Origin of the sequence: Streptomyces himalayensis subsp. himalayensis, assembly GCF_013778455.1 — a bacterium.
GTDB classification, from domain to species: Bacteria; Actinomycetota; Actinomycetes; order Streptomycetales; family Streptomycetaceae; genus Streptomyces; species Streptomyces himalayensis.
The window spans coordinates 1-57671 of record NZ_JACEHE010000038.1; the positions used below are offsets into that span (position 1 = coordinate 1).

General features: G+C 69.8%; 49 protein-coding genes and 1 pseudogene (1 of these 50 running past the window's edge). 21 read left to right on the forward strand and 29 right to left on the reverse strand.

What is annotated here, in order from left to right; translation table 11 throughout:
• Positions 1-48 precede the first annotated feature (48 nt).
• The 9 genes from H1D24_RS36185 to H1D24_RS36225 all read right to left on the reverse strand — a co-directional run bounded on the left by H1D24_RS36185 (position 49) and on the right by H1D24_RS36225 (position 9233).
• The gene (locus tag H1D24_RS36185) at positions 49-636 is read right to left on the reverse strand and encodes a sugar kinase (protein ID WP_181661968.1); all 588 of its coding nucleotides are present in this window, start codon (positions 634-636) and stop codon (positions 49-51) included.
• A 79-nt stretch (positions 637-715) separates the two neighbouring features.
• Positions 716-1915, reverse strand: coding sequence for an ROK family glucokinase (locus H1D24_RS36190; protein ID WP_181661969.1), 1200 nt, complete (start codon positions 1913-1915; stop codon positions 716-718).
• Between the two features lie 91 nt (positions 1916-2006).
• Positions 2007-2882, reverse strand: a complete 876-nt coding sequence (locus tag H1D24_RS36195; protein ID WP_181661970.1) for an ATP-binding cassette domain-containing protein — start codon at positions 2880-2882, stop codon at positions 2007-2009.
• The gene (locus tag H1D24_RS36200; RefSeq protein WP_258564599.1) at positions 2879-3961 is read right to left on the reverse strand and encodes an ABC transporter permease; all 1083 of its coding nucleotides are present in this window, start codon (positions 3959-3961) and stop codon (positions 2879-2881) included. Before H1D24_RS36200 ends, H1D24_RS36195 begins: the two co-directional genes overlap by 4 nt.
• Positions 3958-4971, reverse strand: coding sequence for a sugar ABC transporter substrate-binding protein (locus H1D24_RS36205; RefSeq protein WP_374064474.1), 1014 nt, complete (start codon positions 4969-4971; stop codon positions 3958-3960). Before H1D24_RS36205 ends, H1D24_RS36200 begins: the two co-directional genes overlap by 4 nt.
• Before the next feature lie 168 nt (positions 4972-5139).
• Positions 5140-5877, reverse strand: coding sequence for a GntR family transcriptional regulator (locus H1D24_RS36210; RefSeq protein WP_181662014.1), 738 nt, complete (start codon positions 5875-5877; stop codon positions 5140-5142).
• Between the two features lie 136 nt (positions 5878-6013).
• Positions 6014-6847 (reverse strand): carbohydrate ABC transporter permease, encoded by an 834-nt coding sequence (locus tag H1D24_RS36215; RefSeq protein ID WP_181661972.1) that lies wholly within the window; start codon positions 6845-6847, stop codon positions 6014-6016.
• The gene (locus tag H1D24_RS36220) at positions 6844-7821 is read right to left on the reverse strand and encodes a carbohydrate ABC transporter permease (protein ID WP_181661973.1); all 978 of its coding nucleotides are present in this window, start codon (positions 7819-7821) and stop codon (positions 6844-6846) included. Before H1D24_RS36220 ends, H1D24_RS36215 begins: the two co-directional genes overlap by 4 nt.
• A 14-nt stretch (positions 7822-7835) precedes the next feature.
• The gene (locus H1D24_RS36225) at positions 7836-9233 is read right to left on the reverse strand and encodes an ABC transporter substrate-binding protein (protein ID WP_181661974.1); all 1398 of its coding nucleotides are present in this window, start codon (positions 9231-9233) and stop codon (positions 7836-7838) included.
• A 290-nt stretch (positions 9234-9523) separates the two neighbouring features.
• Between H1D24_RS36225 and H1D24_RS36230 the strand changes: the two genes are divergently transcribed.
• Entirely contained in the window at positions 9524-10588 is a 1065-nt protein-coding gene (locus tag H1D24_RS36230) for a LacI family DNA-binding transcriptional regulator (RefSeq protein ID WP_181661975.1), read from the forward strand.
• Positions 10589-11177: 589 nt separating this feature from the next.
• Positions 11178-12188 carry a Gfo/Idh/MocA family protein gene (locus H1D24_RS36235; RefSeq protein WP_181661976.1) on the forward strand — a complete coding sequence of 337 codons (1011 nt, stop codon included), beginning with the start codon at positions 11178-11180 and terminating at the stop codon, positions 12186-12188.
• 57 nt (positions 12189-12245) lie between these two features.
• Here the strand turns inward: H1D24_RS36235 and H1D24_RS36240 are convergent, their stop codons facing one another.
• The 6 genes from H1D24_RS36240 to allB form a co-directional block, all read right to left on the reverse strand.
• Complete coding sequence (locus H1D24_RS36240; protein ID WP_181661977.1) at positions 12246-13448, reverse strand: cytochrome P450 family protein; 1203 nt, start codon at positions 13446-13448, stop codon at positions 12246-12248.
• A 426-nt stretch (positions 13449-13874) separates the two neighbouring features.
• The gene (locus H1D24_RS36245) at positions 13875-14297 is read right to left on the reverse strand and encodes a guanyl-specific ribonuclease (RefSeq protein ID WP_181661978.1); all 423 of its coding nucleotides are present in this window, start codon (positions 14295-14297) and stop codon (positions 13875-13877) included.
• Positions 14298-14406: 109 nt separating this feature from the next.
• A complete protein-coding gene (locus H1D24_RS36250) occupies positions 14407-15321 on the reverse strand; it encodes a DMT family transporter (RefSeq protein ID WP_181661979.1) in 915 nt (304 codons plus the stop codon).
• A 117-nt stretch (positions 15322-15438) separates the two neighbouring features.
• Positions 15439-16062 (reverse strand): dihydrofolate reductase family protein, encoded by a 624-nt coding sequence (locus H1D24_RS36255; RefSeq protein ID WP_181661980.1) that lies wholly within the window; start codon positions 16060-16062, stop codon positions 15439-15441.
• A 299-nt stretch (positions 16063-16361) separates the two neighbouring features.
• A complete protein-coding gene (gene alc, locus H1D24_RS36260) occupies positions 16362-17477 on the reverse strand; it encodes an allantoicase (RefSeq protein ID WP_181661981.1) in 1116 nt (371 codons plus the stop codon).
• A 466-nt stretch (positions 17478-17943) separates the two neighbouring features.
• Positions 17944-19281: an allantoinase AllB gene (allB, locus tag H1D24_RS36265; RefSeq protein WP_181661982.1), complete on the reverse strand. Its 1338-nt coding sequence runs from the start codon at positions 19279-19281 to the stop codon at positions 17944-17946.
• Between the two features lie 232 nt (positions 19282-19513).
• Here allB and H1D24_RS36270 point away from each other — a divergent pair, with 232 nt between their 5' ends.
• Positions 19514-20317, forward strand: coding sequence for an IclR family transcriptional regulator (locus H1D24_RS36270; RefSeq protein ID WP_181661983.1), 804 nt, complete (start codon positions 19514-19516; stop codon positions 20315-20317).
• Positions 20318-20392: 75 nt separating this feature from the next.
• On the opposite strand, the gene H1D24_RS36275 is transcribed toward H1D24_RS36270, so the two are convergent.
• On the reverse strand, positions 20393-20686 hold the full coding sequence (locus H1D24_RS36275) for a DUF5955 family protein (protein WP_181662015.1): 294 nt from the start codon (positions 20684-20686) through the stop codon (positions 20393-20395).
• A 397-nt stretch (positions 20687-21083) separates the two neighbouring features.
• Here H1D24_RS36275 and H1D24_RS36280 point away from each other — a divergent pair, with 397 nt between their 5' ends.
• Together H1D24_RS36280 and aceB are read left to right on the forward strand one after the other, a co-directional pair.
• On the forward strand, positions 21084-21686 hold the full coding sequence (locus H1D24_RS36280; RefSeq protein ID WP_309484577.1) for a nucleotidyltransferase family protein: 603 nt from the start codon (positions 21084-21086) through the stop codon (positions 21684-21686).
• Positions 21687-22006: 320 nt separating this feature from the next.
• Positions 22007-23632 carry a malate synthase A gene (gene aceB / locus H1D24_RS36285; RefSeq protein WP_181661985.1) on the forward strand — a complete coding sequence of 542 codons (1626 nt, stop codon included), beginning with the start codon at positions 22007-22009 and terminating at the stop codon, positions 23630-23632.
• A 12-nt stretch (positions 23633-23644) separates the two neighbouring features.
• On the opposite strand, the gene H1D24_RS36290 is transcribed toward aceB, so the two are convergent.
• Both H1D24_RS36290 and H1D24_RS36295 read right to left on the reverse strand, forming a co-directional pair.
• Complete coding sequence (locus H1D24_RS36290; RefSeq protein ID WP_181662016.1) at positions 23645-23896, reverse strand: Rdx family protein; 252 nt, start codon at positions 23894-23896, stop codon at positions 23645-23647.
• 187 nt (positions 23897-24083) lie between these two features.
• Positions 24084-25013 (reverse strand): HipA family kinase, encoded by a 930-nt coding sequence (locus H1D24_RS36295; protein WP_181662017.1) that lies wholly within the window; start codon positions 25011-25013, stop codon positions 24084-24086.
• An 868-nt stretch (positions 25014-25881) separates the two neighbouring features.
• Between H1D24_RS36295 and H1D24_RS36300 the strand changes: the two genes are divergently transcribed.
• From H1D24_RS36300 to H1D24_RS36370, 15 genes and pseudogenes are all read left to right on the forward strand, one after another.
• A complete protein-coding gene (locus H1D24_RS36300; RefSeq protein WP_181661986.1) occupies positions 25882-27093 on the forward strand; it encodes a CaiB/BaiF CoA transferase family protein in 1212 nt (403 codons plus the stop codon).
• Positions 27090-27515 carry a Zn-ribbon domain-containing OB-fold protein gene (locus H1D24_RS36305; RefSeq protein WP_220137629.1) on the forward strand — a complete coding sequence of 142 codons (426 nt, stop codon included), beginning with the start codon at positions 27090-27092 and terminating at the stop codon, positions 27513-27515. Before H1D24_RS36300 ends, H1D24_RS36305 begins: the two co-directional genes overlap by 4 nt.
• Positions 27512-28714, forward strand: coding sequence for a thiolase family protein (locus H1D24_RS36310; RefSeq protein WP_181661987.1), 1203 nt, complete (start codon positions 27512-27514; stop codon positions 28712-28714). The genes H1D24_RS36305 and H1D24_RS36310 overlap by 4 nt, the downstream gene beginning before the upstream one ends.
• A 62-nt stretch (positions 28715-28776) precedes the next feature.
• Positions 28777-30246 carry an aldehyde dehydrogenase family protein gene (locus H1D24_RS36315; protein ID WP_181661988.1) on the forward strand — a complete coding sequence of 490 codons (1470 nt, stop codon included), beginning with the start codon at positions 28777-28779 and terminating at the stop codon, positions 30244-30246.
• A 130-nt stretch (positions 30247-30376) separates the two neighbouring features.
• On the forward strand, positions 30377-31579 hold the full coding sequence (locus H1D24_RS36320; RefSeq protein ID WP_309484575.1) for an amidohydrolase family protein: 1203 nt from the start codon (positions 30377-30379) through the stop codon (positions 31577-31579).
• Between the two features lie 7 nt (positions 31580-31586).
• Positions 31587-31868 (forward strand): ferredoxin, encoded by a 282-nt coding sequence (locus tag H1D24_RS36325; protein ID WP_181661990.1) that lies wholly within the window; start codon positions 31587-31589, stop codon positions 31866-31868.
• A complete protein-coding gene (locus H1D24_RS36330) occupies positions 31865-32650 on the forward strand; it encodes an SDR family NAD(P)-dependent oxidoreductase (RefSeq protein WP_181661991.1) in 786 nt (261 codons plus the stop codon). The genes H1D24_RS36325 and H1D24_RS36330 overlap by 4 nt, the downstream gene beginning before the upstream one ends.
• 4 nt (positions 32651-32654) lie before the next feature.
• Positions 32655-33902 carry a cytochrome P450 gene (locus H1D24_RS36335; protein WP_181661992.1) on the forward strand — a complete coding sequence of 416 codons (1248 nt, stop codon included), beginning with the start codon at positions 32655-32657 and terminating at the stop codon, positions 33900-33902.
• 55 nt (positions 33903-33957) lie between these two features.
• Complete coding sequence (locus H1D24_RS36340) at positions 33958-34410, forward strand: nitroreductase family deazaflavin-dependent oxidoreductase (RefSeq protein WP_181661993.1); 453 nt, start codon at positions 33958-33960, stop codon at positions 34408-34410.
• Positions 34407-35063, forward strand: a complete 657-nt coding sequence (locus H1D24_RS36345) for a TetR/AcrR family transcriptional regulator (RefSeq protein ID WP_181661994.1) — start codon at positions 34407-34409, stop codon at positions 35061-35063. The genes H1D24_RS36340 and H1D24_RS36345 overlap by 4 nt, the downstream gene beginning before the upstream one ends.
• Entirely contained in the window at positions 35060-36127 is a 1068-nt protein-coding gene (locus tag H1D24_RS36350; protein WP_181661995.1) for a phosphotransferase family protein, read from the forward strand. Before H1D24_RS36345 ends, H1D24_RS36350 begins: the two co-directional genes overlap by 4 nt.
• Positions 36124-37167 (forward strand): phosphotransferase, encoded by a 1044-nt coding sequence (locus tag H1D24_RS36355; protein ID WP_181661996.1) that lies wholly within the window; start codon positions 36124-36126, stop codon positions 37165-37167. The genes H1D24_RS36350 and H1D24_RS36355 overlap by 4 nt, the downstream gene beginning before the upstream one ends.
• A gap of 90 nt (positions 37168-37257) precedes the next feature.
• A complete protein-coding gene (locus H1D24_RS36360) occupies positions 37258-38646 on the forward strand; it encodes an ABC transporter substrate-binding protein (RefSeq protein ID WP_309484576.1) in 1389 nt (462 codons plus the stop codon).
• Positions 38647-38656: 10 nt separating this feature from the next.
• The gene (locus tag H1D24_RS36365) at positions 38657-40258 is read left to right on the forward strand and encodes an AMP-binding protein (protein ID WP_181661998.1); all 1602 of its coding nucleotides are present in this window, start codon (positions 38657-38659) and stop codon (positions 40256-40258) included.
• A 41-nt stretch (positions 40259-40299) separates the two neighbouring features.
• Positions 40300-40641 (forward strand): annotated as a pseudogene (locus H1D24_RS36370) (IclR family transcriptional regulator); the annotation flags it as partial.
• A 150-nt stretch (positions 40642-40791) separates the two neighbouring features.
• Here the strand turns inward: H1D24_RS36370 and H1D24_RS36375 are convergent.
• The 9 genes from H1D24_RS36375 to H1D24_RS36415 all read right to left on the reverse strand — a co-directional run bounded on the left by H1D24_RS36375 (position 40792) and on the right by H1D24_RS36415 (position 55256).
• On the reverse strand, positions 40792-41478 hold the full coding sequence (locus tag H1D24_RS36375) for a sarcosine oxidase subunit gamma (protein ID WP_181661999.1): 687 nt from the start codon (positions 41476-41478) through the stop codon (positions 40792-40794).
• Positions 41471-44782 (reverse strand): sarcosine oxidase subunit alpha family protein, encoded by a 3312-nt coding sequence (locus H1D24_RS36380; protein ID WP_181662000.1) that lies wholly within the window; start codon positions 44780-44782, stop codon positions 41471-41473. The genes H1D24_RS36375 and H1D24_RS36380 overlap by 8 nt, the downstream gene beginning before the upstream one ends.
• Positions 44783-44793: 11 nt before the next feature.
• Positions 44794-46026, reverse strand: a complete 1233-nt coding sequence (locus tag H1D24_RS36385; RefSeq protein ID WP_181662001.1) for a sarcosine oxidase subunit beta family protein — start codon at positions 46024-46026, stop codon at positions 44794-44796.
• Positions 46027-46096: 70 nt separating this feature from the next.
• Complete coding sequence (locus H1D24_RS36390) at positions 46097-46957, reverse strand: bifunctional methylenetetrahydrofolate dehydrogenase/methenyltetrahydrofolate cyclohydrolase (protein ID WP_181662002.1); 861 nt, start codon at positions 46955-46957, stop codon at positions 46097-46099.
• Positions 46958-46993: 36 nt separating this feature from the next.
• Positions 46994-49432 (reverse strand): GcvT family protein, encoded by a 2439-nt coding sequence (locus H1D24_RS36395; protein ID WP_181662003.1) that lies wholly within the window; start codon positions 49430-49432, stop codon positions 46994-46996.
• Between the two features lie 248 nt (positions 49433-49680).
• Positions 49681-50658, reverse strand: coding sequence for an ABC transporter substrate-binding protein (locus tag H1D24_RS36400; protein ID WP_181662004.1), 978 nt, complete (start codon positions 50656-50658; stop codon positions 49681-49683).
• Between the two features lie 13 nt (positions 50659-50671).
• Positions 50672-52681, reverse strand: a complete 2010-nt coding sequence (locus H1D24_RS36405; RefSeq protein WP_181662005.1) for an ABC transporter permease — start codon at positions 52679-52681, stop codon at positions 50672-50674.
• Positions 52681-53766 (reverse strand): quaternary amine ABC transporter ATP-binding protein, encoded by a 1086-nt coding sequence (locus H1D24_RS36410; RefSeq protein WP_181662006.1) that lies wholly within the window; start codon positions 53764-53766, stop codon positions 52681-52683. The genes H1D24_RS36405 and H1D24_RS36410 overlap by 1 nt, the downstream gene beginning before the upstream one ends.
• Positions 53767-53786: 20 nt before the next feature.
• The gene (locus H1D24_RS36415; protein WP_181662007.1) at positions 53787-55256 is read right to left on the reverse strand and encodes an aldehyde dehydrogenase family protein; all 1470 of its coding nucleotides are present in this window, start codon (positions 55254-55256) and stop codon (positions 53787-53789) included.
• A gap of 220 nt (positions 55257-55476) precedes the next feature.
• On the opposite strand from H1D24_RS36415, the gene purU reads away from it, so the two are divergent.
• A complete protein-coding gene (gene purU, locus H1D24_RS36420) occupies positions 55477-56349 on the forward strand; it encodes a formyltetrahydrofolate deformylase (RefSeq protein ID WP_181662008.1) in 873 nt (290 codons plus the stop codon).
• A 77-nt stretch (positions 56350-56426) separates the two neighbouring features.
• Here purU and H1D24_RS36425 read toward each other — a convergent pair whose 3' ends face one another.
• Both H1D24_RS36425 and H1D24_RS36430 read right to left on the reverse strand, forming a co-directional pair.
• On the reverse strand, positions 56427-57269 hold the full coding sequence (locus H1D24_RS36425; protein WP_181662009.1) for an alpha/beta fold hydrolase: 843 nt from the start codon (positions 57267-57269) through the stop codon (positions 56427-56429).
• A gap of 12 nt (positions 57270-57281) precedes the next feature.
• A protein-coding gene (locus H1D24_RS36430) for a methylenetetrahydrofolate reductase (protein WP_181662010.1) crosses the window boundary here: on the reverse strand, positions 57282-57671 show its final stretch. The gene runs 447 nt beyond the window's last position; the window shows 390 of its 837 coding nt (coding positions 448-837); its start codon lies beyond the right edge, outside the window; its stop codon occupies positions 57282-57284.

Here is a 57671-nt window from a genome sequence, read left to right on the forward strand (position 1 = left end):
AAGTTGCGTGTGGCCAGAGAAGACCTCTGCGTGTGACCGGAGAAGACCTCAGGGCGTCGCCGTGGAGACCACGTAGACCATGGGGTGGTCCGGGTCCGACCGGTCGACCACGACGTCCAGGCTGGGCTTCGGGTCCTTCTGCTCATGGGTGAGCCCGGACCATGAACCCGATTCGGAGAAGTCCCAGCCGACGATCCTGCGGTCCCGTGGGCGAATGGCGATGTCCTGGTCCGCGAGGGTGTCGCCGTTGGTACCGATCTTGTCGAGGAACTTGTCCAGGCCTTCGTTGCTCGTGAGGAACTGGACGTAGAGACGGCTGGTCTTCCAGTTGTTCGTCTCGTAGTGGGCGACGTCGTCGGAGTATCGCGGTATCGGCACGTCGTAGAGGCGGCGCTGGACCTTGGAGGGCCAGCCCGCCGTGAGGCCGGTCGCGGAGTACTTCCTCTCCTTGTCCTTGCCGCTGTCACGGCTCTGGTTGGCCGAGATCACGAGGTAGCCGGCGGGGATGCCGATGAGCAGCACGATGATGACCGCCGTCAGAAACCGGCGGCGGATCACACGCCGGCGGCGCTCGGGGCGTCCCGGTACACCGGCCTCGTCCGGCGGCGGCGACTGGTGGGGCACGAAGGGCGTCACTGGATTCCCTGGGTGGTGCGGGCGGCGATGGAAACTGTTCCGCCGTGGCTGGTGCGGGCGGCGGTCGGAACGGCACGCGTCACTTCGGACCCTCCGCCGTGCCCGTGCCCGCACTGCCCCGAGCCTGCGCGTACCGCTCGTAGCGTTCGTAGCGCTCCACGCGCCGCCGCTTCGCGCGCCGGAACCGGCGGGCGACCAGGCGGGCCAGGTCGGCGGCGCCGACCATGCCGGCCTCGGGGCCGAGCTGGGCGCGCACGATGCGGGCCTCGGGGCGGTAGCCCCGGCCCGTCAAGGTCCGCCGGAACGCGTCGCGGGCCGGGCCGATCAGCAGGTCGTCGGCCGCGCTGACGCCGCCGCCGATGACGAAGCAGGACGGGTCGAGGGCGGCGGCGAGGTTGGCGATGCCGACGCCGAGCCACTGGCCGATGTCCTGGAGGAGCTCGACGCACATGGCGTCGCCCTCGCGGGCCAGCTCGGTGATGAGCGGTCCCGTGATGTCGGGGATGTTGCCCTTGACGTGCTCGATGATGTTGAACGCCACGGGCGAGTCGGCGGCGGCCAGCTCACGGGCCTCGCGGACGAGCGCGTTGCCCGAGCTGTACTGCTCCCAGCAGCCGCGGTTGCCGCACGGGCAGCGGTGGCCGCCGGGCACGACCTGCATATGGCCGAACTCACCCGCGACGCCGTACTTGCCGCGCTTGACCTTCCCGTCCTCGAGGATCGCGCCGCCGATGCCCGTACCGAGCGTGATCATGACGAGGTGGTCCTCGCCGCGTCCGGCGCCGAAGCGCCACTCGGCCCAGGCGGCGGTGTTCGCGTCGTTGTCGACGAGTACGGGAACGGAGAGCCGCTCGGAGAGGCGGTCCCGGAGGGGCTCGTTGCGCCACGACAGATGGGGTGCGAACAGGACGCGGGCGCGGTCGGCGTCGACCCAGCCTGCCGCGCCGATGCCGACGGCGTGCACGTCGTGCCGGTCGGACAGGTCCAGGACCAGCTCGACGATGGTGTCCTCGACGACCCTGGGGCTCTTGGACTTGTCCGGGGTCTCCGTGCGGACCTTCTCCAGGATGTTGCCGTCCGCGTCGACGACGCCCGCCATCACCTTGGTACCGCCGATGTCGATGCCGACGGTGGGTACGCGGGGCGCCGTGAGGTGGTTACGGCGCTCACGCGTGCCGACGGTCCGCAGGACCGTGGCCCGGCGGGAGCCTATGGGGGCGCCCCCTGCGCGAGCAGAGCCGAGAGCCCGGGGCAGTGCGAGGTCGCGGTAGGTGCTCATCGCGCCGATTCTGCCTCACGGCCGCACTGGCCTGCATGACGACGCCCGACGCCCGGGCGGACAAAGGCCGTTCCATTCAAGAGCATTTCGGTCATTTCACCTGATTCGGTTCCGCTTCCGACGGGTACCCATTCGCACCGGCTGCCATCGGCGCCCGCTCCAGTTCATGACGGAGCACCTCCAGCTCCGAACCACCCGCCATCTGCCGCGTGAGCTCGTCGAGCGTGATGCCGTTCTTGAGGTAACCGCCCGACATGGCGCCGCGCTTCAGAAGGACGAAACGGTCGCCCACGAGGTAGGCGTGGTGCGGGTTGTGTGTGATGAGGACGACACCGAGCCCCGCGTCCCTGGCGGCGGCCACGTACTTCAGGACCACGCCGGACTGTTTGACGCCCAGGGCCGCCGTCGGCTCGTCGAGGACGAGGACCTTGGCCCCGAAGTGGACGGCGCGGGCGATCGCCACGCACTGCCGCTCGCCGCCCGACAGGGTGCCGATGGGCTGGTCGACGTCGCGCAGGTCGATGCCCATGCGCAGCAGTGCGGAGCGGGTGGTCTCGCGCATGTACGCGGTGTCGAGGCGCTTGAAGGGACCGGTTCCCTTCCTCGGCTCGGAGCCCAGGAAGAAGTTCCGCCACACCGGCATCAGCGGCACGACGGCCAGGTCCTGGTAGACCGTGGCGATGCCGCGGTCCAGGGCTTCACGCGGGTTGCCGAGCCGGACCTCATCGCCGTCGATGCGGAAGGTGCCCGCATCGTGCTGGTGCAGGCCGGCGATGATCTTGATGAGGGTCGACTTGCCGGCGCCGTTGTCGCCCAGGACGCAGGTGATCTCGCCGGCGTGGACCTCCAGCGACACGCCTTCCAGGGCGCGGACCGTGCCGTAGTACTTGCTGACGTCGTCGAGCTCGACGAGCGTGGTACGTGCCGCGTCCGCTGTCGTCGTGGCGGTCGTCGTTGCGGTCGTCATGAGGTGGCCTCCGCGCGCTTGCGGACCCAGGCGTTGAGCAGGGTCGCGAGGAGCAGCATCGCTCCGAGGAAGAACTTGAACCAGTCCGGGTTCCATTCGGCGAAGACGATGCCCTTGCTCGTCATGCCGAAGATCAGGGCGCCGACCGCGGACCCCACCGCGGAACCGTATCCGCCGGTGATCAGACAGCCGCCGATGACGGCCGCGATGATGTAGATCAGCTCGTTGCCGACGCCCTCGCCGGACTGCACGACGTCGTACGACAGCAGGAGGTGCTGGCCGGAGACCCAGGCGGCGAAGGCCACGCCCATGTAGAGGCCGATCTTGGTCTTGCTGACCGGGACGCCGACCGCGCGGGCCGCGTCCTCGTTGCCGCCGACGGCGAAGATCCAGTTGCCCGCGCGCGTGCGCAGCAGGATCCAGGTGGCGACGGCGACCAGCGCGAGCCACCACAGGATGGTCACCTTGACGGTGACGCCGCCGAGGGTGAGCTGCGAGGCGAACAGGGCACGGGCCGAGGCGAATCCCTCCATGTCCGAGATCGACTTCGTGGAGACCGTGCCGCTGATCAGCTTGGTGAAGCCGAGGTTCATACCGGTCAGCATCAGGAAGGTACCGAGCGTGATGATGAAGCTCGGCAGCTTGGTGCGGGTCAGCAGTACGCCGTTGAAGAGCCCGAAGGCGAGCGTCACCAGCAGCGAGACGCCGACGCCGACCCAGACGTTCGCGGTCATCTGGTAGCTGACCATCGAGGAGATCAGCGCCGAGCTGGTCACCATGACGCCCGCGGACAGGTCGAACTCGCCGCCGATCATGAGCAGCGCGACCGGTACGGCCATGATGCCGATCGTCGACGCCGCGTACAGGACGGTGCTGAGGCTGGAGGCGCGCAGGAAGCTGTCCGCGATGACGGCGAAGAAGAGGAAGACCGCGAGGGCGCCGACGACCGAGCCGAGTTCGGGGCGGCCGAGCAGCCTGCGCAGCGGCGAGGTCTTGAGGAGCCGTTCGTCCGGGGCGGGCGCGTCCGGTGCCGGGCCGGACGTCGTGCCGGGTTCCCGGGCGGGGGCGGTGAGGCTCATCGGGTCCCCCGCTCCGTGTACTCGGCGAGCGCGGCGGCCTGGTCCTTCGTGATGATCTGCGGCCCGGTGAGCACCGGCTTGCCGCCGCCGAGCACGTCGGAGTTGTACTTGTACAGCCACAGCAGGTCGACGGCCTGGTAGCCCTGGAGGTACGGCTGCTGGTCGACGGCGAAGCCGAGCGTGCCGGCCTTCAGCGCCGAGGCGACCTTGGCGTTGAGGTCGAAGGTGTCGACCTCGGCCTTGCTGCCCGCGGTCTCCTTGGCCTTGACGGCGGCGTCCGCGTAAGGCGCGCCGAGCGTGACGACGGAGTCGATGGAGGGGTCGGCCTGGAGCTTGGCCTCGATGGACGACTGGACGTCGGGCATGCTCGTGCCGTCGACGTAGAGGTTCTGCATCTCGCCGTCGAACGTGTCCTCGGCGCCCGCGCAGCGCTGCTCGTGGCCGACGTTGCCCTGCTCGTGCAGGACGCAGAGCGCCTTCTTCTTGCCGCGCTCGTTCAGCTCGTCGCCGACGGCCTCGCCGGCGACGGTCTCGTCCTGGCCGATGTGGGTGAGCGCGCCGAACTCCTTGGACTCGGCGGAGCCGGAGTTGACGGTCACCACCGGTATCCCGGCTTTGACGGCGCGGGCCACGGCGGCCTTCATGGCGTCGGGCTTGGCCAGCGTCACGATGATGCCGTCGACCTTCTTGTCGACGGCCGCGTCCACGAGCTGCGCCTGCTGCTGGGCTTCGTCGCTGTGCGAGTACAGGAAGTTGATGTTGTCCTTGACGGCGGCCTGCTTGGCGCCGTTCTGGACGATGTCCCAGAAGGTGTCGCCGTCGCCGGAGTGGGTGACCATCGCGATGGTCCAGCGGGGGGAGTTCACCGCGGCCTTCCCCTCGGCGGCCGCGGCCTTGCGGGCGTCCTCCGCGCGCTTGCCGCCGGTGCTGCTGCATCCCGCAAGGGACAACCCGAGCGCCGCTACCAGCACGGCGCCCATCGCACGTACCCCTGTCCGAACCCTTGCCACGACGCCGCGTCCTTCCTGAACTCTGCTCGATGGTCAGGCCCGGATTTCCTCCGGCCCCAAACGCACCATTATCGAGTACAAAAATTCGGTATCCGGACACTGGGGGTTGTGCACAAGGTCACGTCCGGGCGGTTCCGCGGGGCATGGGAGGTGTCTGAGCAGCAGAGATCAGGACCGTACGAGCAGCTGGAACTCGAAGGAGTAGCGCGAGGCCCGATAGGTGTGCGAGCCGAACTCGACGGCGCGGCCCGTGTCGTCGAAGGTGGTGCGCTGCATCGTGAGCAGCGGGGCGTTCTCGGGCTCGGCGAGCCGCTCGGCCTCCTCGGCGGTGGCGGAGCGTGCGCCGATGGTCTGGCGGGCGCTGTGCAGCGTGATGCCGGCGGCGCGCATCAGCCGGTAGAGGCCGGTGGCCTCCAGCTGAGCGGTGTCCAGGGCGAGCAGGCCGCGGGGCAGCCAGTTGCACAGATAGGCCATGGGCTCGCCGTGAGCCAGGCGCAGCCGCTCCACGCGGTGCACGTCACTGCCCTCCGCGACCCGGAGTGCGGCGGCGACCTCGGCGGACGCGGGCTCGAGGGTGTTGCCCAGGACGCGGGTGGCCGGGCGCTGACCGGCCGACTCGAGGTCGTCGTAGAGGCTGCTGAGCTCCAGCGGCCGCTTGACCTGGCTGTGCACGACCTGGGTGCCGACGCCGCGGCGGCGTACGAGCAGGCCCTTGTCGACGAGCGACTGGATGGCCTGGCGGACGGTCGGCCGGGACAGTCCGAGCCGCGCGGCGAGCTCGATCTCGTTGCCGAGGAGGCTGCCCGGGGTGAGCGCCCCGTGCTCGATCGCCGCTTCCAGCTGCTGCGACAGCTGGAAGTACAGCGGGACCGGGCTGTTGCGGTCGACGCTCAATTGGAGCGACACGGCGGCATCGACTTCTGGTTTGGGCACGGAGCGAGCGTAGTCGCAGGTAAATGATGACGCGAAGTTGGGAGGTTCGGTTGTCCGGACAACCGTACGATGCGCGTGTGGCGTCGCTCACCGCTCACGGCGACCGTCGTCATCGAGTCGCCCCTCTCGTGAAGCCGTTGTAGATGTACCTCTGCAGGAAGAGGAAGGCGATCAGTGTGGGAACGATCACCAGCACCGCGCCCGCCGAGATGGTCTCCCAGTGCGCTCCGAAGGGCCCCTTGAAACGGAAGAGCGAGGTGGAGATCGTGCCCAGCTCCTCTGACGGCATATAGAGGAACGGGATGTAGAAGTCGTTGTAGACCGTGATGCCCTTGATGATCACGACGGTCGCGATGGCCGGCTTGAGCAGCGGGAAGATGATCTTCCGGTAGATGGTGAAGGCGTTCGCGCCGTCCAGCCGCGCCGACTCGTCCAGCGAGACCGGGATGCCCCTGATGAACTGCAGGAAGATGTAGATCGACACGATGTCCGTGCCCATGTAGAGCAGGATGGGCGCCCACCGGCTGTCGAAGAGGCCGAAGCTGTCGACGATCTGGAACGTCGCCACCTGGGTGGTCACACCGGGCACCAGCGTCGCGATCAGGAACAGCGCCACCACGAGCTTCTTGAGGCGGAAGTCGAACCGGTCGATCGCGTATGCGGTCATGGAGCCGATCACGACGGTTCCAGTGATCGCGAACGCCAGGATGAAGGCGGTGTTCCCGAACGCCGCCAGCATCTGGCCGTCCTGGAACGCCGTCACGTAGTTGGACAGGTTCAGCCAGTCCTCCGGCAGCGAAAGCGCGCCGCTGCCGTCCGCCATCTCCCGCGAGGACTTGAGCGAGGTCAGAAGGACGACGCCGAGCGGCAGCAGTACGACGATCGCGGCCAACACCAGAGAGGCGTACTTCAGTGTGGCGGCCGTGGCCGCACGGGGCGTCATACGAGGTCCACCTTGTCGTCCGGGACGAGACGGCGCTGCACCCAGGTCACCGCCAGGATGATCAGCAGCAGGACGACGGCCGCCGCGGACGCCAGGCCCATCTTGTTGAACTGGAAGGCGAGCTTCACGGTCTGGATCACGAAGGTCTCGGTGCCGGTCGCGCCGCCGGTCATGATGTACGGGACCTCGAAGGCCGACAGCGAGCCCGAGATGGCCAGGATGGCGCTCAGGGTGATGATCGGCCGGATCCCGGGCGCGATGATGTGCCGGAACTGCTGCCACCGGTTCGCGCCGTCGAGCTCGGAGGCCTCGTACAGTTCACTCGGGATGGACTGGATCGCGCCGAGGAACAGCACGAAGTTCAGGCCCATGAAGCGCCAGACGGAGACCCCGGCCAGTGAGGTGTTGGCCGATGTGGAGGTGCCGAGCCAGGCGCGGTCGGTGTCGACGCCGAAGAGGGCGAGCACCGAGTCGAGCGTTCCGCCGTCCTGGAAGAAGTACAGGAACACGAAGCCGATCGCGACCCCGTTGATCAGGTACGGGAAGAACAGCACACCCTTGAAGAAGTTCCGGAAGCGGGTGTTGAAGCTGAGGATCGTGGCGAAGTAGAGCGCGGCGGCGATCTGCACGACCGACGCCGCGAGGTAGTAGAGGCTGACGAAGAAAACCTGGAAAAGCTCGGGCCGCGTGAAGATGTCCCCATAGTTCTCGACACCCGTGTACGCCAGTTCGGGACTCACGCCGTCCCAGTCGGTGAAGCTGTACGCGATCATGTTGGCGACCGGGGCGTACGTGAACGTCACCAGCAGCGCCAGCGCCGCGGCCATGAACAGCCACGGCGTGGCGCCCCGCAGCAGGCGTGCCCGCCAGGAACGCGGGGCGGGACCGGGCAGGGCCACCGGAGCCCCCGCCCTGCCCGGCCGGTCCGTCCCCACGGAGGCCTTGGATGCGGCCTTGGATGCCGTGTCGGTCATCGCGGGCGTCCCCTTCAGGAGCCCGCCGTCTTCGCGGCGTCCGTCCAGCGCTTGGAGAGGTCCGCGAAGTAGTCCTCCAGGCTGCCCTTGCGGGCGCCTCGGGCGAGGTCCACGAGTTCCTGGCGGTAGTCGGGCTTGTAGATGCCGACCTCCGAGGCGTTGTCGATCTCGGCGACCTGGGCGGCGTTCGTCTGGTCGAGCTCGATGAACTTCACGCCCGCGTCCTCGTAGGGCTTCAGCACGTCGGGCATCGGCGCGCCCTTGACCGGAGAGAGAGCCAGATTGTCATCGGCGTACCCGGACTTGTCGGTGAACCAGTCGATCCACGCGCGGGCCGCCTCCTTGTGCTCGGAGTGGATGCTGACGGCCTGGTTGTAGTCGGGGGACATCACCGGGCAGAACGCGCCGTCCTTCTGCGCTGGGAAGGGCATGAAGCCGACGTCGTCCGGATCGGTGCCGGCCTCCTCGGCTGCGGCCCGCATCTGCGCTATCGCCCAGGAACCGAGCCACATCGTGGCGATCTCACCCTTGGCCAATTTGGGCTTGGAGCCTTCCCAGTTGGTGGTGGTCGGATCCTTCTCGATGAGGCGCTCATGCACGATGTCGTACAACAGCGTGTCGATCACCCGTAGATCGCTGCCGTCGGCCCAGGGATCGGACTCGGCGAGCTTGTTGTTGGCCTGGACGTCGCAGCTGGCCGATCCGTTCGCGGACGTCCACTGGGTCAGCGGCCACATGTCCTTGAAGTTGGTGTAGTACGGGATCGCGTCCGTCTCGGACTTGATGGCCTTCAGGTCGGCGATGAACTCGTCGGGCGTGGTGGGCCAGTCCGTGATCCCGGCCTCCTCCCAGACCGCCTTGTTGTAGACGAACCCGGGGGTACCGCCGTTCGGGCTCTGCCCGTACACCTTGCCGCCGACCGTGGTGAAGTCCGTGAACCGGTACTTCTTGCTGCGCTCGGCCTGACCGCCCAGCGAGGCGAAGAACTTGGGATAGTCGCTCTTCTTGATCACGGCCGGGATCATCAGCACGTCGCCGTAGTTGTCGGTGTTCATACGGATCTTGACCTCGCCCTCGTAGTCGGTGAGGGCCTCGAACTCGACCTTGACGTTCGGGTAGGTCTTGTTGAACTCGGCGGCGTACTTCTTGATCGTGCCGTCCTGCACCAGGTCCGTGCGGTGGGTGAGGACCTTGATGGTTCCGGACACCTTCTTCGGGTCGTCAGGTGCCTTGGCCTCCTCGCCCTTCGACGAGGCTCCGCTCCCTGTGCAGCCCGCGGCCAGCAGCGCGGCGGCGAGCAGGACTCCGGTGATTCCGGACCTGGCGCCGGCGAACCTCCGCGTGGTGCGGTGGCTTCTGGCGGTGGCGAACCTGTTCCTGGCGGTGGCGAACCCGTTCCTGGCGGTGGTCATGGCGGCCCTTCGCTCGGCGGAGGCACCTCCCAGGCCCCTTGAGACACTGGGCGAGGCACGGCTGACGGACCGGCAGCGGTCCGCACACTACCGGTGCCGTGAAATTAAAGGCGTGCAAAATGAAGTGTCAATGCCGTTGCAGCGTTTCGCTGTTGGGCGCTCGAGCGTGATTGCGGAATCCTGCGATGGCCGCTCACTGAACCGGTTCAGTCGAATATTGTCGAATCCCCAGGTCCCGGGTGGCCGACGCCCCCCGCCGCATTGCGAGGCAGCAAGTGAAAAGACCCACGATGTCGGACATCGCCCGCCGCGCAGGCGTCACCAAGGCCGCGGTCTCCTTCGCGCTGAACAACCGGCCGGGCGTCTCCGAGCCGACGCGACGCCGCATCCTCGCGATCGCCGAAGAGCTCGGCTGGCAGCCCAACAGCGCGGCGAGAGCACTCTCGGACGGCAGGGCGGGCGCGTTCGGGCTGGTCATCGACCGCCCCGCGCGGACACTCGGCATCGAGCCGTTCTTCATGCAGCTGATCTCCGGCATCCAGGGCGAGCTGATCCGCGACGCCACTCCCCTGGTCCTCACCATGGCCGAGGACCAGGCCTCCGAGATCGCCCTGTACCGGTCGTGGTGGGCCCAGCGCCGCGTGGACGGCGTCTTCCTGGTGGACCTGCAGGCGGACGACGCGCGCGTGCCGGTTCTCGAGGAGCTGGGGATGCCCGCGGTCGTCATCGGGGCGCCCGTCGGCACGGGCCGGCTGCCCGCCGTGTGGAGCGACGACGCGGCCGCCGTCCGTGCGGTGCTGGAGCATCTCGCAGAGCTGGGACACCGGCGGATCGCGCGGGTCGGCGGCCCCGCGCGGCTGCGGCACACCATGATCCGTACGGCCGCCTTCGAAGGCTGCGCACGGCAGTTGGGGCTCACCAGCCGGATCGTGGAAGCCGACTACAGCGGCGAGCAGGGCGCGGCGGCGACCCGTGCGCTGCTGGCGGACCCCGAACCTCCGACCGCGATCGTGTACGACAACGACGTGATGGCGGTCTCCGGGCTGACGGCGGCGCAGGCGCTCGGGCTGCGGGTGCCCGCGGACGTGTCGGTGGTGGCCTGGGACGACTCGGCGCTGTGCGAGCTGGTGCATCCGTCGCTCACCGCGCTGAGCAGGGACATAGCGGCGTACGGGGCGCGGGCGGCGCGACGGTTGCGGGAGACCGCGGGCGGGCGGAGCCTGGGAGACGTGGAGGACGCGGCTCCGACGCTCACGGTGCGCGGAAGCGTCGGTGCACCAGGAGCCGGGGCCGGGCAGAGGCAGGGGCAGGGGCAGGGGCAGGGGGATGGGCAGATGGAGGGGCGAGTGGAATAAACCGGTTTAGACCGGGTGGGCACTCTTGATCCTAAACCGGTACAGCGCTTCACTGGCGAACCAGCGCGGCACGCCCGCCCGTAACGGGCTGCACTCACCATGCCTGAGCATCTGACCGGTTCTCAGGGAGAGTTCGCGCCGCGCCCTGCTGCCCGGATTACCGTGGCCGATGCGACCGTGCACTGGCCGGGCGCTAATTTCTGGTCTCGCACCAGGACCCGCTGATGCGGCGCTAGTTTCTGGTCTCGCACCAGGGCCCGCTGATGTGGCGCTCGTCGGCGGTGCTGCCGCCGTAACGGCGTGGTGATGCTGGGGCTCGACGCGGAGTGAGGTGTCGCGACCCGGCGTCACGGCATGGCGTTGAGATCTGGCGTCACGACATGGCGTCGCAACTCTGCCTGTGCGGCGGTTGAGAAGAACGCGATCGCGACACGTATGTGACTCAGGTGAATGATGTGATGGAGTTGCCCGCTGTGGCGTGCCGTGGCATAGGGAATGTGGGCGAGACGCGTGCACTTTTCGGGATGAACACCGCGCATTTATCAGGACAAATATTGACAGTACCGAACCCGGACGCCACGTTTGGGTCATGCGCATCGGACTCATCGGCGCCGGCCGCATCGGCACCTTTCACGCTGCCTCGCTCAGCCGGCACCGCGAGGTGGGCTCGCTGGTCATCACCGACGCCGACAGGCAGAGGGCGACCGGACTCGCGGACCGGCTCGGCGCGACGGCGGCACCCGGCGTCGACGAGATCTTCACCTGGGGTGTGGACGCGGTGGTGATCACCACGGCAACCTCGGCGCACGCCGAGCTGATCGGCCGGGCCGCGCGCGCGGGGCTCCCGGTGTTCTGCGAGAAGCCCATCGCACTGGATCTCGCCGGAACGCTGGCCGCGCTGGCCGAGGTCGACGCCGCGGGGACGGTGCTCCAACTGGGCTTCCAGCGGCGCTTCGACGCCGGATACACGGCCGCGCGCGAAGCCGTCCGCGGCGGGCGGCTCGGTCGGCTGCACACGGTCCGCGCCATGACCTCCGATCCGGCCCCGCCTCCGCCCGAGTACGTGCCGCTGTCGGGCGGCCTCTACCGTGACTGCCTCATCCACGACTTCGACATGCTGCGCTGGGTGACGGGCCACGAGGTCACCGAGGTGTACGCGACAGGCTCGGACGCCGGTCCAGCCGTGTTCCGCGAGTGGGGTGACGTGGACACGGCCGCCGCCGTGCTCACCCTGGACGACGGCACGCTCGCCACGGCGACCGCCACACGCTGCAACGGCGCCGGATACGACGTACGCATGGAGCTCGCCGGAGAGCTCGACCAGATCGCCGTCGGCCTCGACGACCGCACGCCCATCGCCTCCACGGAGCCCATGGGACCGCCTGCCGCGAACAAGCCGTGGACGAACTTCCTGGAACGCTTCGCACTCGCGTACGAGGCCGAGCTCTCGGCCTTCGTCGACGTGGTGCTCGGCGAACGCCCCAACCCCTGCGACGGCCGCGAGGCACTGCATGCACTGCGGATCGCGGAGGCGTGCGAACTCTCCCGGCGTGAGCGGCGGTTGGTGTATCTGGAGGAGATCCCGGGAGCCGGGATCTGAGCGGTCATCGCGGGCTACGGGCTATGAGGCCGTCCCCCGGCGCCGGTCGTACGGCCGCTACCAGCGCACCGGTACGCGGCGCATGCCCCGTATGAGCATGCCCGGCATCCAGGGGCCGGGCGGGCCGTCGCGGTCCGTATCCAGGGCCAGGTCCGGGCAGCGGTCCAGCAGGGAGCGCAGCGCAACGCGGGCCTCGATACGGGCGAGCGGGGCGCCCAGGCAGAAGTGGATGCCGTGGCCGAAGGCAAGGTGTCCCTGCGGGGCCCGGCGGATGTCGAACCGGTCGGGCTCGGGGAACCGGTCCCCGTCACGGTCAGCGGCGGCGATGCCGACGAGGACCGCTTCACCCTGCGCGATGAACGTACCGCCGATGTCGAGGGGTTCTGCCGCGAACCGGAACGTCGCGTTCTCGACCGGCCCCTCGTAGCGCAGCATCTCCTCGACGGCGCCGTCCAGGAGGCTCATGTCGGCACGCAGGTCGGCGAGTTGGTCCGGATGGGTGAGCAGGGCGTGCACGCCGTTCGCGATCAGGTTGACCGTCGTCTCATGGCCCGCGATCAGCAGGAGATACGCCATGGCGCGCAGCTCATCGCGGGAGAGCCGGTCGCCGTCCTCAGCGGTCGTGCGGATCAGCGCGCTCAGCAGGTCGTCAGCGGGCGCGGTGCAGCGCTTGTCCTCGATCAGATCGTCGAGATACGCGGCGAGCTCCACGATCGCCGCGTACTCCGCGTCGCCGCTGGTGGGGGCCACCACCTCGTTCGACAGACGGCGGAACGCGGCACGGTCCATGTCGGGCACGCCGAGGAGCTCGCAGATGACGGTCATCGGAAGCGGGAAGGCCAGCGACTCCACGAGGTCGGCGTGACCGAGCGGCACCATCTGATCGAGCAGGTCATCGGTGATCTGCTGGACCCGCGGCCGCAGCGCCTCGACCCGGCGGGCAGTGAACTCGCGGGCCACGAGCCGGCGCAGCCGGGCGTGCTCGGGCGGGTCCGACATCAGCATGTGCGGCCCGATGTGCTCCACATCGAGCCCCTTGTATCCGAGTTTGCTCACGTCCTTCGCCAGGCGCGGATCGGCAAAGGCGGCGCGCGCCTCCTCGTACCCGACGACGAGCCAGGCTTCCTGGCCCTCCCCGGACGACGGTGGCCCCAGCCTCACGCGGTGCACGGGACCGAGCTCCCGCAACTCCGCGTACACCGCATGCGGGTCGGCCGTGAACGCCTCGCCGTACTCCGCCAGATCGATCGGACCTGCCATGAGCTTCCCCCTCCAGCCCTTTCGACGACGTCCGGCTCCTTCGACGAACTGAGATCGAAGGTAACGCACCGTACTGACAACGCTCCTCCGGCCGGCATCGTGCCCGATGCCACCAGCCCGGTCACCGTGACCGGTCACCGTGACCGGTCGCCATGACCGGTCGCCATGACCGGTCGCCATGACCGGTCGCCATGACCGGTCGCCATGACCGGTCGCCTTCCGGCAGAATCCCGCCTCGGCTGGCGCATACCTCGCCCCGCGGCCGATGGCGTGGGGGGTACCGCGGGGCGAGGATCCTGTGCGCGCCTTGGAAGGCCCGAGGGGCTAAGGGCTAGGGCCAGAGGCCCCGAGCCAATGGCCAGGGCCCGTAGCCAGTGGCCATGGCCGGGAGCCAATGGCCAGGGGCCAGGGGCCCGGGCCCGGGAGCTAGCAGCCGTAGTCGATCAGGTCGAAGGACGCGTAGTGGTCGGCGGTGTAGTAGTCCTCCTGGTACTCCTCACCGGTCACGATGCGACGGGCGCCGCGGGTGCTCGAGCCAGGGGTGATGACGGTGTACTCGTGGTAGTAGCCGGTGGACTGGGAGGGCAGGATGCCTTCCCTGTTCTGGAAGACGGTGCCGTCCTGCGTGTACGGGAACGGGCCGCCCTGCTCGATCAGTTCGAGCGTGTCGTAGGCCTGGGACGGCAGGTCGGAGTAGCAGATGTCCCCGACCGCGGCGGCCGAGAACCCGGCGGAGACTGAGGCGGTCGACGGGGCGGGCGCCGCGGTGGCGGACACGGTGGCCGGGCCGCCGATGAACAGCGCGGCGGCGAGAGCAGTGACGCTGAGGATTCGTGGGGGGATTCGCATGGGAACAGTGTGACGCGCGTAGAGCCTGACGTGTCAACGTCAAGTCAGGGAAATTTTCCGGGAGTTAACCGGCAGCGGCGGCCATGGAATGCACTTTCGGCCAACATCGTCAACCAGTGGTGCGTCGCCCCCACGACGTGCCTGCGAGCACCAGCGCCGCCCCCAACAGCCCTGCCGGCCCCAGGCGTTCACCTCCGATGAGGATGCCGGCCGCGGCCGCCCACAGCGGCTCGGTGCCGAGCAGCAGGCTCACCCGTGACGGCGACGTCCTGCGGACCGCCCACATCTGCACGAAGAAGGCGAAGAGGGTGCAGCAGGCCGAGAGGAAGAGCAGTCCGGCCCATTCCCGCGCCCCGAAGCCGGCCGCCGCGGCCCAGGGCGTCGCGCCTGCTCCCGGCGAGGCCGCGAGCAGGGCGAAGACCGCGACCGCGGTGCCGAGCTGGACGGTCGTCAGCGGCAGGGCGTCCGCGCCCCGGATCGACTTGTTGCGGGCCATGGCCAGCACATGGACGGTACGGACGAGTGCCGCGAGCAGCATCAGCAGGTCACCGGACGAGGGGCTGGTGAATCCGCCGCTCTGGGTGAGGAGTACGACTCCGAGCACGGAGAGCCCGGCAGCGGCGAGGAAACCGCGCGAGGGGAGAGTCCTTGTCACGACCGCTTCGGCAAGCGGCGTGAAGATCATGGTGAGGCTGATGATGAGACCGGCGTTCGTCGCCGAGGTGTGCACGACGCCGTACGTCTCCAGCAGGAAGATGCCACTCAGGATGAGCCCGAGCAGCCCGGCACCGCGCCACTGTGCGGCGCTCAGCGCGCGCAGTGCCCGCCGGCCCGTGACCACGAGGACCGGCAGGACGATGCCGAAGCGCAGCACCAGAACGGCGAGAACCGTCTCCTGGGTGGTGATGTCCTTTGCGGAGAGGTAGCTCGCGCCCCACACCACGGCCACGAGGAGTACCGGGAGGTCGGTGAGCCAGGCGCGGCGGCGCGGGGCGAGTACGGCGGGGACGGCGATCGAGGACACGTGCGGGGCCCTTCGGGGAGCGGCGATGTCTCAGGCGGTATCTGAGGGGTCTCGCGGGAGGAGACATCGTCGGCTCACACACGCGGCGATCACCGTACCGGTGCGGCTTCGTGGCAGCTACACATTTCCTTCCAGGTCGTAGGAGCCGTACGTCGGCCGGCCCTCGAGGTCGTACGAGTGGATGGTCACGCCCTTGCCCGTGGTGCGGGACGTGGTGAGGCGGAACGCCGTCGGCACCGCTCCGTCCGCGAAGAGGCGGCGGCCCGTGCCCAGGACGACGGGGAACGTGAGCAGGTGAACGGTGTCGATCAGGTCGTGGGCCATGAGCGACTGGGCGAGGGTCCTGCTGCCGTGGATCTGCAGTTCCCGGCCCGGCTGCTGTTTGAGAGCGGTGACCTGCTTGACGAGGTCCTCGCCGATGACGGTAGTGCCGTGCCAGTCGGCCTTCTCGAGGGTGGTCGAGGCGACGTACTTGGGCAGGTTGTTCAGCCGGGACGCGACCGGGTCGGCCGGGTCGGTGATCTTCGGCCAGTAGGCCGCGAAGATGTCGTACGTCCGGCGCCCCAGGAGGAAGGCGTCCACCCGTTCGAAGACTTCGTCGATGAACGCGCCGGAGTCCTCGTCCCAGTACGGGACGGTCCATCCGCCGTGCTCGAAGCCGCCGCTGCGGTCCTCGTCGGGACCGCCCGGGGCCTGGACGACGCCGTCGAGCGTGAGGAACTGAGTGAGGGTGATCTTCATGTCGGGTGCCTGCCTCTCTCTGCCCGGGGCACCGGTGCTGAGCCCCGCACGCGTGCACTGTCACCTTTTCGACTCCACGCGCGCGTGGAACTCATCGCCGCGCACGGCGCCACCCACCCGGCGTAAGCGAGGCCTGTCCCACGTTCGTGGAGAAGAGCCTGCCGTCGGGTCCCGGACGGGCTGATTTTTCAGCCCGTCTGGGGGCACCTCCCAGCGTTAGCTGGGGGAGCTTGAGGACCGCGGGAGCAGGGGGCTGACCCCCTGCTTTCGGGAAAGGTGGGGTGGGGGAGAGAAAACCCTCAGCCCCCGAGCTCCCTGTGGCGGGCCCGCAGCCGCGCCGCCCCCTCCTCCGTCGGCGACCCGTACAACCGCAGCCGCGAGATCCCTCCGTCCGGGAAGATGTCCACGCGCGCGTGCGTGCCGACGACCGGGGTGTCCAGGACGAAGCGGTGGTTGGTGTCGGGCTGGAGGCGGGTGCGCGGCAGGACCTCCGTCCAGTCGCCGTTCTCGCCGTCCTTCACCGCCACCGAGGCCCACCCCGCCGCGTTCCCCTTGAGATACGCCGTGTCGATCTCGATCGTGCGGATCTCGGACTGGGCGGCCAGCCGGTACCGGATCCAGTCGTGCCCCTGGTCGCGGCGGCGGCGGGTCTCCCAGCACTCGTGCATCGCCCGCGCGCGGCCGGGCTGGATGGTGTTGGTGGCCGGCGAGTAGAAGAGGTTCGACGCGTCCTCGGCCTGGCCGCCGTTCTCCAGCGCGACGACGTCGAACGTGCCGAGGGCCGCCAGCCACCGAGGATCGGGCACTACCTCGCCGTACACGCGCAGGCGTGCGATGCCGCCGTCGGGGTGCTGGTTGACCCGCAGATGCGTGAACACCTGCTCCACGTCCACGGCGAATCCGTTGGCCGCGTGACCGCCGACGGCCGTACGCGGCACGAGCGGCGTCCACTTCACATCGCCGGAGAGGAGGTCGTCCGGCGAGGGAGCACCGGGCACGGACACGGCCTCCACCGAGACGGCCGCCGGATAGTTGCCGCGGAAGTGCGCGGTGTCGACGACGATGCCGCGGACGATGCCGGGCGCGCCCAGGCGCACCAGGGCCCAGTCGTGGTCGTCGCCGGTCGGCCAGGGATGCTCGGCGGAGGCGCCACGGCGGCGGCGGGTCTCCCAGCCGTCCATGATCTTGCCCTTGTGCCCGAAGCGCTCCGGGTCGAACTCGGCGCGCTCGGGCACCAGCAGATTCTCGCGCTGGGCGAAGAACTCGTCGTTTGCGGCGATCACTCCGGCGCCGAGCCGGCGGTCCGCGAGATTGGCGTACCGCACGAACGGGAAGTCGGCGGTGCGGTAGTCGGCATACGGGTCGCCGCCGCCGTAGGGGCTGGCGTCGCCGGTGAAGCGGGGAATCGCCGTCACGGTGATCAGGTCTTCCTTTCCAGGTGCCGGCCGGTTGGCCAGGGGGTGCCGGGGCAGGTGCCGTGCCACCGGCTGCGGATGCCCGGGGCCGATCCGGGCGGCCACCGCCGAATTCGGGCGGGAACGGCCGATCCGGGCGGGAACCGCCGATCCGGGCCGCGAGCCACCGATCCGGACCAGGATCCCCCATCCGGGCGAGAGATCCGAGCCAGGATGCCCCCATCCGGGCGAGAGCCCCCGATCCGGGCGAGAGCCCCCGATCCGGACCAGGAGCCCCGATCCGTTCGGGAGCCCCCGATCCGGCCAGGAGCCCCGATCCGTTCGGGACCACCAAACCCGGGACAGAGTCCCCGACTCGTCCAGGAACCCCCGGCCCGACCGGGAACCCCCGATCCAGGCCGCGGGCGCGAGGCATGCGGGGGTACGGACGCGTGCCCCGATGAGCAGGGCACTGGCGGCCGATGCGTTACGGGTGCCGTGTCAGAAGCTGTCCTCTCGGCTCGCTGAAGTCGCCGTCGGCCAGGATCCGTTCGCCCCGCAGCCATGTCGACTTGACGACACCGTGCAGGGTCCTGCCCGCGTACGCCGTGACCTGGTTGCGGTGGTGGAGCTCGGCGGGGTCGACGGTGAAGGTCTCATCGGGCGCGAGGACGGCGAAGTCCGCGTCGCGGCCCGCTTCGATGGCGCCCTTCCGGGAGAGCCCGGCCAGCTCCGCCGGAGCCGTCGCCATCCAGCGGACGACGTCCTCGAGCGTGTGCCCGCGCCGACGGGCCTCCGTCCAGATGGCCGGGAGGCCAAGCTGGAGCGAGGAGATGCCGCCCCAGGCGGTGGCGAAGTCGTCCGTCTTGAGGTCCTTGGTGGACGGGGAGTGGTCGGAGACGATGCAGTCGATCGTGCCGTCGGCGAGGCCCGCCCAGAGAGCGTCCTGGTTGGACGCCTCGCGTATGGGCGGGCAGCACTTGAACTCGGTTGCGCCATCGGGGACTTCCTCGGCGGTGAGGGTGAGGAAGTGCGGACAGGACTCGACGGTGACGCGTACGCCCTCGCTCCTGGCGGCGGCGATCAGTGGCAGGGCATCCCCGGACGACAGGTGCAGTACGTGCACGCGCGCGTGGAGCCGCTTCGCCTGTGCGATGAGGTTCTCGATGGCGGTGTTCTCGGCGTCCTTGGGGCGGGACGCGAGGAAGTCCGCGTACTTCTCGCCGCCCTGCTGCGGGGCGGCGGCGAGCTGGTGCGGGTCCTCGGCGTGCACGATCAGCAGACCGCCGAACCCAGCGATCTCGGCGAGCGACCGTCCGAGCTGCTCCTGGTCGAGCTCGGGGAACTCGTCGACACCGGAGGGCGAGAGGAAGGCCTTGAAGCCGAAGACTCCGGCGTCGTGCAGCGGCCGCAGATCCTTGACGTTGTCCGGCAGCGCGCCGCCCCAGAAGCCGATGTCGATGTGCGCCTTGGTCCGGGCGACCTCCTGCTTCGTACGGAGGTTCTCGGTCGTCGTGGTCGGCGGCAGGGAGTTGAGGGGCATGTCGACGATCGTCGTGATGCCGCCGGCGGCCGCGGCGCGGGTGGCGGTCCAGAAGCCCTCCCACTCGGTGCGGCCGGGGTCGTTGACGTGGACGTGGGTGTCGACGAGGCCGGGGAGCAGCACGTCGTCGCCGAGGTCCTCGAGCAGGGCACCGGCGGGCACGTCGGCGTCGTACGCCAGGACTGCCGTGATCTCGCCGTCGGCGACGGCGACCGAGGCGGCGCTCGTCCCTCCGGGGGTGACGACGCGCGTCGAGCGCACAACCAGTTCGACGTCGGACACCCGAGCCCCTCTCGCCCATCCGCCAAATTCAACGTTCTGTTGAAGGAGTCTTCACTTCCGGTACGGGCACGTCAAGACCACACCGTGCGGCGGTGAGCCGCCACGATCCCGCACCCGAGCCCATGAAACCACCCTCGACGTTTCCACCAAGTGAAATTAGACTTCCGTGACTCAGGAGGGCGGGAAACCGCCGGGTAGGCTGCTGCCCTCCCGCCCGTGAAAGGACTGCGCCGTGCCGACGTCCAGCGCCAGCACCACCGACGCCTCCAAAGCCCAAGCCTCCAGCGGTGGTGTCCAGTCCCTCGAGCGCGCCTTCGATCTGCTCGAACGGATGGCGGACGCGGGCGGCGAGGTCGGGTTGAGCGAGCTCTCCGCCAGCAGCGGGCTGCCGCTGCCCACGATCCACCGTCTCATGCGCACGCTGGTCGCCTGCGGATACGTCCGCCAGCAGCCCAACCGCCGCTATGCGCTCGGCCCCCGGCTGATCCGCCTCGGCGAGTCCGCTTCGCGGCTCCTCGGCACCTGGGCCCGCCCCTATCTCGCACGCCTGGTCGAGGCGACCGGCGAGACGGCGAACATGGCGCTGCTCGACGGCGACGAGATCGTGTACGTGGCGCAGGTGCCGTCGAAGCACTCGATGCGGATGTTCACCGAGGTCGGCCGCCGGGTGCTGCCGCACTCGACGGGTGTCGGCAAGGCGCTGCTCGCCGACATCCCGGCGGACGAGGTGCGTGCACTGCTCGCCCGCACCGGGATGCCCGCTGCGACCGAGAAGACGATCATCACGCCCGAGGGCTTTCTCGACGCGCTCGAAGAGGTCCGCCGCCTCGGCTACGCCGTCGACGACAACGAACAGGAGATCGGCGTCCGCTGCCTCGCGGTGTCCGTCCCCGACTCCCCCACCGCGGCGGCGATCTCCATCTCGGGCCCGGCAGGGCGCCTCACGGACGCGGCGACGGAGAACATCGTGCCTGTCCTTCAGCAGGTGGCGGCGGAGCTGTCGGAGGCGTTGGCGAGTTCCGGGCCGGCGAACTGAGCGCGTGGGCCCTTGGGGCCCGACCGGCACATGAGGTGCCCAACCACCGGCCTCAGGCCGGGCGCCGAGGCACGGTCACCTCCGCGGCCTCCGCGGCTCGCCGAACAGGTCCACCGCGTTGCGGACCTCCGCAAGGCCCGCCGCCAGCGCGCTCACCGAGCCGATCGCGCCCGCGATCAGCAGCAACGAGCGGCGCAGCCGCGGGGTTTCCGGGACGCCGCTCACGGCCATCGCTGCCAGGGCCGCCAGTTCCTCCTCGGCGATCCCACGGTCCGGGAACTCGGCCGGATGCGCGGCGAGTTCGCGCCGCAGCCGGGACACGGCGGTACGTAACTCCATCACCCGCGGGTCCTCGTCGCTGCCGGTCAATGGCCTCTGCCCCACGCTCCGCAACACGGCTCTCCCCCCTCGCACGTCCTTGTGCGCGTTTCTGCCTCGTCACCCCTGGGCGATGGTCGGACGCCGGGGGACGCGGGCCAGTAAACCGCCACCCGAGCGGTGGGCGCCACCACATAGACGGAATCCGAAGGGACTTATGGGTACACGGCTGCGATATGCAGGGGGCATGACGCGGCGACGGGAAACAATCGAGACCACCTGGACGATCGAGACGGCGGGGATCATTGGGGCCACTGGGACCATCTACACCACCGACACCAATGACTCCATCGACCCCGGCGACTCCAACGACACCCATGACTCCATCGACCCCGGCGACTCCAACGACACCGGCGACTCCATTGAGACCATTGACACCACTGAGACCATCGACACCACCTGGGGCAGCGATATCGGCGGCCTGCTGCTGGCTGCAGGCGGCGGCCGACGGCTGGGCGGACGCCCCAAGGCGCTGCTCGAACGCCGCGGCCGCCTACTGGTCGAGCACGCGGCGCGCGTGCTCCGCGAAGGCGGCTGCACGCGCGTGCACGTCGTACTGGGCGCGCAGGCCGAGGCGGTCCGGGAACGTGCGGAGTTGACCGATTGCGTACTGGTCGAAAACCCGCAGTGGGAGCAGGGCATGGGCTCCTCACTGCGGGTGGGGCTCGCCTCCCTCGCCGGGACGGGCGCGCCGGCAGCGCTCGTCTCGCTCGTCGACCAGCCGGGGATCGGCCCGGAGGCAGTGGCGCGGGTGCTGGCCGCGTACGAGTCGCCCGCCACGCTGGCGGCCGCCGCGTACGGCGGGAAACGCGGCCATCCCGTGCTGTTCGGCTCCGACCACTGGGCCGGAATCGCGGCGAGCGCGGCGGGAGACCGTGGGGCGCGCGCCTATCTGCAGGCGCACAAGGACGCGATCACGCTGGTCGAGTGCGGGGATGTCGCAGAGCCGTACGACATCGACACGGTGGCCGACTTGGCGCGCCTGGAGTGACGGCGCCACGTGACAGCGATGAGGGCCACATGACGACGATGAGAGCCACATGACGTCGATCAGGGCCGCGCTATGTCGATGAGAAGACTCTCGACATCAACAAACGATTGAACTTCCACAATGAGGAAACTAGTATCCACTTCTGCAGGCCGCGACACACGCCGGCCCGGCCCACCCGGCCGTCCACCGCAGCCCTGGCACGCTCTGCCGTTCCGTGCGCACCATGGAGGCGCCACGCGGCGGAGCGGCCGGGCGGCACCGTCCGACGCCCGTGAACCCCGAACCCGGCAGCTCCCGTTCGCTGAAGGAAGTGACAGCTCATGTCCGCACCAGCGCCGTCCCCGCTGGCCATCGTCGACGCCGAGCCCCTGCCCCGGCAGGAGGAGGTCCTCACCGACGCGGCGCTCGCCTTCGTGGCGGAGCTGCACCGCCGGTTCACCCCCCGGCGCGACGAGTTGCTCGCCCGCCGCGCCGAGCGCCGCGCCGAGATCGCCCGCACCTCCACGCTCGACTTCCTCCCGGAGACGTCCGCGATCCGTGAGGACGATTCCTGGAAGGTCGCCCCGTCTCCGGCAGCGCTCGACGACCGCCGCGTCGAGATCACGGGCCCCACCGACCGCAAGATGACCATCAACGCCCTCAACTCGGGCGCGAAGATCTGGCTTGCGGACTTCGAGGACGCATCGGCCCCCACCTGGGAGAACGTGGTCCTCGGCCAGCTCAACCTCACCGACGCCTACGAGCGCCGCATCGACTTCACGGACGAGAGCACCGGCAAGTCGTACAAGCTGAAGCCCAACGAGGAGCTGGCAACCGTCGTCATGCGCCCGCGTGGCTGGCACCTCGACGAGCGCCATCTGAAGGACGAGAGCGGCCGCGCGGTGCCGGGCGCGCTGGTCGACTTCGGCCTCTATTTCTTCCACAACGCCCAGCGCCTGCTCGACCTGGGCAAGGGCCCGTACTTCTACCTCCCCAAGACGGAGTCGCACCTGGAGGCCCGCCTCTGGAACGACGTCTTCGTCTTCGCGCAGGACTACGTCGGCATCCCGCAGGGCACCGTTCGCGCGACCGTCCTGATCGAGACCATCACGGCGGCGTACGAGATGGAGGAGATCCTCTACGAGCTGCGCGACCACGCCTCCGGGCTGAACGCGGGCCGCTGGGACTACCTCTTCTCGATCGTCAAGAACTTCCGTGACGGCGGCGCGAAGTTCGTGCTTCCGGACCGCAACGCGGTGACGATGACGGCCCCGTTCATGCGCGCGTACACCGAACTCCTCGTCCGCACCTGCCACAAGCGCGGGGCGCACGCCATCGGCGGCATGGCGGCCTTCATCCCGTCCCGCAGGGACGAGGAGGTCAACAAGGTCGCCTTCGAGAAGGTCAAGGCCGACAAGGACCGCGAGGCGAACGACGGCTTCGACGGCTCCTGGGTCGCGCACCCGGACCTGGTCCCGATCGCGATGGCCTCCTTCGACGCCGTCCTGGGCGACCGGCCGAACCAGAAGGACCGCCTTCGCGAGGATGTGGATGTCAAGGCCGCCGACCTGATCGCCATCGACTCGCTCGACGCGAAGCCGACGTACGCCGGTCTCGTCAACGCCGTCCAGGTCGGCATCCGCTACATCGAGGCCTGGCTGCGCGGCCTCGGCGCGGTCGCGATCTTCAACCTCATGGAGGACGCCGCCACCGCCGAGATCTCCCGCTCCCAGATCTGGCAGTGGATCAACGCGGGCGTCGTCTTCGAGAACGGCGAGCGCGCCACGCCGGAGCTGGCACGCAAGGTCGCCGCCGAGGAGATCGCCGCGATCCGCGCGGAACTCGGCGAGGAGACCTTCGCGGCCGGCAAGTGGCAGCAGGCCCACGACCTCCTCCTGAAGGTCGCGCTCGACGAGGACTACGCGGACTTCCTGACCCTGCCGGCGTACGAGCAGCTCACCGGCTGAACCACCGCCCGCTCAGCGCTCCGAGTGGCCCAGGCTCTTGTCCGGTGCCACTCGGTCGCGGACCAGGCGCTTCACGGCCGTCGGTTCGGGGAAGCCCTGCTCGCGGCGGTCCCAGATCACCTCGTCGTCGACCCGCACCACGAAGACGCCCCCCGTGCCCGGCTTGAGGGCGAGTTCGGTCAGCTCGGTCTCGAAGGTGGTCAGGAGCTCCTGGGCCAGCCAGGCAGCTCGCGGCAGCCAGCGGCACTGGGTGCAGTACTCGATCTGGACCCGGTGGCCGGTGGCCGCCGGTGATCCAGTATTCGCGGATGATCCCGTGTTCGCGGATGATCCCGTGTTCGCGGATGATCCCGTGTTCGCGGATGATCCCGTGTCAGCGGGTGACTTGGTGTCCGATGATGCGTCCTGGGATGACTCCGGGGATGACGATGATGACGACGACGTCAACGGTTCAGCTCTTTCTTTCGAAGTGCACGGACCAGTCCTGTTCGGCCGCCGGTTTGCCGTGCAGATCCGGGACCCGCTTCAGCCACTGAGGACGGCCCGCCTCGGTGGCCGCGGCGCGGGCGGCGTCCTCGGCGGCGAGCTGCTCGCGGGTGGGGAAGTCCGTGGGGAGCCAGGCGTGCGAGGTCTTGGCGCGGGCGGCGAGATACGTGACGTAGGCCTCACGCTTCTCGTCGGGACCGGCGAAGCCGGGCTCGGCCTCCAGCCATTCGTCCGGCACCAGGGCGGCGACCTCCCGGAGCAGGTCGAGGGTCACGCGGGGCGCCAGCTCGGCGTCCGCGGCGGCCGTGTCCGGACCGTACACGCCGAGGGCGTGCTGCCGGAAGTCGTACGCCTTGTCGACGGAGGCGGCCGCGGAGTCCCAACGGTGGTGGAAGACGAGGGCGGCGCCGTGGTCGATCAACCACAGCTTGGGCTCGCGCGTCCCGAACGTCGGCCAGGTCATCAGGTTGGAGCTGTGCACGGTGCGGTCGACATTGACGGTCAGGGCGTCGAGCCAGACCACCTTGCCGGCCTCCAGCGGGTCCACGGTCAGCGACCTGGCCGCCTCGGGCGTGAAGTCCTTCGCGCCCGGCAGGAGGTCCATGCCCAGGTTCAGCCCGGCGCTGGCGCGCAGCAGGTCCTGGACCTCCCGGTGCGGCTCGTCCCGGGCGACGGCAGGGTCGAAGTGCGCCCGCACCAGCTCCGGGACGCGCAGCCCGAGCCTCCGGGCCAGCTCGCCGACGATGACCTCGGCGACCAGAGCCTTCCGGCCCTGGGCCGAGCCGGTGAACTTGACGACGTAGGTGCCGAGGTCGTCCGCCTCCACGACTCCGGGCACGGAGCCGCCGGACCTCAGGGGCGCGATGTAGCGGGTTACAGCGACCTCCCTCAGCATTATCCCAGGCTCCACGGCTCTTTTTCCTTATAATCCACGGTTAGCCCCAAACGGGTGCGACCAGGGAACCGGCCACGATCAGCCCTGGGGAGAATCTGGGGAGTTTCGACTGGCATGCCGATACCCCTCCCTTCCGAGCAGCCCGTCGATGGCGGTGCGCCCCATGCTTTCGGTCTCCGGCATCCCGCATCCGGCATCCGGCATCCGGCATCCGGCATGAAGTGAGCATAGTAACCGAGCGTGACAGTCGCCGAGGAGTGCCCGAGCCGCCGCGCCAAAGTAATCACGACTCCCCCGCCTCCAGCATGGCAATGTGCCCTTCACCACAGCGGCCAACGTCCCGATGACGACCCGGACGAGCACGGCCGCGCGATCGGTGCCGCGCTCTCCGTGAGAGCTCAACAGCCAGCCGGCACTGCCTGATCACGCTCTGCGCAACGTCGGGCGACGGCGAGCTCGGCCATGCGGGTCGGCCAGCATTCCAATTGGACCATCCGCGTGAAGCCGCCGGGGGGTTACGGCGGCGCGCACCGCGCTGCCCAGATGGTGGCGGCCCGGCGGTCCCATGACCCCGATGAGACTGCCGAGCCCGGTGTCCTCGAGCTCCTGGTGCAGGGCGAGTGCATGACCAGGTTTTCGCGCCGACCACACCAAGTTCCCACGCCAGCCGATGCAGACCACACATGGCTTTGGGGCGTTGGCATGCCCGTATGCCGTCGCGGAGGCGGGCGCATGTACGGAGTGGGCCTTCGCAGATACGAGAATGGCGCTCTGCAAATTTCGAAAGAAGCCTTCCCAAAAGCGGCAGCGAAACTCTAGCCTGGCGGCGTCACCGAGTCAGCGCGGTGCGGCGTACGGGAGGTGCTTGGTGGGCAACGACGCATTCGACGGTGTACGCGTGGTCGAACTGGCGCAGTGGGTGTTTGTCCCCGTCGCGGGTGCGCTCCTCGCCGATTGGGGTGCGGACGTCATCCGGGTCGAACGCCCAGAGGGCGACCCGTACCGCGGCCTGTCCACCCAGGGCATCGGCAGCGACAGCACGGGCACCAACCTTTCGGTCGCCCTCGCCAACCGCGGCAAGCGGTCCGTCGCCCTGGACCTGCGCAGCGACGAAGGGCCTCGCCTGCTCGACCGGCTCCTCGACACCGCGGACGTGTTCCTCACCAGCTTCCGGCCGGCCGCGCTGCGCCGCCTCGGCCTCGATGCCGAGGAACTGGCCCGCCGTTTCCCCCGTCTGGTGTATGCGCGCGGGCACGGCTTCGGGGTGCGCGGGCCTGGTGCGGACCGCGCCGGCTACGACTCCTCCGCTTTCTGGGCGCAGGGCGGCATGGCCCACGTCCTGACGCCGCCGGAACGCGACCACCCCATCAGCCAGCGCGGCGCGATGGGCGACCGCAACGGTGCGATGGCCCTGGCGTTCGGCATCTCCTCCGCTCTGCTGCGGCGCGAACGCACCGGCCTGGGCTCGGTCGTGGACGTCTCGCTCCTCGCCACGGCGATGTGGACGCTCTCGTCGGATGTGCTCGCCGCGCTGGCGGGAGGGAAGCCGCGCGGCGTCTCCGGGCGCGGCGGTGCGGTCAATCCGGTCGTCGGCGCGTACCGCACGAAGGACGGGCGGCACATCCAGCTCGTATTCCTGGAGTCGGACCGCTATTGGCCGGAGTTCTGTCGACTCATCGGACGCGACGACCTGATCGGCGACCCACGCTTCGCCGACCTGCGGGCGCGCGGCGAGAACCGCGAGGCGTGCGTCGCCGAGCTCGAGGCGGAGTTCGCCCTCCGGACGTTCGACGAGTGGAAGGACCTCCTGTCCCGTATCGACGCGCCGTGGGCGCCCGTGCAGGCCGTCGAGGAACTGCTGAGCGACCCCCAGGTGCTGGCCAATGGCTACGTCGGCGAGGTCGAGTTGGAGGACGGCTCGTCGTATCGGCTGCCGACCGTGCCGGTGCAGTTCGACGAGCGGCCGCCCGCGCTGCGCCGGGCGCCGGAACATGGCGAGCACACCGAGGCGGTCCTGGTGGAACTCGGCTTCACGTGGGAGCGGATCGCCGAGCTGAAGGACGCGGGGGTGATCCCGTGACGGTCGCCCGCCCGGTGCCGGTGCCCGATGAGCTCTCCGCGCCCTACTGGGAGGCCGCGGCCCGGCACGTTCTCGCCATCGCGCGCTGCTCCGTGTGCGGAGCGTTCGCCGTCCCTCCGGACCAGACGTGCCCGCACTGCCGGACGACCGATCCGGCGTTCGTGTTCGAGCCGGTGAGCGGCCGGGGCGCGGTGCGCTCCTGGACGGTCGTCCGTCAGTCTTCCCTTCCCGGTTTCGCCGCCGATGTGCCGTTCGTGCTCGTCGACGTCGAGTTGGTCGAGCAGTCCGGCCTGCGCATGATCGGCAGGCTCCTCGATGGGCCGGACGCCGCCCTGCACGTCGGCTACCGGGTGACCGTGGCGTTCGAGGACGCGGCTCCCGGCATCGCCGTTCCCGCCTTCGTACTCGGGGGTGACACATGAGCCCGCAGTTCGAAGCCGGCCGCCAGGTCGCGATCGTCGGGTACGCGCACAGCGTCCTCCGGCGGCACGCGGAACGCCCGCTGGGCGCGCTCGCCGTCGACGTTGCCCGCGAGGCGATCGCCGACGCCGGACTGCGGCCCGGGAGCGTCGACGGGTTCGTCACCGCCGCCTTGTTCCCCACCGCGGGAGCCCACGCCGTCGTGGACGGCGTCAGTACGGTGTCCGCCAACTGGCTGGCCGAGCGGCTGGACGTCACACCCCGCTACGTCGCGGGCTTCCAGGGCATCGGCCAGATCCCCGGGTCCGTCGCCCTGGCGGTCAACGCCATCGCGAGCGGCGCCGCGGACTACGTCCTGCTGCACCGTGCCCTGCACAACCCGCCCGGGCGCTACCACGACAACTCGATGCGCGAGGCACGCGGGCTCCAGCAATGGACCGCGCCGCAGGGCTTCTTCGGCCCGTTACCGATGATCGCGCTGCCCGCCAACGAGTATCTCCAGCGGTACGGCGCCGATCGGGAGGCGCTGGCGGCGGTGGTGGTCGAGGCGCGCAAGAACGGGGCGAGGATCCCGTGGTCGTACTGGCACAAGCGGCCGTTGACAACGGAGGAATACCTCGCGGCAGCCGTGATCAACGATCCGGTGTGCCGGTACGACTGCGACATCCCGGTGGACGGTGTAGCGGCCTTCGTGCTCACCTCGGCCGCGCGTGCCCGCGACCTGCCGAACAAGCCGGTCTATGTCGCCGGTTACGCGAGCAGCGGGACCGTCCCGCGGCGGCTGCCCTTGCACTGGCCTCTGGACGACATCATGGCCGGCGGCGCTGAGGTGGCCCGTCAGCTGTGGAGGCACACAGGCGTCGGGCCCGGCGACGTCGATCTTCCGCAGGTGTACGACGGGTTCTCCCCCTTCGTTCTGTTCTGGCTTGAGGCCCTTGGCTTCTGTCCGCTCGGCGAAGCGCACCGCTTCGTCCAGGACGGCGGCATCGACAGCGACGCTCCCGGTGGGCTGCCCGTGCTCTCGGGCGGGGGTGCGCTGGGCAACGGGCGTATGCACGGCATCCCGCAAATGCTCGAGTGCTACCTCCAGTTGGCCGGCCGGGCCGGAGAACGTCAGCGCGAGAGCGCGACGGTCGGGCTCGCGTGCCATTCCTCGCCCCACTACGGCGGCGCCGTCGTCTACACCACCACGCCCTGGTGACCCGGGCCGTGCGTACACCATCGCACGCAGCGCCGCGGCGCGGCGGGAAAGGGGCGTGCCCCGTGGGTGCGATCATCCCGGAACGGCGCTCGTACGTGGCCGGAAAGTGGGTCGAGGGTGAGGAAGTCCTCGCCGTCGAGAACCCGGCCGATGAATCGCACGTGGCCGACGTCTTCGTCACGCCGCTGTCCGAGATCGAACGCGCGGTGACCGAAGCGCGCGACAGCTTCGACCGGGGCGTATGGGCGGACATGCCTCCCGGCGACCGCGCCCGGGTCCTGCACGCCTTCCTCGACCACGTGGAGGACTCGCGGGCGGCGCTGGTCGCCACGATGGTCGCCGAGGCAGGGCAGCCCACGGCGTTCGCCGAACGGTCGCAGTTAGGCGGCGGACTGGCGGTGGCGCGCGGCGCGATCGACCTGTACCTGTCGATGCCGCACGAGGAGGCGAACCCTGTGCCGGTCGACGAACTGGTGCGGGGCCGGGTCGCCTTGAGCATGCGGCGTCACGAGCCGGTCGGGGTGGTCACCGCGATCACACCGTACAACGGGGCGATCGTGATGGCGCTCCAGAAGATCGTCCCGGCGTTGATGTCCGGCAACTCCGTGATCCTGCGGCCCAGTCCGCTGACCCCGATCTCCTCGCTGATCTTCGGCGCTGCGGCGGACGCGGCCGGGCTGCCGCCGGGCGTGCTGAGCGTCGTGGTGGAGGCCGGAGCGGCCGGCGCCGAACTGCTCACCAGCCACCCGGCCGTCGACATGGTCTCGTTCACCGGCTCCACCACGGTCGGCCGACAGATCCTCGCGCAGGCCGCCCCGACGGTGAAGCGGGTCGCCCTCGAACTCGGCGGCAAGTCCGCCCAGATCTACCTCGACGACGCTGTGGGCAGGGCGGCCGCCGGTGCGGTCGCCGTCGTCGCCGCCACCGCCGGGCAGGCATGCGTCGCGGCCACCCGCATGCTCGTACCGCACGACCGCAAAGAGGAGGTCGTGGAGGCGGTCACCCGGGCCTACGCGTCCCTCACCGTCGGCTCTCCCACCGACCCGGAGACCACCATGGGGCCGGTCATCAGCTCCGCCCAGCACGAACGCTGCGAGCGGTTCGTCTCCCTGGCCGTCGCGCACGGCGGCCGGGTGGCCCACGGGGGCGGCCGCCCGAGCGGGCTGGAGCGCGGCCACTACTTCGAACCGACGGTCCTCGACCTGCCCGACAACGACAACCCCGCGGCCCAGGAAGAGATCTTCGGCCCCGTCATCGCCGTGCTGGGCTACCGGGATCTCGACGACGCCGTCCGCATTGCCAACGACAGCCCCTACGGCCTGTCCGGCCAGGTGTACGGTGCCGACACCGCGACGGCCACCGCCCTTGCCCGCCGGCTGCGTACCGGCGCTGTCAACGTCAACACCGCCCTGTTCAGCGCGTACGCGCCCGGCGGCGGCTACAAGCAGAGCGGCCTCGGCCGCGAGCGCGGGCCCGACGGCATCCGCGCCTTCCAGGAGGTCAAGCACCTGGTGATCGGCGAACTCCGATGACCTCGTGCCAACGGGAACTGCGACGAGTTCGTCCCGATGACTTCGTCCCGACGTAAACCCGATGAGTTCGTCCCGATGACTTCGTCCCGACGTAAACCCGATGAGTTCGTCCCGACGCAGAGGAGCCGACGTGTCCACCGATCTCTCACTCGACTGGCTGATCTCAGTCGACGACCATGTTCTGGAGCCCCCTCACCTGTGGGTCGACCGCGTCTCGAAGGCCGATCGCGACCGTGCCCCGCACATGGAGTTCGACGACAACGGCCTGGACTTCTGGGTCTACGACGGCAAGCGCTACCCCAGCTCCGGCCTGAGCGCCGTCGTAGGAAAGTCGAAGGAGGAGTTCAGCCCCGAGCCGCTGCCCTACAGCGAGATGCGCCCCGGCTGCTACGACCCGACCGCCCGGATCGAGGACATGAACAGGGCCGGGATCCTCGCCTCACTGTGCTTCCCCACGGTCACCCGCTTCTGCGGGCAGCTGTTCATGGAGGCCGGCGACCGCGAGTTCGGCTTCGTGTGTCTCCAGGCCTACAACGACTGGATGATCGAGGAATGGTGCGGCGCCGCGCCCGGCCGCTACATACCCCTCGTCCTCATCCCGCTGTGGGACCCGCCGCTCGCGGCCAAGGAACTCGAGCGCTGCGCGGCCAAGGGCGCCACCTCGTTCGCGTTCTCCGAGAACCCCGCGCCGCTCGGCCTGCCCACCATCCACGACGCGGCCCGCTACTGGGATCCGGTGATGGCCGCCGCGAACGACCTGGAGATGGTCGTGTCGATGCACGTCGGCTCCTCCTCACGGGTGCCGCAGATCGCGCCCGACGCGCCGTTCCTGGCCAATCTCGCATGGGGGGCCACACGCACCTCCGGGGCGATGCTGTCGTGGTTGTTCAGCGGCATGTTCCAGCGCTACCCCAAGCTGAAGATCGCGCTGTCGGAAGGCGAGATCGGCTGGATGCCGTACTTCCTCGAGCGCGCCGAGCAGGTCCTGGACAAGCAGCGCCACTGGGTCAAGCGCGGCATGAAGTTCGGCGACCACGCCGGGAGCGACGCGGTCGACCTCGACACCCTCGACGTCCGCGCCACGTTCCGTGACCACGTCTTCGGCTGCTTCATCGACGACGTGCACGGCATCGCCAGCATCGACGAGATCGGCGAGGACAACATCATGTGCGAGACCGACTACCCGCACTCCGACTCGACCTGGCCCGACTGCATCCAGACCGTCAAGAGCCGCATCGACCACCTGCCCGCGGAGACGCAGTACAAGATCCTGCGCGGCAACGCCGAGCGGCTCTACCGGTTCACGCCGGCCGAACCGCCCGTCCTCGCGTAGGCCCGACGTGCCGGCCTGGACCGTCACCGTCGACCGGGACAGATGCCTCGGCAGCGGCATCTGCGTCCTGTACGCCCCGGACACCTTCACCCACGACGACGAAGCCAAAGCCGTCGTCCACGACCACGGCGACCCCCTCGACGCGGTACGCACCGCCGTGGAGGGCTGCCCGACCCAGGCACTGCGTTTGACCACCCACGCACCCACGACCAACGGACACACCGCGGGCGGGTCGGCCATCGCACGATCCTCCGCCGCAAGACCCGCAGCCGAAGAGGAAGGGAGGTGAGCCGCGTGTTGCTCGGCGGAAAGACCGCCATCGTCACCGGCGCCGGATCAGGTGTCGGCGCAGCGTCGGCGCTGCGTTTCGCCGAAGAGGGCGCTCGCGTCGTCTGCGCCGACATCGACGTTCAGAAGGCCGAAGAGACCGCTCGTCGGATCAGCAAGGCCGGCGGCACCGCCGTGGCCATCGCGTGCGACGTCTCCCGCGAGGACGACGTCGCGGCCCTTGTGACCGCGGCGGTAGAGCATTTCGGCGGGCTCGACATCCTCTTCAACAACGTGGGTATCCCCACGCCGCGCCTCGGCGCGACGCTGGAGGAACACACCGCTGAGGACTTCCAACGCTTGGTCACGGTCAACCTCGGCGGCGTGTTCTTCGGCTGCAAGCACGCCATGATCCAGTTCAAACGCCAGGGCGGCGGAGTCATCCTCAACACCGGCTCCGTCGCGGGCCTGGTCGCCTGGGGCGGTTCGGTTTACGGAGCAACCAAGGGGGCCGTCCACCAGCTCACCCGAGCGGTCGCCATCGAAGGCGCGCCGTTCGGTATCCGGGCCAACGCCATCTGCCCTGCCGGCATGCCCTACACGAACTTCATGGCCGCCGGCGGCCTCGACGCCGACTCCGAGGTCCTGACCCAGACGGCTGAGCGAATCGCGGCGACCCACCCGCTCGGCCGGGCGATCACCGCCGAGGACTGTGCCAAGGCCGCGGTCTATCTGGTGTCCGACAAGGCCGCCAACGTCACCGGCGTCATGCTGCCGGTCGACGGCGGCTACACGGCGAGGTGAACCCATGACCACGACCGAGCAACTCGACCGCGACCGCGTCCGCGAACTGTTCGACCTCCGCGGCTCCTACCTCGCGGAAGTCGGCGGCGGGTACGAGGGAGACCCCTACCCCGTCTGGCACCGGTTGCGGGAACAGGCCGCCGTGCACCCGGGAACGGTGCACGAACTGACCGGATACGACGGACCGGCGAACTTCCAGGGCCTGCCGCACCTCGACCGACCGCACTTCTCCGCGTTCACCTACGCCGCCTGCGACGCCGCGTACCGCGACGCCGAGGTCTTCGCCGCCTCCCTCACCCCGGTCGACCCCGGCAACGGCTCACTCGCGGTCAGCAACAGCATGATCGCGCTGGGGGGCCGCCGACACCGGCGCTACCGGGCCCTGGTCCAGCCGTCCTTCGTACCTGGCAAGGCCGGATGGTGGATACGCAACTGGATCGAGCGCACCGTCGATCTGCTCATCCACGGCTTCGCCGACGCCGGGCGAGCCGAGCTGAATGTGGATTTCTGCGCCGCGATCCCGGTCCTCACCATCACCGGCAGCTTCGGTGTGCCGGTCGAGAAGGCATTGGACATCCGCGCGGCGCTCAGGAACCCCGCGGCGATCGTGGAGATCCTCCGGCCCATCGTCGCGGCTCGCCGGGAGTCGCCCCGGGACGATCTGATCAGCGTCCTGGTCGAGGCGGAGATGACCGACGAGGACGGCGTCGCGCACCGGCTCACCGATGCCGAGATCTACTCGTTCGCACTCTTGCTGCTGACCGCGGGATCCGGCACCACGTGGAAGCAGATGGGCATCACGCTCACCGCGCTGCTGCAACGGCCGGAGGTGCTCGAGGCGGTACGCGAGGATCGCTCTCTGCTGCGCCCGGCGATCGAAGAGGCGTTGCGCTGGATGCCGACCGACCCGATGTTCTCACGCTACGTCACCCGGGACGTCGACTTCCACGGGGTGCGCCTTCCGGAAGGGTCCGTCCTGCACCTGTGCGTGGGCGCGGCCAACCGCGATCCGGCGCGCTGGGAGCGCCCGGACGAGTTCGACATCTCCCGGAGACTGCGGCCGTCGTTCGCGTTCGGCGGGGGCGCGCATGTGTGCCTGGGCATGCACGTCGCCCGCGCCGAGATGCGCATCGGAATCGGTGCGCTCCTCGACCGGCTGCCGAACCTGCGCCTCGACCCGGACGCCGAACCACCCCGGTTCATCGGCCTGTACGAACGGGGGGCCACCGAAATCCCGGTGGTGTTCGGATGACGGCCCAGAGCGCCTCGGGAACCTCAAGCACTTCGACACGAAAGGCACGACGACCATGACCGAATCCGGCTACCGGCCACCGGACTTGTCCCTGGTCGGCGCCGAACACGTGGCTCGCTACCAGGAGACTGACGGCGAGGTCGGCTACGAATGGAACGGCGTGCCGATCCTTCTGCTGAGCACCACGGGGCGCACGACCGGCCTGCCCCGGACCAGAGCCCTCATCTTCGGACGCGACGGCGACGACTACCTCGTCGTCGCGTCCACCGGCGGCGCGCCGAAACACCCGTCGTGGTACCTGAACCTCCTGGCGCGCCCGCAGGCCGAGATCCAGGTGAAGGCCGCACACATCCCGGTCGTCGCGCGCACCGCGTCGGAGGCGGAGCGGGCGCGCCTGTGGAAGACCGTGGTCGGCTATTGGCCCAACTACGAGGCGTACCAGACGCGTACCGATCGGGTCATTCCGATCGTCGTGCTCACTCCGCTGCGAGGAGGTGCCGCCGTATGAAGGCCGACCGTGCAACCGACCGCTCGCCCGCCGTACAACGGTCGCGGGCCCGCAGCGCGCAGCAGATGACTGCGATCACGCGCGCGGCCTATCGCCTGATCCAGGAAAAGGGCACCTCCTTCACGACCCAGGACCTGACGAAAGAGGCCGGGCTCGCGCTGCAGACCATCTACCGGCACTTCACGAGCAAGGACCAGATCCTGCTGGCCGTCGTCGAGGATGTGATCGCCGAACAGGGCGCGCAGATCGAGGCCGCCGCGCGGCAGCTCCCGGACCCGGTCGCGCGCCTGCGCTTCTACATCACCGGCACACTCGACTCGCTACGCGCCGAAGACCATTCCGGGCCCCAGTTCATCACCGCCGAGCACTGGCGCCTTTACCAGCTCTTCCCCGACGAGATGGTCCAGGCCAACCAGCACTTCGCAGACCTGGTCGAGCGGGAGCTGCGGGAGGCCGCCGACCTGGGGATGTTGCGCCCGAACGACCCAGCCGCGGACGCGTGGTTCGTGATGAAGCTGGTGATGTCGGTCTACCACCACTACGCGTTCGCCACCGCGAAGGAGCCGATCGAGGACATCGCCGAACAGCTGTGGTCGTTCTGCCTGTCCTCCTGGGGCGGCGAATCCGGACCCGGAAAGGGGCAGCAGGAATGAGCGACGCACCCGTCTTCGCCAAAGGCCGCGACCTGGACGCCGCGACCGCCGCGCTGCGACCGTGGCTGGCCGCCCGTCTCGGCGTCGCGGACGTCGACGTCACCGGGATGTTCTATCCGCAGGGCGCCGGCGTCTCCAACGAGACGATCCTCTTCGAGGCCCGAACCGGCGATCACGTCGACGAACTCGTTCTGCGTGTCGCGCCCGCGCGCGAACACCAGATGTTCCTCGAACCGCGGTTCCGGCTCCAGTACGACACCCTGACCGCGCTGCGCCGCCTCGGCTCGGTGCGAGTCCCCGAAGCCCTGTGGTACGAAGACGACCCCGCGGTCCTCGGCCGGCCGTTCTATCTCATGCGCCGCATGCGCGGCCGTGTGCCGGTGAGCATGCCCGTCTACAACGCGTCCGGATGGCTGGCCGAGGCGACGCCCGCCCAGCGCCGGGTCCTGTGGGACAGCGCCATGCGGCAGTTGGCTGCCATCCACCGTGTGCCGGTGGCGGAGGTGCCCTTCGTGGACCGTCCCGACCACGGCGCCACCGGGGACGAGCAACAACTCGCCTACTGGAGCCGGTTCGCGACCTGGGCGCTCGGCGACGACATCCCCGAGGCCGTGCACGCGCTCCTCGACTGGCTGACGGCCCACCGACCGCCCACCGCCTTTCCCGGACTGTCGTGGGGCGACGCCCGCATCGGCAACATGATGTTCGGCGACGATTTCCACGTCGTCGGCGTCATGGACTGGGAACAGGCGTCCTTGGCCGGTCCGATGGCCGACCTGGGCTGGTGGCTGCTCTTCGACGACATCCACAGCGTCGAGCACGGTGTGGCACGACTCGACGGGCTCGGCACACGGCAGGAAACCCTCGATCGGTGGCAGGAACTGACCGGACGTCAGGTAGAGAGCCTGCACTGGCACGAGGTGTTCGCCGGCCTCAAGGCCGGCCTGCTCGGTCTGCACACCCGCCGGTCGATGAAGCTGCCCAATGCCGACGAGCGCGCGAACCCATTCCTGCAACGCTCCTGTCGGATGCTCGACCTCACCGTAGGGGCGGACCTGCCATGAGTTTCCCGGGCGGCCCCGCGCCGCACGACGAAGCCGTCGTCCTGTCCCCCGAGTGGCTGACGGCGGTTCTCGCGGAACGCCATCCCGGCGCCGCGGTCGCCAGGGTGGAGGTGACCGATCGCCTGGAGACCGTCGCCACCAAGCTGCGGTTCCGCGTCGAGTACGCCGACGAGGCGGCCGACGCGCCGTCCGCCCTGTGCGCCAAGGGATACCTCAACCCGGTCAGCCGGCGCCGCACGACGCCTGCCGAGGCCGACTTCTACCGACTGCTCTCGGCGAATCTGCCGGTGCGTACGCCGCCGTGCGTACACGCCGCCGTCGACGACGAAACCGGCCACCCGCTGGTGATGATGCACGACCTCACCGCGGCCGGAGCGCGATTCGGCGACCCGCTGGTGGGCTTTCGCACCGAGCAGGCGGCCGGAACCCTCGACCAGCTCGCCGCCTTGCATGCCGCGACCTGGGGCGGCATGAAGGCAGACCTGGCGAACGCCTTCCCGCCCCGCATCCCCTCACTCGCCCGACACATGGGCGCCGAACAGCTGCAACTCCAGCTCGACGACGGCCGGGCCCCGGGCGTCCCGTCAAACCTGCGCCGTGCCGACCGGCTGCTCGCCGCGATGGCGGCCCTCGCCAGGCTCGACGGCGCCCACCCGCGGTGCCTGGTGCACGGCGACCTGCACACCGGCAACGTGTACGAGACCGCCGACGGCGACCCCGGCCTCATCGACTGGCAGGTCGTCCAGCACGGCGTCTGGGCCCTCGACGTCGCCTATCACGTCGCCGCCGTCCTCGACCCCGACGAACGCGCCCACAGCGAACGCGAACTGCTCGACCACTACCTCGACCGGCTCGCCGCCCACGGCGGCACTCCACCCACCCGCGACGAGGCCTGGTGGGCCTACCGCGCGCACCTGCCGTACGGGTTCTTCCTGTGGGCCATCACCCGCGCTGTCGACCGCCCCATCATCGAACACCTCACCGATCGCCTCGGCCGCGCCGTCGCCTGGCACGACAGCTTCGCGCTTCTGGGCGTCTGATCCACCGTCCCGTCCCCCATGTACCGCCGTTCCGCCAAGGAGATCACGCCGACGACCCGACGCCGGCCGACAGCACCGAGGAGGCAGCCCGTGAGAGCCCACGGAACCATCGCCGCTGTTTTGGTGACCACCGCATTGTTGACGGCCGGATGCGGCCGTGACAGCTCCGGTGGTACCGACGGCGAAGGAAGGCCGGCCACCGCGCCCGGGGCGGCCCCGTCCGCCGACTTCGGGGATCTGAAGAACGTGTGCGGGCCGGGCGACCCGACCGGCGCACCAGCCAAGGGCGTCACCGACAAGGAGATCCAGGTCGGCGTCCTGTCCGACGTCGGCTTCACCAAGAACCCCGAATTCCCGAACGCCGCCAAGGTGTTCACCGAATGGTGCAACGACGCCGGAGGCATCCACGGCCGCCAGCTCGTCCCGACCGTCCGCGACACCAAGTTGGTGGAGGTCCGCCAGCGCGTCATCGAGGCCTGCCGCGACGACTTCGCGCTCGTCGGCGGCAGCGCTGCCCTGGACGGGCTGGGCGTCAAGGAACGGCTGTCCTGCCTGATGCCCGACTTCGCCGCCCAGGTGGTCCAGCGCCAGAACGAAGGCTCCGACCTCCAGGTCTCCGTCCAGCCCGGCGGCCCGTCCTATTTCCGCAACGCGGGCATGCTGCACTGGGCTGTCACGGAGGCCTACCCGGGCTCGGCCGGCGACCTGGGCATCATCGCCGGCGACAGCCCGGTCACCAAGATGTCCCTCGACCAGCGCGTGGAGACCCTCAAGGCCTTCGGCGGGACGATCACCTACACCGACCTCTACCCGGCACAAGGCGTCTCCAACTGGACGCCCTACGCCCAGGCGATCAAGAACAAAGGCGTCAAAGGCCTGATCTTCATGGGCGACTTCGGCTCGCTCGCGAAGCTCGAGCAGGCGCTGACCGACATGGACTACAAGCTCGACTGGATCGACGCCAACAACAACGCCTACGGCCCCGCCTTCCTGAAGCTCGCTGGTCCTGAGGTCCTGGCGACCCAGAACAACCTCGCCGACCTCATGGGCACCTTCCCCCTCGAGAAGGCCGCCGCCAACCCCGCGACGAAGCAGGTCATCGACCTGTTCGCCAAATACGCGCCGGAGGCGCAGGTGACGATGCCGGCGGTGAAGGCGTTCTCCGCGTGGCTGCTGTTCGCCAAGTCGGCCGCGTCCTGCGGGGACGCGCTCACCCGCAAGTGCCTGTACGAGGCGGCCCGCAAGGAGACCGCGTGGACGGGTGGCGGTTTGCAGGCGCCCCTCGACCTCTCCGTGCAGGACGCCCCGGTGAACTGCTTCAACGTCGAGAAGGCCACCCCGGACGGCTGGAAGCCCGCCGACTTCAAACCCGATCGCGGCGCGTACCGCTGCGGCGCGAAGGCGTACAAGCTCACTGGTCCCTACGGCAGGCCCGCGACCCTGAAGGACGTCGGCAAGAGCATGAGCGACTTCAAGTAAGGGAGGAAACATGGTCGGCCAGGCGCAGACAGCATCGACGGCAGCGGGGTCCGCCCAGGACGGACCGGCTTGGCTACGCACCATCCCGGCCGATCTGGTCAAGCGCTACGAGGCGGAAGGGTGGTGGACCCGGGAAACGCTCGGCGACCTGGTCGCACGCGGCCTCGCCGCCGCCCCCGACGCCGGATTCCACGTCCACTCTGCGGTGCGCCCGTGGTCGGGCACCTTCGCCGACGTCGAACTGGTCGCGCGCCGGCTGGCCGCAGGGCTCGCCGAACGCGGCGTCGGCCCCGGGGACATCGTGGTCTTCCAGCTGCCGAACTGGATGGAGGCCGCGGCCGTCTTCTGGGCCTCGGCCCTGCTGGGCGCGGTGGTGGTGCCCGTCGTGCACTTCTACGGCCGCAAGGAACTCGGCCACATCCTGGCGGCCACCGAACCGAAGGTCTTCGTCGGACCGGAGCGGTTCGGCCATCTGGAGCACCAGCCGGACCTGGTGGCCGACGTGCCGGTCGTCGGCGTGGTGGGGCGGGACTTCGACGCCCTGCTCGCGGCCGAGCCGATGCCCGGAACGCTCCCCGCGGAACCGGCCGGTGCGGCGCTGATCGCCTTCACCTCCGGCACCACGCGCGACCCGAAAGGCGTGGTGCACAGTCACCAGACGCTCGGCTTTGAATCCCGCCAACTCGTCCGGCGCTACCCCTCGGACCGAGGCGACTGGATCACCGCCGCGCCCGTGGGCCACTTCATCGGGATGCTCACCGCGTTCCTCGTTCCCGTCCTGGACGGTGCGCCGGTCAACCTCGTCGACGCCTGGGACCCGGCCCGGATACTGCGGCTGATGGCCGACGACGGACTGACCTTCGGCGGCGGCTCGCCGTACTACGTCAGCAGCCTGCTGGACCACCCCGACTGGCGTCCCGAACACCTGCCGAAGATGAAGTACGTCGGCCTCGGCGGCGCCGCCGTCCCGGTCGGCGTGACCCGTCGGCTGGCCGGGCTCGGCCTCACGGCGCACCGCTCGTACGGCAGTACCGAGCACCCGTCCGTCACCGGGTCGTTGCCGATCGCGCCCGAGGACAAGCGGCTGTACACCGATGGGGAACCGCTGTTGGGCGTGGAGCTCCGGCTCGCCAAGGACGGCGAGATCCTGACCCGGGGGCCGGACCTGTGCCTCGGCTACACCGACCCGGGCCTGACGGCGTCCGTGTTCGACGACGAAGGCTGGTACCACACAGGCGACATCGGGAAGCTGGACGAGGAGGGCTACCTCACCATCGCGGACCGCAAGTCAGATGTGATCATCCGCGGCGGAGAGAACATCTCCGCCCTGGAGGTCGAAGAGGCGCTGCTCGGCATGCCCGCCGTCGCCGAGGCCGCGGTGGTTGCAGCCCCCGACAAGCGGCTCGGCGAGCACGCCGCCGCATTTCTCGCGCTCCGATCCGGCCACGCCATGCCCACGCTCGAGGACGTGCGCGCCCACCTTGAACACGTCGGCCTCGCCCGCCAGAAGTGGCCCGAGGAACTTCACCAAGTGCACGAATTCCCGCGCAACGCAAGCGGCAAGGTCCAGAAGTTCCTCCTGCGCCGGGAGCTGCGGGCGGCCTGCGGCTGACCGGGCTGGACCTGAAGGGTCGGGTGCCGCTGCCCCGTTGCGGCAAGATCCTGCTGGCCCATCTGCCGGAGAAGGAGCGCGCCGACGTGCTCGCGGCGTCCGGGCTGCAGAAGCTGACGCCACACACCCTGACGGCCAGGACGAAGCTGGAGAAGAACCTCACCGAGGCGCGGGAGCGCGGGTACGCGGTGACGCTGGAGGAGCTGGAGATCGGCCTGCACGCCTTGGCGGCCCCGATCCGGTCCCGCGACGGCGAGGTCATCGCCGCGCTCAGCGCCTCCGGCCCCGCGTACCGCTTCACCGAGGAGCGCATCCACGAGCTCGCTCCCGTGCTGATCAAGGGCGCGGAGGAGATCAGCCGCCGGATGGGTTATCTGGGCTGAGCCGCGCCCGGCGGCCCGAGGGGGCGGGAATCGCCGAGCGCCAGGCGTACGACCACGCGGACCCGGTCGGCCACGGGCAATACACATAGCCCTGTGGGAGCCCCTGAGCGGAGCTCCCACAGGGTCGACGGGGCAACCCGCCCAGGTCGCTCAGACGTATTCCGACGCCGCGTCGAGCAACCAATCCGCCAGATAGCCGGCGAAGGACGAGCGGACCAGCACCCAGAATCCGGCCCTTGGTTCGTCCCGGGCGACCAGGACCACCTGCGTGCGGCCCAGCGTCGTCTGGGCGCAGCGCCCTGGCCCGAAGACCCGCGGATGCAGGTCCAGCGCGCAGCCGTGGGCCAGCAGGTCGTGGGCGCGGGGGCCCGTCACGAGGAGCGTGGTGCGCTGCGCGGAGACGTCGGTGACCGAGACCGGCTCCTCTCCCGCGGCCTCCCGGATCCGGCTCTCCAGATCCCGCTCGCTCCCCGGCGGTCCCACCAGCAGCCACTCGTCCGGACCGAGCCACAGCGCGGTCAACTCCCCCGCTCGTACGACGGAGTTCGGCTGGAGGGGCAGTTGGAGGTCCAGTGCGAGCCCGACCGCTTCCGCCGCCGGTCCCTTGGCGTCGAGGCGCACGTTGACCTGGGCCAGGAAGGGGAGTTCGGCCAGCCGGACCGCACCCGCGGACGTGCGGGTCGCGGCGGCCAGGCGGCCCGCGGCGTGCGACAGGGGGCTGCGGAGGGGGACGGTCAGGGCGTCGTCAGCCGCTCCTCGGCGCGGGGGCGGGGCGGTCAGGGCGTTGTCAGCCGCTCCTCGGCGCGGGGGCGGGGCGGTCAGGGCGTTGTCAGCCATCGCGGCGGGCTCCCTCGGGGTCGTAGAGGACGGGGCTTGCGACGGTCACCGGGACCAGTTGGTCGCCCACGGGGGCGTACAGCCGCTCGCCGATGCGGTCCCGGCCGCCCTTGATCAGGGCGAGCGCGAAGGTCCGGCCGAGGGCCGCGCTGCGATAGCTCGAGGTGACGTGGCCGAGCATCGGGACGGGCGGCGCCGGCAGCACACTGTCGGCCACCAGGTGGGTGCCCTCCGGGAGGAAGGTGCCCGGGTCCTCGGGGAGCAGGCCGACCAGGTGCTTGCGGTCGGGGCGGGCGGTGTCCGCGCGGGCGTAAGACCGCTTGCCGATGAAGTCCGGCTTCTTCTTCGACACCACCCAGCTCATGCCGAGGTCCTGGGGGGTGACGGTGCCGTCGGTGTCCTGGCCGATGATCGGGTAGCCCTTCTCGGCGCGCAGGACGTGCATGGTCTCCGTGCCGTACGGGGTGATGCCGTACGGGGCGCCGGCCTCGTACACGGCCTCCCAGAGGGCGAGGGCCTCCCACGGTGACACGTTGATCTCGTAGGCGAGTTCGCCGGAGAAGCTGATCCGGCACACCCTGGCCTCGATGCCCGCGACGGTCGTCTCACGCCAGGCCATGAACGGGAAGTCGTCGTTGGAGACGGCGAGTCGGGGCGCGAGGGTGCCGAGGACCGCGCGGGAATTCGGGCCGACCAGGGCGACCGTGGCCCACTGCTCGGTGACGGAGGTGCAGTGGACCTTCAGCTCGGGCCATTCCGTCTGCAGCCACTCCTCCATCCAGTCCAGTACGGCCGCGGCGTTGCCCGTCGTCGTGGTGACCAGGAAGCGGTCCGGGGCGACGCGGATGACCGTGCCGTCGTCGAAGACCATGCCGTCCGGGCGGCACATGACCCCGTAGCGGATCATGCCGACCTTCAGGGTGCTCATCATGTTGGTGTAGAGCCGGTCGAGGAAGACGGCGGCGTCCGGGCCCTGTACGTCGATCTTGCCGAGCGTGGAGGCGTCCATGAAGGCCACACTCTCGCGGGCCACCCGGCACTCGCGCAGCACGGCGGCTTCCATGTCCTCGCCGTCCTGCGGGTAGTACCAGGGGCGCTTCCACTGGCCGACGTTCTCGAACAGGGCGCCGTGCGCGACATGCCACTCGTGGATGGCGGTCGTGCGGACCGGGTCGCTCAGCGCGCCTCGGTCGCGGCCCGCGAGGGCGGCGAAGGAGACCGGGGTGTAGGGCGGGCGGAACGTCGTCGTGCCGAGCGCCGATATGTCCACGCCGAGCAGTTCGGCGACGACGCCGCTGGCCAGGACACCGGAGGTCTTGCCCTGGTCGTTGGCGGTGCCGGCCGTGGTGTAGCGCTTGGTGTGCTCGACCGAGCGCAGACCGGCGCCGGTCGCGCGGGCCAGGTCGTCGACGGTGACATCGCGTTGGAGGTCGACGAAACGGGGGCCTTCCGCGTCGCCCGGGACGACGTACACGTGCATCGGCGGCTTCTGCCGCGGCTGCGCGGGCACCTCCGGGAGGCGCGGTGCCTCGGGCGTGTAGCCCTCGGCCTCGACGGCGCGGGAACCGGCGGCAGCGCCCTGTGCCAGGACGGTGGCCGCGTCGAGGACGCCACTCGCACTGCCCACGACCTCGACCGCCTGGCGGCAGGTGTCGGGCACGAAGGAGCCCAGCGTCTCGTCGTAGCGCAGCTTGCCGCCCGACTGGCTGAACAGGTGCGCCACCGGGTTCCAGCCGCCGGAGACCAGCAGCAGGTCGGCGGCGAACTGCCGCTGCCCCGCGGACTCTCCGTACGGCGCGACGGTCACGGCGGTGAGGCGCGCCTCGCCCTCCGTGCCGATGACGGCATGCCCGGCCAGCACCTCGATGCCGACGGCACTCGCGCGCTCGGCCCACTCCCCCGGTTCGGGGCGCGTGTCGACGATCGCCGTGATGCCCAGGCCCGCCGTGGTGAGGTCCAGCGCCGCGGCGTAGGCACTGTCGTTGGTGGTGAAGACGACCGCGTGACGGCCGGGCAGGACACCGTGGCGGTTGACGTACGTGCGGGCCGAGGAGGCCAGCATCACTCCGGGGCGGTCGTTGTCCGCGAAGGCCAGCGAGCGCTCGTGGGCGCCGGTGGCGAGGACGACGCGGCGGGCGCGGATGCGCCAGACGCGTTCGCGGGAGACATTCTCGGGGGCCTCGGCGCCGAGGTGATTGGTGCGGCGCTCGACGGCGAGCAGGTGGTTGTCGTCGTAGTAGCCGAAGATGGTGGTGCGGGGCAGGACGCGGACCTCGGGGGCGGCGTCGAGCTGCCCGGTGATCTCCTGCACCCAGTCGAGTTGTTCGGCCGTGCCCAGGAGGCTGCCGCCCAGCTGCGGCTGGTCGTCGGCGAGAATGACGCGCGCGCCGCTCTTCGCTGCCGCCGCCGCTGCCGCCAGGCCGGCCGGGCCCGCGCCGACGACCAGCAGGTCGCAGTGGGCGTGTACGGCGTCGTAGCGGGCGGGGTCCGGTTCGGTGGCAAGGCGGCCCTGGCCGGGGAGGCTGCTTGCCACGAGGCCGTCGTAGAGCTCGACCGTTGTCGCGGGGAGCATCGGCTCTGGGAACGGGGCCTCGATCTGGACGACCGCGTTGGGCTCCTCCACGCCTGCGGAGAAGATGCCGCGGGGGCGGCCCAGTTTGATGCTGGTGCCGGCCCGGATGACGCCGTTGGCGAGGAGGGCGGAGGCGAGGGTGTCGCCTCGGTAGCCGTGGTATTCGGTGCCGTCGAAGGTGAAGGTGAGGGGGGCGCCGCGGTCCATTCGGCCGCGGGTGGGGTGGCGGAACGGCTGGGTTGCGCCCCCGCCGCCCTTACCCGTCCCGTCCTCCAGGGGCTCCGCCCCTTCGACCCCGGCGGGGGCTTCGCCCCCTGCACCCCCACGAGGGCCGTCATTCGGCTGCGGGTGGGTGGGGGCTGGTCGTGCCCCCGCGGCGGAGCCGCATATCGGCACGGCCCGCGCCCCTTCTGGGGCTGCCGCCCCAGACCCCGCTGACGGCACCGGCCTCGGCTCAACAGTTGCCGGGCGCTCCTCCCCCGCCCGGTACACCGCCAGAATCTCGTTCGTCGACGTGTCCCGGACGGCGTTGAACCAGCGACGGCAGCCCGCCGCGTGGCTCCAGCGCTCGGCGAAGGGGCCCTTCGCGTTGTCGCGGAAGAACAGGTACCGGGCCCACTCCTCGTCGCTGAGGGACGCCGGGTCCTCCGGATACGGCACGTGGGCCTGGCCGCCGTAGTGGAACTCGGCCTCGTCGCGGGGCCCGCACCACGGGCAGGGGATGAGCAGCATGGATCGGCTCCCTAGTGGGCCACCGCGGCCGCGCCGTGCTCGTCGACGAGCGCGCCGGTGGTGAAACGGTCGAGCGAGAAGGGGGCGTTGAGGGCGTGCGGGGTGTCGTGGGCGATGGTGTGGGCGTAGACCCAGCCGACGCCCGGGGTGGCCTTGAAACCGCCCGTTCCCCAGCCGCAGTTGAGGTAGAGGTTGTCGACGGGGGTGAGCCCGATGATCGGCGAGGCGTCGGGGCTGACGTCCACGATGCCGCCCCAGGTGCGCAGGACGTGGGCGCGGGCGAAGACCGGGAACAGCTCCAGGGCCGCCGACATCTGCTCTTCGATGATGTGGAAGGCGCCGCGCTGGGTGTAGGAGTTGTACGCGTCGATGCCCGCTCCCATGACCAGCTCGCCCTTGTGGGCCTGGCTGACGTACACGTGAACCGCGTTGGACATGACGACGGTCGGGTGCACGGGCTCCAGCAGCTCCGACACGAGCGCCTGCAACGGGTGGCTCTGGAGGGGGAGTTCGATGCCCGCCATCGCGGCGAGGACCGAGGTGTGGCCCGCCGAGCAGAGCGCCACCTTGCCCGCCGCGATGGGGCCGAGGTTGGTCTGGACTCCGACCACCCGACCACCGACCACATCCAGACCCGTGACCTCGCAGTTCTGGATGATGTCGATGCCGGCGGCGTCCGCGGAGCGGGCCAGGCCCCAGGCTACGTAGTCGTGCTTGGCGATGCCTGCGCGCGGCTGGTAGGTGGCGCCCAGGACCGGATAGCGCACGTCCGGTGAGATGTTGACGATGGGGCAGACTTCCTTGACGCCGTCCGCGTCGAGCCACTCCGCGTCGACACCGTTGAGGCGGTTCGCCTCCACGCGGCGCACGCTGTCGCGCACGTCCTGAAGGCTGTGCGCGAGGTTCAGCACGCCGCGCTGGGAGAAGAGGATCGGGTAGTCGAGCTCCTCCGCCAGTCCCTCCCACAACTTGAGCGCGTGCTCGTAGATGCCGGCGCTCTCGTCCCACAGGTAGTTGGAGCGGATGATCGTGGTGTTGCGGGCCATGTTGCCGCCCGCCAGCCAGCCCTTCTCCAGCACGGCGACGTTCGTGATGCCGTGGTTCTTCGCCAGGTAGTGGGCAGTGGCCAGACCGTGTCCGCCGCCGCCGACGATCACTACGTCGTACGACCGCTTGGGCTCGGGCGTACGCCACAGCCAGTCCGGGTGGTCGGGGAGCTCGGCGCCGGGCGTGCGGAGGCTCATCGGGCGTCTCCGTCTTCTGGAAGATCTTCTGAAAGGTGCGGATACTGCGGGTACGTGGGAACTGGGGCGTTCATTCGGCGTTCGCGTTCCTCTCGGCCGCCTCGACGACGTTGGCCAGCAACATCGCTCGGGTCATGGGGCCCACACCGCCGGGCATGGGCGCGATCCAGCCGGCCACCTGGGCGGCGTCCGGGTGGATGTCGCCGACCAGGCCCTGGTCGGTGCGGGTGATGCCGACGTCCAGGACCGCGGCGCCGGGGCGCAGCATGTCCTTGGTGACCAGGCCTGGCGAGCCGGCGGCCGCGATGACGATGTCGGCCTCGCGTACGTGCGAGGCCAGGCCCTTGGTGCCGGTGTGGCACAGGGTCACGGTGGCGTTCTCGGAGCGGCGGGTCAGCAGCAGGCCGATGGGACGTCCGACGGTGATGCCCCGGCCGATCACGCACACCTGCGCTCCGGCGAGGGGCACGTCGTGGCGGCGGAGCAGTTCGACGATGCCGCGCGGGGTGCACGGCAGCGGGGCCTCGACGCCCAGGACGAGCCGGCCGAGGTTGACGGGGTGCAGGCCGTCGGCGTCCTTGGCCGGGTCCATGCGTTCCAGTACGGCGCCCGCGTCCAGGTGGCGCGGGAGCGGGAGCTGGACGATGTAGCCGGTGCAGGCCGGGTCGGCGTTGAGCTCGTCGATCGTCTCCTCGACCTGCTGCTGCGACGCGTCGGCGGGCAGGTCCCGGCGGATGGACGCGATGCCCACCTGGGCGCAGTCGCGGTGCTTTCCGGCGACGTAGGCGTGACTGCCCGGGTCGTCGCCGACCAGCACGGTGCCCAGGCCCGGCGGGCGGCCGGCGGTGGCCGTCAACTTGGCCACGCGCTCCGCGAGTTCGCGGCGGATGTCGGCTGCGGTCGCCTTGCCGTCGAGCAGCTGTGCGTTCACCGGCGGTGTTCCTTCCCTCGGAATCGACGCGGGGTGTCAGCCACGGAGGCGGGACATGGTGGGGTCGAACAGGGGCTCCTCGGCGACGACCGCCTCGACGCGCTGGTCGAAGTAGCCGATGTGCACGGTCGTGCCGGGGGCGGTGAGCTCGGCCGGGAGCCAGGCGTAGGCGATGCCCTTGCCGATCGCGTAGCCGTAGGCGGCGCTGGTGACGTAGCCGACGGCGCGGTCGCCGTCGTACACCGGCTCCTTGCCCATGACGACCGACTGCGGGTCGTCGATGGTGAGGCAGGTCAGCTTGCGCCGCACGTTCTCCTTACGGCGCTCCAGTGCGGCCTTGCCGATGAAGTCGTCCTTGTCGAGCTTGACGGCGAAGCCGACGCCGGCCTCGTAGGGGTCGTGCTCGTAGGTCATGTCGGTGCCGAAGGAGCGGTAGCCCTTCTCCAGACGGAGGCTGTTGAAGGCACCACGGCCGGCGATGACGCCGCCGAGGGGCCCCGCCGCCTGCCACAGGGTGTCCCACAGCTTCAGGCCCTGGTCGGCGGTGGTGTAGAGCTCCCAGCCGAGTTCGCCTACGTACGACAGCCGCATCGCCGTGACCGGGACGCTGCCGACGTAGGCGCGCTTGGCGCGGAAGTACTTCAGGCCGTCGCCCGAGAAGTCCTCGTCCGTCAGGGGCTGCAGGACCTTGCGGGCGAGCGGGCCCCACAGGCCGATGCAGCAGGTGCCGGGGGTGATGTCCCGGACCTGGACCGTGCCGTCGGCGGGGAGGTGGCGGGTGAACCAGTCCAGGTCCAGGTTGCCGTTGGCGCCGACCTGGAACTGGTCGCGGGCCAGGCGGGCGACGGTGATGTCGCTGCGGATACCGCCGTCGTGGTCGAGGAGCAGGGTGTACGTGACCGAGCCGACGGACTTGGCGACCTTGCCGGTGCACAGGCGCTCCAGGAAGGCCGCTGCTCCGGGGCCCGTCACTTCCAGGCGCTTGAGGGCCGTCATGTCGTACATCGCGACGGTCTCGCGGGTGACCTGGGCCTCGGCGCCGACGATGGGCGACCAGTACTGCGCGGCCCAGTCGTTGGGGGTGGGGATGCTGCGGCCTTCGACGAGGGGCGCGTTGGCCTCGTACCACTGCGGGCGCTCCCAGCCGCCCGCCTCCAGGAAGAAGGCGCCGTGCTCCTGCTGGCGGGCGTGGAAGGGGCTGGTGCGGATCGGGCGCGGCTTCCCGGACGGCTGGAGGGGGTGAAGGATGTCGTAGACCTCGACGAAGTTCTGGCAGTCGCGGGCCAGGACGTACTCCGGGGACAGCTGGTGCGGCTCGAAGCGGTTGACGTCGCACTCGTGCAGGTCGAAGGACGAGCAGTAGCCGTCGACCAGCCATTCGGCCATCGCCCGGCCCACACCCGCGGAGTGGGTGACCCACACGGCCTCGGCGACCCAGAAGCCCTTGACGTCCGGGGACTCGCCGAGGAGCGGGAAGTTGTCGGTGGTGAAGGAGAACAGGCCGTTGATGCCCTCCTCCACCTTCGCTTCCTTGGTCGCGGGCAGCAGGGACTGGGTCTCCGTCCAGGCGTCCTCGAAGTCCTCCTCGGTGAACTTCAGGACCGACGGCATCGCCTCGGCCTCGTCCACGGAGAGGATGTCGTCGGCGGAGATCGGCATCGGGCGGTGGCCGTAGTAGCCGATGCCCAGGCCGTCGTAGCGGTCGCGGTAGTAGAGGTCGGCGTCCTGGTGGCGCAGGATCGGGCGGACCGCCTCCTCGGTCTGGCCGGCCAGGGCCGGTATCGGGCCTGTCCAGGCCAACTGGTGGGCGAGCGGGGTGAGCGGAAGGTTCATGCCGACCATGCGGGCGATCTTGGGGCCCCAGATGCCGGCGCAGCACACGACGATGTCGGCGGGGATCTCGCCCTGGTCGGTCAGGACGCCGGTCACCTGGCCGTCGGCCTGCAGTACGTCGAGGACCTCGTGGCGGGCCAGGAAGCGGACGCCGCGCTCGGTTGCCCGGCGGATCTGCGCCTCGACGGCGAGGACGGCCTTGGCGAGGCCGTCCGTCGGCACCAGGAGGCCGCCGAGGACCTTGTCGCGGTTGACGAGGGGGTGCTGCTCGACGCACTCGTCGGCGGTCACGAGCCGGGACTCGATGCCCCAGGCCGTGATCCAGCCGTGGCGGCGGTGCAGTTCCGTGAGGCGCTCCGGGGTGGTCGCCACTTCCAGCCCGCCGACCTGCAGGAAGCAGGGCTTGCCGTCGACGTCGAGGGAGCAGAACTTCTCGACGGTGTAGCGGGCCAGCTCGGTCATGGTCTTGGAGGAGTTCGTCTGGAAGACCAGGCCCGGGGCGTGCGAGGTGGAGCCCCCGGTGGCGGGGAGCGGGCCCTGGTCGACCACGGTCACCTCGGTCCAGCCTCGCGCGGAGATCTCGTCCGCGAGTGCCGCGCCAACGACTCCCGCTCCGATGATGACCACTCGGGGTCCCGCCATCGCCGCACCTCCGGTTTGATAACCAGTCCAGCCGATCCAGTTGCTATCTACGCAACTTGATTCAGGTTGCGCAACTCAATGTGCCTGCCGTGCAAGTGGGTGTCAAGGGGTCCGCGACCTCGGAAAACCGGCGTGAACACGGCAATGCCCGGTGGGCGGTGCGCGCGAGGTGCGCACCGCCCACCGGGCATCTTTCGACCGGCTTCCTACTGCCGTTTCGACCGGCTTCCGGCTCCCGGCTTCAGGCGCTACTTGATCCAGGCGTCCACCTTGTCGCGGTTGGCCTCGACCCACTTCTTGGCCGCCGCCTCGGGGGTCATCTTGTCCACCGCGATGTACTTCGCCACGATGTTCTGGTCGTCGTTCGTCCAGGTGAAGTTCTTCACCAGGTCATAGGCCGGGCTGCCCGACTTGGCGAACTTCGCGCTGACGATCTTGTCCAGCTTGTACACGGGGTAGTCGCAGTCGACCTTCTCGGCGTCGGCGTCGCAGCCCGCCTTGTACTCGGGCAGCTTGACCTTCACCAGCGGCACCTCGGACATGAACCACTGTGGCTCGTAGAAGTAGCCGATCACCCATTCCTTGTCCTTCTCCGCCTTGCGGAAGGCCTGGATGAGCGCGGTCTCGCTGCCCGCGTACACGACTTTGTAGTCCAGCTTCAGGTTCTTCACCAGGGCCTCGTCGTTGGTGACGAACGACGGGTCGCCGTCGAGGAGCTGGCCCTTGCCGCCGGACTCGGACGTCTTGAACTCGGCCGCGTACTTGTCGAGGTTGTTCCAGTCGAGGATGTCCGGGTGCGCCTTGGCCAGCCACGGCGGCACGTACCAGCCGATGAGGCCTTCGTTGCCTGTCGGGCCTGCGTCGACGGCGGTCTTCTGGTCGGTGATGTACTTCTTCTTCAGGTCGTCGTGACCCCAGTTCTCGACGACGGCGTCGACCTCGCCCGTCCCGAAGCCCTGCCAGGCGATCTCTTCCTTCAGGTCCTTCTTGGTGACCTTGCAGCCGAGGTCGTTCTCCGCGACGTAGGCGATGACCGCCGCGTTGGCCTCGTAACCCACCCACGGGTTGACCGCGATGTTGAAGGTGCCGCACTTGCCGGAGCTGCCCGAGCCGCCGGCGTCCGAGGAGCTGTCACCGACCTTCGCACCGCCGCAGGCGGTGAGGGTGAGGCCGAGGACCGCTATGCCGGCCGCGCCGACTCTCCATTGTCTTGCTTGCCTTGGCATGGTCAGTTGCTCCTTACGCGCTGGTACGCCGCGCCGCTGCCTGAGTGATCCGGTCGAACATGACTCCGAGAAGGACGATGGCCAGCCCCGCGGCGAGCCCCTTCCCGTACAGCTGCCCCTGCGAGAAGCCGGCCACGACGTCGTAGCCGAGGGCGCCCGCGCCTACCAGGCCGCCCACAACAACCATCGACAGCACGTAGATCAGGCCCTGGTTGGTGGCGAGAGTCAGGGCGCCGCGTGCCATCGGCAGTTGGACCTTGGTGATGATCTGCCAGGTGTTGCACCCGGCAGCCGTGGCCGCCTCCACGGTGGTGGCGGGCACGTTCCGTACCCCGTCGGCGATGATCTTCATGGCGACGGGAGCCGCGTAGACGACGGCGGCGACGATCGCCGTGAAGCGGGTCGCGCCGAACAGCGCGAGGAACGGTACGAGATAGACGAACGGCGGCATGACCTGGGCCGCGTCCAGAGTGGGCCTGAGCAGCCGGTCCACGAGCGCGCTGCGTCCCATCCACACGCCGAAGACGATGCCGAGCAGCATCACGAGCACCGTGGCGACGACGGTCGACGCCAGCGTTGTCATGCTGTCCGACCACACCCCGGTGCCGACCAGCAGGCCCACGCACACCGCCGTGGTGATGCCGGCGCGCCAGCCGCCCAGGACGACGCCGAGCGCGATCAGGGCCGCGCCGACGAGCCACCACGGGGAGTCGGTGAGCAGTGTCTGGAACGGGTTGAGCAGACCGTTGGTGATGGCGTCACGGAAGGCGTTGGTGATACCCGACAGGCTGTCCTGCGCCCAGGTGGTCACGGTGTCGGCCCCGCTCGAGATGGCACTGCCGGTGCCTCCCTCGCCGGGGAACTCCGCCGCCCATAGATAGGTGTGGGACAGGTACACAAGGACCGCGGCGACTACTCCGCCTGCCCCCAGCAACGGCCGCCGCCACTTGGCGAATCGGTTCCCCGAGCGCCGGGCCGACTCCGCCCGTGCGCTGGCCGCGGTGGTGACGCGGTCCAGCACGATGGCCATGACGACGATGGCCAGACCCGCGTTGAAGGCCGTGCCGACGTCGAGCGACTGGAGCGCCTGGACGACCGTCTTGCCGAGGCCGGGCGCGTCGATCAGGGCGGCGATGGTCACCATGGCCAGGGCGGCCATGATGGTCTGGTTCACGCCCATGACCACGGTCCGCTTGGACATCGGCAGCAGCACCTTCATCAGGGCCTGCCGTCGTGTCGCCCCCAGCGAGTCGGCCGCCTCGACCGTCGTCTCCGGTACGGCGCGGATGGCGTGTGCGGTGATACGGATGGCGGGCGGCGCCGCGTAGATCAGCGTGGCGATGGTGGCGGAGGCCGGACCGATGAGGAAGAACAGGGTGAGCGGAGCCAGGTAGACGAAGGTCGGCATCGTCTGCATGAAGTCCAGGAAGGGCGTCATGATCCGGTTGACCCGGTCGGACAGCCCCGCCCACACACCCAGCGGAATCGCGAACAGCAGCGCCACGAAGACGGCGGAGACGGTGAGCGCCAGGGTGTCCATGCTCTCCTGCCACAAGCCCTGCAGGCCCAGGAAGGTGAAGCCGGCCACCGCCAGCAGCGCGACCCGCCAGTTGCCCACGGCCCAGGAGACATAGCCCGCGATGCCGACGACGCCGAGCCACCCGATCTGCGGGACGGGACGGTCGGCGGAGGGCTGCGAGATCAGCTCCTGTACGAAGGTCACCAGAGTGTCGATGACCAGGCGGATCTCGTTGAAGAAGTACAGGAAGAGCGGGTTGGAGTTGCGGTTCGCGCCGATCGAGTCGTTGACGTCGTTGAACCACCGGTGCAGATCGGTCAGATCCGCCGCCGCCAGGGCGAGGGTCTGCTTCCCGCGCAGCACGAGGAACAGCACCAGCCAGACGACGAGGATCGCCGCCACCACCGTGGACCGGCTGACCTTGCGCACCCGCTTGACGGGAGCGGCCGGCTCCACGGCCTGAGTCTTCTCCGGTTTCTCTGTCTTCTCCACGGCGACGGTCATCACGCGCCGCCTTCCTGCCCGGCGACCACCGCGAGGATCTCCTCGTCACCGACGATGCCGAGCAGCTTGCCGTTCTCGACGACCTTGACCGGCTTATCGGCCGCCAGCACCGCCCGGGTGGCCTCCTTCACCACGACGTCCGGGCCGAGCTCGGGACCGTCCAGGGCATCGCCGTCCGCCGGCGGGCGCATGATCCAGCGCAGGGTGAGCACGTCGCCGCGCGGCACGTCCTTCACGAACTCGCGCACGTAGTCGTCCGCCGGGGCGCCCACCAGCTCGTCGCCGGTGCCGCACTGGACCATCTTGCCGTCGCGCATGATCAGGATGCGGTCGCCCAGCTTGAGGGCCTCGGAGAGGTCGTGGGTGATGAACACCATCGTCTTGCCGACCTCGCGGTGCAGGCGGATGACCTCGTTCTGCATGTCACGGCGGATCAGCGGGTCGAGCGCCGAGAACGGCTCGTCGAAGAAGAGCACGTCCGGATCACCGGCCAGTGCACGGGCCAGGCCGACGCGCTGCTGCATTCCGCCGGAGAGCTGGTCGGGGTAGGAGTTCTCGTATCCGGAGAGGCCGACCAGTTCGACGACCTCCAGGGCCCGCTTGGTGCGCTCCGCCTTGCTCATGCCGCGGATCTCCAAGCCGAACGAGACGTTGTCGACGACCTTGCGGTGGGGCAGCAGACCGAAGTGCTGGAAGACCATGGAGAACTTGCGGCGCCGCAGTTCGCGCAGGCGCCTGGCGTCCGCGCCGCGGATGTCCTCGCCCTCGAAGACGACCTCGCCGGCGGTGGGTTCGATCAGCCGGGTCAGACATCGCACCAGCGTTGACTTTCCGGAGCCGGACAGGCCCATCACGACGAAGACCTCGCCGGGCGAGACGTCGAAGTGGACGTCTCGCACGGCCGCGGTGCATCCGGTGCGGTCCATGAGCTCGCGGCGGGTGAGCCCGCACAGCTCCTCGGAGTCCGGCACCTGGTCGGCCTTCGGCCCGAACACCTTCCACAGCCTGCGCACGGAGATGACCGGGGTGGAGCCCGAGTCCTGGGGCGTGCCGCGCCGCTGCGGCACCTCGGTCTGTGTGGTCACGTTCGACCTTCTTTCGGCGTTCAGCCGCGGAACCAGTGCTGCGGCCGGGGTTGGATGTTCTGCCAGATGTGCTTGGGCTCTCGGTACTCGTTCAGGCCGGTCGGTCCCAGCTCCCGGCCCACGCCCGAATGCCCGAAGCCACCCCATTCCGCTTGCGGCACATAGGGGTGGTAGTCGTTGATCCACACCGTGCCGTGGCGCAGCCGCCGGCCGACCCGCTGGGCCTTGCCGGCGTCCTGCGTCCACACGGCCCCGGCGAGTCCGTACTCGGTGTCGTTGGCGATGCGTACGGCGTCGTCCTCGTCGGTGAAGCGCTCCACGGTGAGCACGGGCCCGAAGGACTCCTCGTGCACCACGCGCATGTCCTGCCGGCACTCGTCGAGCACGGTGGGCAGGAAGTAGTGGCCGCCTCCCAGCGCGGGGTCGTCGGGCCGCGCGCCGCCACAGCGCAGTACGGCACCTTCGGCGAGGCCGGCCGCGACGTACGCCTCGACCTTCTCCCGGTGCTGTGCGGAGATCAGCGCTCCGGTCTCGGCCTCGGGGTCGAAGGGCCCGCCGAGGCGGATCTGCCGGGCCCGGCGGACGACCTCGTCGACGAAGCGGTCGTGCAGGGAGTCCTCGACGATCAGCCGTGCACCTGCCGAGCAGACCTGCCCCGAGTGCAGGAAGACGGCCGTGAGGGCGAAGTCCACGGCCGTCTCGAAGTCGGCGTCGGCGAAGACGACGTTGGGGTTCTTGCCGCCGAGCTCCAGCGCGACCTTTTTCACGGTCGCAGCGGCGGTGGCCATGATGCGCTTGCCGGTCTCCAGACCACCGGTGAAGGAGACCATGTCGACCGCGGGGTCCTCGGAGAGCGGTGCGCCCACCTCGGGCCCGGTGCCCAGCACGAGATTGGCGGCGCCGGCCGGGAGCCCGGCCTCCTCCAGCGCCTTCATCAGCAGGATCGAGGTGGAGGGGGTGAGCTCACTGGGCTTGAGGACGATCGTGTTGCCGGCGAGGAGGGCGGGGGCCACCTTCCAGGAGGCTTGCAGCAGCGGGTAGTTCCAGGGGGTGATCAGCCCGCACACGCCGACCGGTTCGTACGTGACGCGGCTGAGGGCGTCGTCGCGACCGGTGTCGACGACGCGGCCTGCGCTGGTGCCCGCGATGCCGCCGTAGTAGCGGAAGCAGGAGACGACATCGGCGATGTCGTACTCGCTCTCCACCAGCCGCTTGCCGGTGTCCAGCGATTCGGCGCGGGCGAACTCCTTGGCGTCGCGCTCGATGAGGTCGGCCGTGCGCAGCAGCAGCGCGCCGCGCTCCCGCTCGGGAGTGCTCGGCCAGGGCCCCTCGTCGAAGGCACGGCGGGCCGCGGCGATCGCGGCCTCGGCGTCGGGGCGTGTCCCTTCCGAGACGGTCGCCGAGAGCGTGCCGTCAGCGGGACATCGGATGTCCCGGCATCCACCGGCCACCGGGTCCCGCCATTCGCCATCCACATACAGGTCTGCCACGCCCCGAGCCTTTCAACTGAAATTCGTTGCGCATCGTGCACCCGATTGCTTGTGGTGGAACACCCTGGCGAATGTCCAGACAGACGTCAAGAGGATGGCCGATGACGATTTCACCATGTGCCCCTTTTACCCGCCCGCCCTTGACCGCAGGCGGCACCAAGTCGACCATGTTGCGTATCGCTCACCTTGTTGTGCAATGCGCACCAGCGGAGGCCACCCCATGTCCCCTCGACCGCAACCTGGCCGTGAGTACGTCCTCACCCTCTCCTGTCCCGACAGCGCGGGACTGGTTCATGCCGTGAGCGGCTTCCTCGTCAGGAACTCCGGCAACATCCTGGAAAGCCAGCAGTTCGACGATCGACTTCAAGGTCGTTTCTTCATGAGGGTCCACTTCGACGTTTCCGATCCGAACGCCGATCTGGAAAAACTGCGTTACCGGTTCGGTCCCGTGGCCCAGGCCTACGGCATCTCCTGGACCCTGAGCGACGCGGCCACACCTACCCGGACGCTGATCATGGTGTCCAAGTTCGGCCACTGCCTGAACGACCTGCTCTTCCGCCGGCGCACCGGCGCCCTCAACATCGAGATCCCCGCGATCGTCTCCAATCACCGGGACTTCGAGAAACTCGCGGAGACGTACGGCATCCCTTTCCATCACATCCCGGTGACCAAGGAGACCAAGCCCGAGGCCGAGGCGCGGCTGCTTGAGCTCGTGCGTGAGCTGGGCATCGATCTGGTGGTGCTGGCCCGCTACATGCAGGTCCTCTCCGACGACCTGTGCAAGGAGCTGGAGGGCCGCGCCATCAACATCCATCACTCCTTCCTCCCCAGTTTCAAGGGCGCGCGCCCCTACGAGCAGGCCTACGCGCGCGGCGTCAAGCTCGTCGGCGCGACGGCGCACTATGTGACCCCGGACCTGGACGAGGGCCAGATCATCGACCAGGACGTGGTCAGGGTGGACCACTCGCTCGACCCCGGCGACCTGGTCACCGTCGGTCGGGACGTGGAGGCGCAGGTGCTCGCGCACGCTGTGAAGTGGCACAGCGAGAGCCGCGTGATGGTGGACGGCAACCGCACGGTGGTCTTCCGCTGAGCCGCACTCACCGTGGGGCGGGACCGGCTTCCGGTCCCGCCCCTGTCGTATACGGTCCCGGGCGCGCCGCCCCTCGGTCACAGCGGCTGCTGGAGGAAGGCGATGAGTGCGGCGGTGAGTTCCGCGGGGGCGTCCTCCTGGACGAGGTGGCCCGCGCCGGCGATCGGTTCGAAGCGAGCGCCGGGGATGAGCGCGGCGAGTTCACGCCCCTTCGCCACCGGGATCCAGCTGTCGTCCTCGCCCCAGCAGACGAGGGTGGGGATGCCGATCCCGCTGTACCGGCCCTGGATCTCGTCGGTGTAACGCTGGTCGGCCTGGGCGATCTGCCGGTAGAAGGCTGCTTGGCCGGGGCCGTCCAGCCAGGGCGCGACGAGCCGGTCGAGGACCGCGGGATGCAGGCCGGGACTGCTCGCGGAGGTGACGTACTCGCGCACCAGGGCTGCGTGGAGCGCCGGCGGCAACTGCTCGAAGACGTCGGCGTGCTCGCCGACGAGCCGGAAGAACGGGGAACCCCACGGGGCCAGCGCGACCGGGTCGACCAGGGCGAGGGCCCGGTAGCGGGCGCCGTGCAACAGGTGCCCCCGCAGGGCGACGGCGCCGCCGAAGTCATGGGCGACGACTAGAGGTTCCTCCAGGCCCCAGTGGCTCAGGAGTTCGGTGAAGACGCGGCCCTGCGCGGCCAGGGACACGTCCTGTCCCGCGGCCTTCTCGGAGGTCCCGTATCCGGGCATGTCCCAGACGAACACCTGGTGGTGGCGGGTGAGCGAGCGGGCGACGGCACGCCAGACGTACGAGGAGAAGGGGGTGCCGTGCAGCAGGACGACCGGTGGTCGGCCGGGCTGCCCCAACCGGTCCCAGCGGACGTCACCTGAGGTGCTGGTGAAGGTTCGGGTCAGCTGCCAATCGGTGTCGGTTGTCATCCTTCTCCCGGTTCAGCCGCCCAGCCGGTCCAGCAGCGCGCGGCGCCACCGCTCCGTTTCGGCGATCTGATTGAACGTGAACAGGTGCAGACCGGCCACTCCCGCCGAGGGAGCGGTGAGGGCCTCCTCCGTGCGGGACAGCAACCTCTCGGGGGCGTACCCTCCCGGCGTCGCGAAACGCACGAACCACGAGGCGTGCTTCGTCAGGAAGCGCGTCGACTCCCCCACACCGATCTTCGTGGCCATCGCCAGCAGCTTCGCCCGCTGCACGGGCCCCGCGATGCCCACATGGACCGGCAGGGTGACGTCCCGGCGTCGTATACGAGCGAGCCACTCCCCCAGCACTCGCGGGTCGAAGCACAGGTTGCTCACGATGTACGTGGCGTGCTCGCGCTTGTCCCA

Coding starts and splice junctions, on each gene's coding strand:
- H1D24_RS36340 (WP_181661993.1), top strand. CDS start 33,958: ATGACCGAATCCGGCTACCGGCCACCGGACTTGTCCCTGGTCGGCGCC.
- H1D24_RS36405 (WP_181662005.1), bottom strand. CDS start 52,681: ATGACCGTCGCCGTGGAGAAGACAGAGAAACCGGAGAAGACTCAGGCC.
- H1D24_RS36355 (WP_181661996.1), top strand. CDS start 36,124: ATGAGTTTCCCGGGCGGCCCCGCGCCGCACGACGAAGCCGTCGTCCTG.
- H1D24_RS36425 (WP_181662009.1), bottom strand. CDS start 57,269: ATGACAACCGACACCGATTGGCAGCTGACCCGAACCTTCACCAGCACC.
- H1D24_RS36245 (WP_181661978.1), bottom strand. CDS start 14,297: ATGCGAATCCCCCCACGAATCCTCAGCGTCACTGCTCTCGCCGCCGCG.
- H1D24_RS36190 (WP_181661969.1), bottom strand. CDS start 1,915: ATGAGCACCTACCGCGACCTCGCACTGCCCCGGGCTCTCGGCTCTGCT.
- H1D24_RS36230 (WP_181661975.1), top strand. CDS start 9,524: ATGTCGGACATCGCCCGCCGCGCAGGCGTCACCAAGGCCGCGGTCTCC.
- H1D24_RS36375 (WP_181661999.1), bottom strand. CDS start 41,478: ATGGCTGACAACGCCCTGACCGCCCCGCCCCCGCGCCGAGGAGCGGCT.
- H1D24_RS36345 (WP_181661994.1), top strand. CDS start 34,407: ATGAAGGCCGACCGTGCAACCGACCGCTCGCCCGCCGTACAACGGTCG.
- H1D24_RS36395 (WP_181662003.1), bottom strand. CDS start 49,432: ATGGCGGGACCCCGAGTGGTCATCATCGGAGCGGGAGTCGTTGGCGCG.
- H1D24_RS36235 (WP_181661976.1), top strand. CDS start 11,178: ATGCGCATCGGACTCATCGGCGCCGGCCGCATCGGCACCTTTCACGCT.
- H1D24_RS36195 (WP_181661970.1), bottom strand. CDS start 2,882: ATGACGACCGCAACGACGACCGCCACGACGACAGCGGACGCGGCACGT.
- H1D24_RS36400 (WP_181662004.1), bottom strand. CDS start 50,658: ATGCCAAGGCAAGCAAGACAATGGAGAGTCGGCGCGGCCGGCATAGCG.
- H1D24_RS36220 (WP_181661973.1), bottom strand. CDS start 7,821: ATGACCGACACGGCATCCAAGGCCGCATCCAAGGCCTCCGTGGGGACG.
- H1D24_RS36310 (WP_181661987.1), top strand. CDS start 27,512: ATGAGCCCGCAGTTCGAAGCCGGCCGCCAGGTCGCGATCGTCGGGTAC.
- H1D24_RS36200 (WP_258564599.1), bottom strand. CDS start 3,961: ATGAGCCTCACCGCCCCCGCCCGGGAACCCGGCACGACGTCCGGCCCG.
- H1D24_RS36385 (WP_181662001.1), bottom strand. CDS start 46,026: ATGAGCCTCCGCACGCCCGGCGCCGAGCTCCCCGACCACCCGGACTGG.
- H1D24_RS36255 (WP_181661980.1), bottom strand. CDS start 16,062: ATGAAGATCACCCTCACTCAGTTCCTCACGCTCGACGGCGTCGTCCAG.
- H1D24_RS36380 (WP_181662000.1), bottom strand. CDS start 44,782: ATGCTGCTCATCCCCTGCCCGTGGTGCGGGCCCCGCGACGAGGCCGAG.
- aceB (WP_181661985.1), top strand. CDS start 22,007: ATGTCCGCACCAGCGCCGTCCCCGCTGGCCATCGTCGACGCCGAGCCC.
- H1D24_RS36225 (WP_181661974.1), bottom strand. CDS start 9,233: ATGACCACCGCCAGGAACGGGTTCGCCACCGCCAGGAACAGGTTCGCC.
- H1D24_RS36350 (WP_181661995.1), top strand. CDS start 35,060: ATGAGCGACGCACCCGTCTTCGCCAAAGGCCGCGACCTGGACGCCGCG.
- H1D24_RS36365 (WP_181661998.1), top strand. CDS start 38,657: ATGGTCGGCCAGGCGCAGACAGCATCGACGGCAGCGGGGTCCGCCCAG.
- H1D24_RS36335 (WP_181661992.1), top strand. CDS start 32,655: ATGACCACGACCGAGCAACTCGACCGCGACCGCGTCCGCGAACTGTTC.
- H1D24_RS36295 (WP_181662017.1), bottom strand. CDS start 25,013: ATGCTGAGGGAGGTCGCTGTAACCCGCTACATCGCGCCCCTGAGGTCC.
- purU (WP_181662008.1), top strand. CDS start 55,477: ATGTCCCCTCGACCGCAACCTGGCCGTGAGTACGTCCTCACCCTCTCC.
- H1D24_RS36240 (WP_181661977.1), bottom strand. CDS start 13,448: ATGGCAGGTCCGATCGATCTGGCGGAGTACGGCGAGGCGTTCACGGCC.
- H1D24_RS36215 (WP_181661972.1), bottom strand. CDS start 6,847: ATGACGCCCCGTGCGGCCACGGCCGCCACACTGAAGTACGCCTCTCTG.